This is a genomic window from Streptomyces sp. NPDC006551 (assembly GCF_040611675.1).
Lineage (GTDB): Bacteria > Actinomycetota > Actinomycetes > Streptomycetales > Streptomycetaceae > Streptomyces.
Map to the genome: position 1 here is coordinate 1 of NZ_JBEXOT010000002.1, position 55520 is coordinate 55520.

At 71.0% G+C, this 55520-nt stretch carries 56 protein-coding genes, 2 rRNA genes and 1 riboswitch (1 of these 59 running past the window's edge); of the genes, 35 read left to right on the forward strand and 23 right to left on the reverse strand.

From position 1 onward, the window contains the following. The 12 genes from ABZY12_RS02555 to ABZY12_RS02610 form a co-directional block, all read left to right on the forward strand. Positions 1-94 (forward strand): 23S ribosomal RNA (locus ABZY12_RS02555); the annotation flags it as partial. A gap of 73 nt (positions 95-167) precedes the next feature. Next, positions 168-284, forward strand: a 5S ribosomal RNA gene (gene rrf, locus ABZY12_RS02560). Positions 285-429: 145 nt separating this feature from the next. Further along, positions 430-1038 carry a CDP-alcohol phosphatidyltransferase family protein gene (locus tag ABZY12_RS02565; protein ID WP_356886306.1) on the forward strand — a complete coding sequence of 203 codons (609 nt, stop codon included), beginning with the start codon at positions 430-432 and terminating at the stop codon, positions 1036-1038. A 116-nt stretch (positions 1039-1154) separates the two neighbouring features. Beyond that, on the forward strand, positions 1155-3650 hold the full coding sequence (locus tag ABZY12_RS02570) for a mannose-1-phosphate guanyltransferase (protein ID WP_356886308.1): 2496 nt from the start codon (positions 1155-1157) through the stop codon (positions 3648-3650). A 100-nt stretch (positions 3651-3750) separates the two neighbouring features. Further along, entirely contained in the window at positions 3751-4680 is a 930-nt protein-coding gene (locus tag ABZY12_RS02575) for a DUF881 domain-containing protein (protein ID WP_356886309.1), read from the forward strand. Next, positions 4677-5009, forward strand: a complete 333-nt coding sequence (locus ABZY12_RS02580; protein WP_015032176.1) for a small basic family protein — start codon at positions 4677-4679, stop codon at positions 5007-5009. Before ABZY12_RS02575 ends, ABZY12_RS02580 begins: the two co-directional genes overlap by 4 nt. Positions 5010-5014: 5 nt before the next feature. After that, entirely contained in the window at positions 5015-5908 is an 894-nt protein-coding gene (locus ABZY12_RS02585) for a DUF881 domain-containing protein (RefSeq protein ID WP_356886311.1), read from the forward strand. An 81-nt stretch (positions 5909-5989) separates the two neighbouring features. Further along, positions 5990-6931 carry an FHA domain-containing protein gene (locus ABZY12_RS02590; RefSeq protein WP_356886964.1) on the forward strand — a complete coding sequence of 314 codons (942 nt, stop codon included), beginning with the start codon at positions 5990-5992 and terminating at the stop codon, positions 6929-6931. A gap of 29 nt (positions 6932-6960) precedes the next feature. Then, positions 6961-7704, forward strand: a complete 744-nt coding sequence (locus ABZY12_RS02595; RefSeq protein ID WP_356886313.1) for a MerR family transcriptional regulator — start codon at positions 6961-6963, stop codon at positions 7702-7704. Between the two features lie 53 nt (positions 7705-7757). Further along, the gene (locus ABZY12_RS02600) at positions 7758-8231 is read left to right on the forward strand and encodes a bifunctional nuclease family protein (protein WP_158985224.1); all 474 of its coding nucleotides are present in this window, start codon (positions 7758-7760) and stop codon (positions 8229-8231) included. A gap of 231 nt (positions 8232-8462) precedes the next feature. Continuing rightward, positions 8463-9092 (forward strand): MerR family transcriptional regulator, encoded by a 630-nt coding sequence (locus tag ABZY12_RS02605; protein WP_356886315.1) that lies wholly within the window; start codon positions 8463-8465, stop codon positions 9090-9092. Between the two features lie 111 nt (positions 9093-9203). Further along, a complete protein-coding gene (locus ABZY12_RS02610) occupies positions 9204-10568 on the forward strand; it encodes a DNA polymerase IV (protein WP_356886317.1) in 1365 nt (454 codons plus the stop codon). A 125-nt stretch (positions 10569-10693) separates the two neighbouring features. On the opposite strand, the gene ABZY12_RS02615 is transcribed toward ABZY12_RS02610, so the two are convergent. Beyond that, a complete protein-coding gene (locus tag ABZY12_RS02615) occupies positions 10694-11056 on the reverse strand; it encodes a PRC-barrel domain-containing protein (protein ID WP_356886319.1) in 363 nt (120 codons plus the stop codon). 124 nt (positions 11057-11180) lie between these two features. Continuing rightward, a riboswitch (glycine riboswitch) is annotated at positions 11181-11279 on the forward strand. Positions 11280-11457: 178 nt separating this feature from the next. Here ABZY12_RS02615 and gcvP point away from each other — a divergent pair. Further along, positions 11458-14343 carry an aminomethyl-transferring glycine dehydrogenase gene (gene gcvP / locus ABZY12_RS02620; protein ID WP_356886321.1) on the forward strand — a complete coding sequence of 962 codons (2886 nt, stop codon included), beginning with the start codon at positions 11458-11460 and terminating at the stop codon, positions 14341-14343. Between the two features lie 96 nt (positions 14344-14439). On the opposite strand, the gene ABZY12_RS02625 is transcribed toward gcvP, so the two are convergent. Together ABZY12_RS02625 and ABZY12_RS02630 are read right to left on the reverse strand one after the other, a co-directional pair. After that, on the reverse strand, positions 14440-14646 hold the full coding sequence (locus ABZY12_RS02625) for a DUF5999 family protein (RefSeq protein ID WP_356886323.1): 207 nt from the start codon (positions 14644-14646) through the stop codon (positions 14440-14442). Positions 14647-14979: 333 nt separating this feature from the next. Beyond that, a complete protein-coding gene (locus ABZY12_RS02630; RefSeq protein WP_356886325.1) occupies positions 14980-15579 on the reverse strand; it encodes a hypothetical protein in 600 nt (199 codons plus the stop codon). A 482-nt stretch (positions 15580-16061) separates the two neighbouring features. Here ABZY12_RS02630 and ABZY12_RS02635 point away from each other — a divergent pair, with 482 nt between their 5' ends. Together ABZY12_RS02635 and ABZY12_RS02640 are read left to right on the forward strand one after the other, a co-directional pair. Beyond that, entirely contained in the window at positions 16062-17561 is a 1500-nt protein-coding gene (locus ABZY12_RS02635; RefSeq protein WP_356886327.1) for a glutamate-cysteine ligase family protein, read from the forward strand. Positions 17562-17691: 130 nt separating this feature from the next. Continuing rightward, positions 17692-18471, forward strand: coding sequence for a CPBP family intramembrane glutamic endopeptidase (locus ABZY12_RS02640; RefSeq protein WP_356886966.1), 780 nt, complete (start codon positions 17692-17694; stop codon positions 18469-18471). A gap of 85 nt (positions 18472-18556) precedes the next feature. Here ABZY12_RS02640 and ABZY12_RS02645 read toward each other — a convergent pair whose 3' ends face one another. Beyond that, on the reverse strand, positions 18557-19384 hold the full coding sequence (locus ABZY12_RS02645) for a PhzF family phenazine biosynthesis protein (RefSeq protein WP_356886329.1): 828 nt from the start codon (positions 19382-19384) through the stop codon (positions 18557-18559). Positions 19385-19542: 158 nt separating this feature from the next. Here ABZY12_RS02645 and ABZY12_RS02650 point away from each other — a divergent pair, with 158 nt between their 5' ends. Then, a complete protein-coding gene (locus tag ABZY12_RS02650) occupies positions 19543-20220 on the forward strand; it encodes a PadR family transcriptional regulator (RefSeq protein ID WP_356886331.1) in 678 nt (225 codons plus the stop codon). 83 nt (positions 20221-20303) lie between these two features. Here the strand turns inward: ABZY12_RS02650 and ABZY12_RS02655 are convergent, their stop codons facing one another. Together ABZY12_RS02655 and ABZY12_RS02660 are read right to left on the reverse strand one after the other, a co-directional pair. Then, positions 20304-20732: an SRPBCC family protein gene (locus tag ABZY12_RS02655; protein WP_356886333.1), complete on the reverse strand. Its 429-nt coding sequence runs from the start codon at positions 20730-20732 to the stop codon at positions 20304-20306. Between the two features lie 94 nt (positions 20733-20826). Continuing rightward, on the reverse strand, positions 20827-21030 hold the full coding sequence (locus ABZY12_RS02660) for a hypothetical protein (protein ID WP_356886335.1): 204 nt from the start codon (positions 21028-21030) through the stop codon (positions 20827-20829). Positions 21031-21247: 217 nt separating this feature from the next. On the opposite strand from ABZY12_RS02660, the gene ABZY12_RS02665 reads away from it, so the two are divergent. The 3 genes from ABZY12_RS02665 to ABZY12_RS02675 all read left to right on the forward strand — a co-directional run bounded on the left by ABZY12_RS02665 (position 21248) and on the right by ABZY12_RS02675 (position 24125). Continuing rightward, the gene (locus ABZY12_RS02665; RefSeq protein WP_356886968.1) at positions 21248-21898 is read left to right on the forward strand and encodes a Clp protease N-terminal domain-containing protein; all 651 of its coding nucleotides are present in this window, start codon (positions 21248-21250) and stop codon (positions 21896-21898) included. A gap of 41 nt (positions 21899-21939) precedes the next feature. After that, positions 21940-22932 (forward strand): EamA family transporter, encoded by a 993-nt coding sequence (locus tag ABZY12_RS02670; RefSeq protein ID WP_356886337.1) that lies wholly within the window; start codon positions 21940-21942, stop codon positions 22930-22932. A gap of 155 nt (positions 22933-23087) precedes the next feature. Beyond that, positions 23088-24125: a DMT family transporter gene (locus ABZY12_RS02675; RefSeq protein WP_356886339.1), complete on the forward strand. Its 1038-nt coding sequence runs from the start codon at positions 23088-23090 to the stop codon at positions 24123-24125. A 75-nt stretch (positions 24126-24200) separates the two neighbouring features. Here ABZY12_RS02675 and ABZY12_RS02680 read toward each other — a convergent pair whose 3' ends face one another. Both ABZY12_RS02680 and ABZY12_RS02685 read right to left on the reverse strand, forming a co-directional pair. After that, the gene (locus ABZY12_RS02680; protein ID WP_356886341.1) at positions 24201-24857 is read right to left on the reverse strand and encodes an FMN-binding negative transcriptional regulator; all 657 of its coding nucleotides are present in this window, start codon (positions 24855-24857) and stop codon (positions 24201-24203) included. Between the two features lie 9 nt (positions 24858-24866). Next, positions 24867-25529, reverse strand: a complete 663-nt coding sequence (locus tag ABZY12_RS02685; protein WP_356886343.1) for a pyridoxamine 5'-phosphate oxidase family protein — start codon at positions 25527-25529, stop codon at positions 24867-24869. A gap of 35 nt (positions 25530-25564) precedes the next feature. Between ABZY12_RS02685 and ABZY12_RS02690 the strand changes: the two genes are divergently transcribed. Beyond that, positions 25565-26896: an aminotransferase class I/II-fold pyridoxal phosphate-dependent enzyme gene (locus ABZY12_RS02690; RefSeq protein WP_356886345.1), complete on the forward strand. Its 1332-nt coding sequence runs from the start codon at positions 25565-25567 to the stop codon at positions 26894-26896. Between the two features lie 134 nt (positions 26897-27030). Here ABZY12_RS02690 and ABZY12_RS02695 read toward each other — a convergent pair whose 3' ends face one another. Continuing rightward, positions 27031-28179 carry a DMT family transporter gene (locus tag ABZY12_RS02695; RefSeq protein WP_356886347.1) on the reverse strand — a complete coding sequence of 383 codons (1149 nt, stop codon included), beginning with the start codon at positions 28177-28179 and terminating at the stop codon, positions 27031-27033. Positions 28180-28253: 74 nt separating this feature from the next. On the opposite strand from ABZY12_RS02695, the gene ABZY12_RS02700 reads away from it, so the two are divergent. Continuing rightward, positions 28254-29159, forward strand: coding sequence for a LysR family transcriptional regulator (locus ABZY12_RS02700; RefSeq protein ID WP_356886349.1), 906 nt, complete (start codon positions 28254-28256; stop codon positions 29157-29159). A 61-nt stretch (positions 29160-29220) separates the two neighbouring features. On the opposite strand, the gene ABZY12_RS02705 is transcribed toward ABZY12_RS02700, so the two are convergent. After that, positions 29221-29688, reverse strand: coding sequence for a pyridoxamine 5'-phosphate oxidase family protein (locus tag ABZY12_RS02705; RefSeq protein WP_356886351.1), 468 nt, complete (start codon positions 29686-29688; stop codon positions 29221-29223). A gap of 127 nt (positions 29689-29815) precedes the next feature. Between ABZY12_RS02705 and ABZY12_RS02710 the strand changes: the two genes are divergently transcribed. Further along, the gene (locus ABZY12_RS02710) at positions 29816-30475 is read left to right on the forward strand and encodes a cysteine hydrolase (RefSeq protein ID WP_356886353.1); all 660 of its coding nucleotides are present in this window, start codon (positions 29816-29818) and stop codon (positions 30473-30475) included. On the opposite strand, the gene ABZY12_RS02715 is transcribed toward ABZY12_RS02710, so the two are convergent. Continuing rightward, the gene (locus ABZY12_RS02715) at positions 30462-30905 is read right to left on the reverse strand and encodes a Rieske (2Fe-2S) protein (RefSeq protein ID WP_356886355.1); all 444 of its coding nucleotides are present in this window, start codon (positions 30903-30905) and stop codon (positions 30462-30464) included. The two genes, ABZY12_RS02710 and ABZY12_RS02715, sit on opposite strands and share 14 nt — an antisense overlap. A 203-nt stretch (positions 30906-31108) precedes the next feature. On the opposite strand from ABZY12_RS02715, the gene argG reads away from it, so the two are divergent. Then, positions 31109-32557, forward strand: a complete 1449-nt coding sequence (argG, locus tag ABZY12_RS02720) for an argininosuccinate synthase (RefSeq protein WP_356886357.1) — start codon at positions 31109-31111, stop codon at positions 32555-32557. Positions 32558-32801: 244 nt separating this feature from the next. Beyond that, positions 32802-32996, forward strand: coding sequence for a hypothetical protein (locus tag ABZY12_RS02725; RefSeq protein ID WP_356886359.1), 195 nt, complete (start codon positions 32802-32804; stop codon positions 32994-32996). A gap of 87 nt (positions 32997-33083) precedes the next feature. Here the strand turns inward: ABZY12_RS02725 and ABZY12_RS02730 are convergent, their stop codons facing one another. The 5 genes from ABZY12_RS02730 to ABZY12_RS02750 all read right to left on the reverse strand — a co-directional run bounded on the left by ABZY12_RS02730 (position 33084) and on the right by ABZY12_RS02750 (position 38671). Continuing rightward, complete coding sequence (locus tag ABZY12_RS02730; protein ID WP_356886361.1) at positions 33084-34367, reverse strand: helix-turn-helix domain-containing protein; 1284 nt, start codon at positions 34365-34367, stop codon at positions 33084-33086. Positions 34368-34579: 212 nt separating this feature from the next. Continuing rightward, positions 34580-36223 carry a bifunctional 3-(3-hydroxy-phenyl)propionate/3-hydroxycinnamic acid hydroxylase gene (locus ABZY12_RS02735; protein WP_356886363.1) on the reverse strand — a complete coding sequence of 548 codons (1644 nt, stop codon included), beginning with the start codon at positions 36221-36223 and terminating at the stop codon, positions 34580-34582. Positions 36224-36241: 18 nt separating this feature from the next. Further along, a complete protein-coding gene (locus ABZY12_RS02740) occupies positions 36242-37162 on the reverse strand; it encodes a VOC family protein (RefSeq protein ID WP_356886365.1) in 921 nt (306 codons plus the stop codon). A 92-nt stretch (positions 37163-37254) separates the two neighbouring features. After that, complete coding sequence (locus tag ABZY12_RS02745) at positions 37255-38160, reverse strand: fumarylacetoacetate hydrolase family protein (RefSeq protein ID WP_356886367.1); 906 nt, start codon at positions 38158-38160, stop codon at positions 37255-37257. Positions 38161-38203: 43 nt separating this feature from the next. Further along, on the reverse strand, positions 38204-38671 hold the full coding sequence (locus ABZY12_RS02750; protein ID WP_356886369.1) for a lipocalin-like domain-containing protein: 468 nt from the start codon (positions 38669-38671) through the stop codon (positions 38204-38206). Between the two features lie 364 nt (positions 38672-39035). On the opposite strand from ABZY12_RS02750, the gene ABZY12_RS02755 reads away from it, so the two are divergent. Both ABZY12_RS02755 and ABZY12_RS02760 read left to right on the forward strand, forming a co-directional pair. After that, positions 39036-39521, forward strand: a complete 486-nt coding sequence (locus ABZY12_RS02755; RefSeq protein ID WP_356886371.1) for an LPXTG cell wall anchor domain-containing protein — start codon at positions 39036-39038, stop codon at positions 39519-39521. A 22-nt stretch (positions 39522-39543) separates the two neighbouring features. Further along, positions 39544-40221 carry a SigE family RNA polymerase sigma factor gene (locus ABZY12_RS02760; RefSeq protein ID WP_356886373.1) on the forward strand — a complete coding sequence of 226 codons (678 nt, stop codon included), beginning with the start codon at positions 39544-39546 and terminating at the stop codon, positions 40219-40221. A gap of 501 nt (positions 40222-40722) precedes the next feature. Here the strand turns inward: ABZY12_RS02760 and ABZY12_RS02765 are convergent. The 4 genes from ABZY12_RS02765 to ABZY12_RS02780 form a co-directional block, all read right to left on the reverse strand. Beyond that, positions 40723-41289: a hypothetical protein gene (locus tag ABZY12_RS02765; RefSeq protein WP_356886375.1), complete on the reverse strand. Its 567-nt coding sequence runs from the start codon at positions 41287-41289 to the stop codon at positions 40723-40725. A gap of 238 nt (positions 41290-41527) precedes the next feature. Next, positions 41528-41845 (reverse strand): MerR family DNA-binding transcriptional regulator, encoded by a 318-nt coding sequence (locus ABZY12_RS02770; RefSeq protein WP_356886377.1) that lies wholly within the window; start codon positions 41843-41845, stop codon positions 41528-41530. 72 nt (positions 41846-41917) lie between these two features. Beyond that, entirely contained in the window at positions 41918-44335 is a 2418-nt protein-coding gene (locus ABZY12_RS02775) for an FtsX-like permease family protein (protein WP_356886379.1), read from the reverse strand. Next, positions 44332-45024: an ABC transporter ATP-binding protein gene (locus ABZY12_RS02780; RefSeq protein ID WP_356886381.1), complete on the reverse strand. Its 693-nt coding sequence runs from the start codon at positions 45022-45024 to the stop codon at positions 44332-44334. Before ABZY12_RS02780 ends, ABZY12_RS02775 begins: the two co-directional genes overlap by 4 nt. Before the next feature lie 221 nt (positions 45025-45245). Between ABZY12_RS02780 and ABZY12_RS02785 the strand changes: the two genes are divergently transcribed. Continuing rightward, on the forward strand, positions 45246-46541 hold the full coding sequence (locus ABZY12_RS02785) for a histidine kinase (protein WP_356886383.1): 1296 nt from the start codon (positions 45246-45248) through the stop codon (positions 46539-46541). Next, positions 46538-47239: a response regulator transcription factor gene (locus ABZY12_RS02790; protein WP_356886385.1), complete on the forward strand. Its 702-nt coding sequence runs from the start codon at positions 46538-46540 to the stop codon at positions 47237-47239. Before ABZY12_RS02785 ends, ABZY12_RS02790 begins: the two co-directional genes overlap by 4 nt. 89 nt (positions 47240-47328) lie before the next feature. On the opposite strand, the gene ABZY12_RS02795 is transcribed toward ABZY12_RS02790, so the two are convergent. After that, complete coding sequence (locus tag ABZY12_RS02795) at positions 47329-48189, reverse strand: ABC transporter permease (protein ID WP_356886387.1); 861 nt, start codon at positions 48187-48189, stop codon at positions 47329-47331. Then, on the reverse strand, positions 48186-49112 hold the full coding sequence (locus tag ABZY12_RS02800; RefSeq protein ID WP_356886389.1) for an ATP-binding cassette domain-containing protein: 927 nt from the start codon (positions 49110-49112) through the stop codon (positions 48186-48188). Before ABZY12_RS02800 ends, ABZY12_RS02795 begins: the two co-directional genes overlap by 4 nt. A gap of 133 nt (positions 49113-49245) precedes the next feature. On the opposite strand from ABZY12_RS02800, the gene ABZY12_RS02805 reads away from it, so the two are divergent. Together ABZY12_RS02805 and ABZY12_RS02810 are read left to right on the forward strand one after the other, a co-directional pair. Then, positions 49246-50412, forward strand: a complete 1167-nt coding sequence (locus ABZY12_RS02805; protein WP_356886391.1) for a sensor histidine kinase — start codon at positions 49246-49248, stop codon at positions 50410-50412. Next, entirely contained in the window at positions 50412-51068 is a 657-nt protein-coding gene (locus ABZY12_RS02810; protein WP_356886393.1) for a response regulator transcription factor, read from the forward strand. The genes ABZY12_RS02805 and ABZY12_RS02810 overlap by 1 nt, the downstream gene beginning before the upstream one ends. A gap of 12 nt (positions 51069-51080) precedes the next feature. Here ABZY12_RS02810 and ABZY12_RS02815 read toward each other — a convergent pair whose 3' ends face one another. Beyond that, positions 51081-51821: a sporulation protein gene (locus ABZY12_RS02815; RefSeq protein ID WP_356886395.1), complete on the reverse strand. Its 741-nt coding sequence runs from the start codon at positions 51819-51821 to the stop codon at positions 51081-51083. A 48-nt stretch (positions 51822-51869) separates the two neighbouring features. Here ABZY12_RS02815 and ABZY12_RS02820 point away from each other — a divergent pair, with 48 nt between their 5' ends. The 5 genes from ABZY12_RS02820 to ABZY12_RS02840 all read left to right on the forward strand — a co-directional run. Continuing rightward, positions 51870-52997, forward strand: coding sequence for an alpha/beta hydrolase (locus ABZY12_RS02820; protein WP_356886397.1), 1128 nt, complete (start codon positions 51870-51872; stop codon positions 52995-52997). A 278-nt stretch (positions 52998-53275) separates the two neighbouring features. Then, complete coding sequence (locus ABZY12_RS02825) at positions 53276-54121, forward strand: HipA family kinase (protein WP_356886399.1); 846 nt, start codon at positions 53276-53278, stop codon at positions 54119-54121. Beyond that, positions 54118-54501, forward strand: coding sequence for a DUF3037 domain-containing protein (locus ABZY12_RS02830; protein WP_356886401.1), 384 nt, complete (start codon positions 54118-54120; stop codon positions 54499-54501). Before ABZY12_RS02825 ends, ABZY12_RS02830 begins: the two co-directional genes overlap by 4 nt. Before the next feature lie 166 nt (positions 54502-54667). Further along, the gene (fabG, locus tag ABZY12_RS02835; protein ID WP_356886403.1) at positions 54668-55429 is read left to right on the forward strand and encodes a 3-oxoacyl-ACP reductase FabG; all 762 of its coding nucleotides are present in this window, start codon (positions 54668-54670) and stop codon (positions 55427-55429) included. 33 nt (positions 55430-55462) lie between these two features. After that, positions 55463-55520, forward strand: the 5' portion of a protein-coding gene (locus tag ABZY12_RS02840; RefSeq protein WP_356886405.1) for an SDR family oxidoreductase. It continues 710 nt past the right edge of the window; only the first 58 of its 768 coding nucleotides appear in the window; its start codon is at positions 55463-55465; the stop codon falls past the right edge of the window.

Genomic DNA, 55520 nt, shown 5'->3' on the forward strand with positions numbered 1-55520 from the left:
AGGCTCCCAGTAGACGACTGGGTTGATAGGCCGGATGTGGAAGCCCAGTAATGGGTGGAGCTGACCGGTACTAATAGGCCGAGGGCTTGTCCTCAGTTGCTCGCGTCCACTGTGTTAGTTCTGAAGTAACGAACTGTGCCGTCTCCGGTTCGATATCTTCATAGTGTTTCGGTGGTCATAGCGTTAGGGAAACGCCCGGTTACATTCCGAACCCGGAAGCTAAGCCTTTCAGCGCCGATGGTACTGCAGGGGGGACCCTGTGGGAGAGTAGGACGCCGCCGAACAATCATTAGCCTCAACCCCTGGATACTCTCCGGGGGTTGAGGCATTTTTGCGTTCCGGGGGCGAGCGACCCCTGTGCATCCGTCCGTCGTGGCTGAGGGTAAGGTCAGGGGGCAACATCGGCACGTTCCCACAGGAGGCCCCCGGGTGGAGGTCCAGGAGACTCGCGTTCAGACGGACCGGGTGCTCACCATCCCCAACATCCTCAGCATGGCTCGCCTCCTGGGCGTGCCGCTCTTCCTGTGGTTGATTCTCCGTCCCGAGTTCGGTGGCCCGAAGAGTGACGGCTGGGCGCTTCTCGTCCTGATGCTGAGTGGCGTCAGCGACTATCTCGACGGGAAGCTCGCCCGCCGCTGGAACCAGATCAGCAGCCTCGGCCGGCTTCTGGACCCGGCCGCCGACCGGCTCTACATCCTTTCCACCCTCCTCGGTCTGACCTGGCGCGAGATCCTTCCGCTCTGGCTGACTCTGGCCCTTTTGGCACGTGAGCTGATGTTGCTGCTGATGGTGGGAATCCTCCGTCGGCACGGCTATCCGCCGCCCCAGGTGAACTTCCTCGGTAAAGCTGCCACTTTCAACCTCATGTACGCGTTCCCGCTGCTGCTGCTCAGTGACGGAACCGGATGGCTTGCGTCACTCGCTGAAGTTTTCGGGTGGGCCTTCGCCGGATGGGGTACAACTCTGTATTGGTGGGCAGGAATCCTCTACGTGGTCCAGGTCCGCCGACTCGTGAAGGCGGATACCGCGGCCGATTGAGCCCGTCTGTCCTGTGCCGTGCAACGTCGCCGGCAGCAGCGAGGACGCTGGAGGGCCACTGAGTGGCAGGGCGAAGTCGGCTGGACCGTCGTCTCTTCAAGGAGGACGCTTCCGACATGAAGGCCGTCGTGATGGCCGGTGGCGAAGGAACCCGGCTTCGCCCCATGACCTCGAGCATGCCCAAGCCTCTTCTGCCGGTGGCCAACCGGCCGATCATGGAGCATGTCCTGCGACTGCTCAAAAGGCACGGTCTCAACGAGACCGTCGTCACCGTGCAGTTTCTCGCTTCCCTCGTCAAGAACTACTTCGGTGACGGCGAAGAGCTCGGTATGGAGCTCACGTACGCCAACGAAGAGAAACCGCTGGGTACGGCGGGGAGCGTGAAGAACGCCGAGGAGGCGTTGAAGGACGACGCTTTCCTCGTCATCTCCGGCGACGCGCTCACCGACTTCGACCTCACCGACCTGATCGCCTTCCACAAGGAGAAGGGCGCCCTGGTCACCGTCTGCCTGACGCGTGTGCCGAATCCGCTGGAATTCGGCATCACCATCGTCGACGAGGAGGGCAAGGTCGAGCGGTTCCTGGAGAAACCGACCTGGGGCCAGGTCTTCTCGGACACGGTGAATACGGGCATCTACGTCATGGAGCCCGAGGTCTTCAACTATGTCGAGGCAGACGTTCCGGTCGACTGGTCGGGTGATGTCTTCCCCCAGCTCATGAAGGAAGGCAAGCCCATTTACGGCTATGTGGCCGAGGGCTACTGGGAGGACGTCGGCACCCACGAGAGCTACGTCAAGGCGCAGGCCGACGTGCTCGAAGGAAAGGTTCAGGTCGAGCTCGACGGATTTGAGATCTCGCCGGGCGTCTGGGTGGCGGAAGGGGCCGAGGTCCATCCCGACGCCGTTCTCCGCGGGCCGCTGTACATCGGTGACTACGCCAAGGTCGAGGCCGGCGCCGAGATCCGCGAGCACTCCGTCATCGGCTCGAACGTCGTCGTCAAGAGCGGCGCCTTTCTTCACAAGGCCGTCATTCACGACAACGTCTACATCGGCCAGCAGAGCAATCTGCGCGGATGCGTGATCGGCAAGAACACCGACATCATGCGGGCCGCCCGGATCGAGGACGGGGCGGTCATCGGGGACGAGTGCCTGGTCGGTGAAGAATCGATCGTGCAGGGCAACGTCCGGGTGTACCCCTTCAAGACGATCGAGGCCGGTGCGTTCGTCAACACCTCGGTCATCTGGGAGTCCCGCGGACAGGCCCATCTCTTCGGGGCACGCGGGGTGTCCGGAATCCTCAATGTGGAGATCACGCCCGAGCTGGCCGTCCGGCTGGCCGGAGCGTACGCCACGACCCTGAAGAAGGGCTCGACGGTCACCACCGCGCGCGACCACTCCAGAGGTGCCCGTGCGCTGAAGCGCGCGGTGATCTCCGCGCTGCAGGCCAGCGCCATCGACGTGCGCGACCTGGAGAACGTGCCGCTGCCGGTGGCCCGCCAGCAGACCGCACGGGGCAGCGCGGGCGGCATCATGCTGCGGACCTCGCCCGGCGTGCCGGACTCCGTGGACATCATGTTCTTCGACGAACGCGGAGCGGATCTGTCGCAGGCCGGCCAGCGCAAGCTGGACCGGGTGTTCGCGCGACAGGAGTACCGGCGGGCGTTCCCGGGCGAGATCGGTGACCTCTCCTTCCCGGCGAGCGTCTTCGACTCGTACACCGGCTCGCTGCTGAGGAACGTGGACACCTCCGGGATCGCGGAGGCCGGGCTCAAGGTGGTGGTGGACGCCTCCAACGGCAGCGCGGGCCTGGTTCTGCCGAGCCTGCTCGGGCGGCTCCAGGTGGACTCGCTCACCATCAACCCCGGTCTCGACGAGTCGCGCCCCACCGAATCGGTCGAGACCCGGCGGGCCGGCCTCGTCCGGCTCGGGGAGATCGTCGCCTCGGCGCGGGCCGCGTTCGGCGTGCGGTTCGACCCGGTCGGTGAGCGGCTCTCGCTCGTCGACGAGCGCGGGCGGATCATCGAGGACGACCGATCACTTCTGGTCATGCTCGACCTGGTGGCCGCCGAGCGGCGTTCGGGCCGCGTGGCCCTGCCGGTGACGACCACGAGAATCGCCGAACAGGTCGCCGCGTACCACGGCACTCAGGTGGAGTGGACGACGACCTCGCCCGACGACCTGACCCGGGTCGGCCGCGAGGAGTCCACGATCTTCGGCGGTGACGGCCGCGGTGGCTTCATCATTCCCGAGTTCAGCAGTGTCTTCGACGGTGCGGCCGCCTTCGTACGGCTGATCGGTCTGGTGGCGCGGACGCAGCTCACGCTGAGCCAGATCGACGCCCGTATCCCGCGGGCGCATGTGCTGAAGCGGGACGTCGCGACCCCGTGGGCCGTGAAGGGCCTGGTCATGCGGCGCGTGGTCGAGGCGGCCGGTGACCGGTCCGTGGACACCACCGACGGTGTACGCGTCGTGGAGGCGGACGGGCGCTGGGTGATGGTCCTGCCCGACCCGGCCGAGGCCGTCACCCATCTGTGGGCGGAGGGACCCGACGACACCTCGGCGCAGGCCCTGCTCGACGAATGGGCCGGCGTGGTCGAGAGCGCTGGTCACTGACGGACGGGACAGGTGAGCCGGGAGGTGTCGTCAGGACGCCTCCCGGCTCATCGGTGGGGCCATTCGGCGGTAGGCCGTGCGACGTGCGACGATGTGCGGCATGTCGCAGCAGCACCCCGTTCGGAGCACCGGATCACCCGCCCCGCGTCCGGATGCGTCCATGTCGCTGCTGAACAACGTGATGGACCACGCGCTCGACGACGGCTACGCCGAGGCGTCGGCCCGCCGCGAGGCGGAGGGCGGCGGTCTGCCCCGTACCCTGCGCGCCAAGCTCGGCCTGGCGGCCGGTCTGGTCCTGGCAGCGGCCGTGGTGACCGTCGGCGCCGCCGAGGCGCGGATCTCGGCGCCCGTCGTCGCCAAGGAGCGGCAGGAGCTGATCGGCAGGATCGACGCGGAGACCGCGGCGGCCGACAAGCTGGAGCAGGACGTCGAGAAGATCCGTGCCGAGGTGGGGGAGCGGCAGCGCAAGGCGCTCGAGCAGCACGGCGGAGACCAGGCCGAACTCGTGGCGCTGCTGTCCGGTGCGACGCCGGTGCGGGGCCCGGGCGTGAGGCTCGTGGTCGACGACGCGAAGGGGACCGAGCAGGGCGGCGGAGGCCCCCGGGAGAGCAGCGGGTTCGCCGACACCGGGCGCGTACGTGACCGGGACATGCAGCGGATCGTCAACGGTCTGTGGGAGTCCGGCGCGGAGGCCGTCGCGATCAACGGGCAGAGGCTGACGTCCCTGTCCGCGATCCGGGCGGCCGGCGACGCCATACTGGTCGACAACAAGCCGCTGGTGCCGCCGTACACCGTGCTGGCGGTGGGGGACGGGCAGCGGCTGAGCACCGCGTTCCAGGACAGCGCGGACGGGCAGTACCTGCACGCGTTGCGGGAGAACTTCGGGATCCGGACCAGTATCTCGGCCCAGGCCGAGGTACGTCTGCCGGCCGCGCCGAGCCTGATCGTACGTACAGCAGTGCCGAGGGGAGCCGGGGCGGCCGACGCCACCGGGCGGGCCACGGCCGACACAGGGAAGGGCACATCTTGATCGCCGTACTGGGCCTGATCGTGGGAGTCGTGGTCGGACTGTTGGTCCGGCCCGAGGTTCCGGCGGTGGTCGAGCCCTATCTTCCGATCGCCGTGGTCGCCGCCCTCGACGCGGTCTTCGGCGGCCTGCGGGCCATGCTCGACGGGATCTTCGTCGACAAGGTCTTCGTGGTCTCCTTCCTGTCGAACGTGGTCGTGGCCGCGCTGATCGTCTTCCTGGGCGACAAGCTGGGCGTCGGCGCGCAGCTGTCGACCGGTGTGGTCGTCGTCCTCGGCATCCGGATCTTCTCCAACGCGGCCGCCATCCGGCGCCATGTGTTCCGGGCGTGAGGCCGATGAGCAACGACGAGACTCCTCGGAACGGGACTCCCTCGAATCAGAACGAGACTCCCTCGACAAACGGCGGGGCTCCCTCGAACGAGACTCCTCCTGAGAATCCTCAGAACGCCGCTCCCGAGAACGGGGCTCCCCAGGACGAAGCTCCGCGGGAGGCGGCTGCGCCGAACGGCATGACGGGGCGGCAGCGGCTGAAGGCCGGTCTGTGGCCGCCGCGCGTGAGCCGGGCTCAGCTCATCGTCGCGGTCCTGCTGTTCGTCCTGGGCCTCGGGCTCGCCATCCAGGTGCGCTCGACCAGTGACAACAGCGCGCTGCGCGGCGCCCGCCAGGAGGACCTGGTGCGCATCCTGGACGAGCTCGACGACCGTACGCAGCGGCTCGAGGACGAGAAGGCGCGGCTGGAGAGTCAGCGCTCGGAGCTGGAGTCCAGTTCGGACCAGGCCGAGGAGGCGCGGAAGCAGACCCAGGAGAAGGAGCGGCAGCTCGGCATCCTGGCCGGCACGGTCGCGGCCGAGGGGCCGGGGATCACGCTGACCATCGCGGACGGTTCGGGCGCGGTCGAGTCGGACATGCTGCTCGACGCCATCCAGGAGCTGCGTGCCGCGGGGGCCGAGGCGATCCAGGTCAACGACGTACGGGTGGTGGCGGACAGCTATTTCTCGGGCGGCGACGGTTCGATAGAGATCGATGGAACGAAGGTGGCCGCTCCGTACGTCTTCAAGGTCATCGGCAAGCCCGAGGATCTCGAGCCCGCGCTCAACATCCCCGGTGGAGTCGTCCAGACCCTGGAGAAGGAGCAGGCCACAGCCACTGTGGCCCGGTCCGAGAAGATCGTCGTGGACGCCTTGCGACCTGTGAAGCGGCCTGACTACGCTCAGTCGTCCTCGCAGTGAGGCGGGGTGCATGACGGTCACGCGACAAGGGCAAGAGGTTGCGGGGGGTCGCCGCACCACAAGCGTGGTGCGTGGTGGAAACTGTCCGGAGGATACGGACGTTGTGATTATGTCCGGGTCGGCAGGTGTGTTCATTCAGGGTTCGTCCTGCCCCACGGGCGGGTCTGTTTCGGTCAAGGGGAATCGCCCGTGAAGTTGTTTGCGAAGTTGTTCGGCAAGAGCGCACGCGAGGACGGCGGCAACGCCAAGCACCGCGCGCCGCGCCATGCCCAGAGTGAGGAACAGGGTGGCGAGCGCCCCCTCTTCCGTGATGAGGTCGATGGCCAGGGCGGTGACATTCCGGGCGGACAGGGCGCGTCGTCTGTTGACCCTGCCGGTGCGGGCCGCATAGGTTTCGGAGAACCATCGACCTCGAGTACGGGTGGAGGGTTCACCCCCGACCCGTATGCGACCCAGACCTCCGCGGGTCAGCCGCGGCAGGAGGATGCGTCCATGCCGGTGTGTACGAGGTGCGGTCACCGCAACACCGCGGACAGCCGTTTCTGCTCTCACTGCGGCGCGCCCCTGCGTGCCGGGGTGCCCGCGGAGCGCGCGTCCGAGACGACGTCGACGATCTCGATCTCGGGTCTGGAGGCGTACGACTCCGAGGTCACCGGCCAGACCGCCGTTCCGTCCCTCTCGCCCGAGGCGCTGGCGGCCGTCGAGGCGCTGCCGACCGGTTCGGCGCTCCTGGTCGTGCGTCGCGGCCCGAACTCCGGCAGCCGCTTCCTGCTGGACGGCGAGCTGACCACGGCCGGCCGTCACCCGCAGAGCGACATCTTCCTGGACGACGTGACGGTGTCGCGGCGGCATGTGGAGTTCCGGCGGGCGCAGGACGGCAGCTTCACGGTCGCCGACGTCGGCAGCCTGAACGGTACGTACGTCAACCGTGAGCCGATCGACTCGGCCGTTCTGTCCAACGGCGACGAGGTGCAGATCGGCAAGTACCGGCTGGTCTTCTACTCGAGCCAGCGGGGCGCGTAACGCCTCGGAGAAGCCTTCAGGGAAGGTCCATGCTGCGAACACCGACGGGCGGTGCCGGACACGGTGCCGCCGCCGCGGGCGACCGGCTGGTCAGCATCGGTGCGGTGCTGAATCAGCTGCGCGACGAGTTTCCCGAAGTGACCATCTCCAAGATCCGGTTCCTGGAGGCCGAGGGGCTCGTCGAGCCCCGGCGGACGGCCTCCGGGTACCGGAAGTTCAGCCCGCAGGACGTGGAGCGGCTCGCTCAGATCCTGCGGATGCAGCGTGACCACTATCTTCCGCTGAAGGTCATCCGCGAGCATCTCGACGCCCTCGCCCGGGGTGAACAGGTCACGCTGCCGGCCCCGAGCCCCCAGCGGGACCTGCTGGAGGGTGCCTGGGACGCGGAGGGCGACCGGCCGACCGCCACGCGGGTGGGCCGGGCCGAGCTGCTCGCCGCCGCGGAGGTGAGCGAGGAGGAGCTCGCGGAGTGGGAGTCGTACGGGCTGATCGCTCCGGGAGCCGAGGGCGGGTACGACGCCGAGGCGGTCACCGTCGCCAGACTTGTCGCGGACTTGGGGAGATTCGGTCTGGAACCGCGCCATCTTCGGGCGGTGAAAGCGGCTGCCGACCGGGAGGCCGGGCTGGTCGAACAGATGGTCGCGCCGCTGCGCCGGCACCGTAATCCGCAGACCAGAGCGCATGCGGAGGCCACCGCCAAGGAGCTCGCGGGGCTCTCCGTGAGGCTGCACGCGGCACTGGTGCAGACCGCGCTGGGAATCCGGTTGCAGTGATCTTGGGGGGTCCCGACTACCCAAACCGGTCGAGCACGTCCTAGGGTTGCTGTGTGAACGAGCTCGACGTTGTGGGTGTCCGGGTGGAAATGCCCTCCAACCAACCGATCGTGCTCCTGCGTGAAGTGGGAGGCGATCGGTACCTTCCCATCTGGATCGGACCGGGTGAGGCGACCGCGATCGCCTTCGCCCAGCAGGGCATGGCCCCCGCCAGGCCGCTGACGCACGACCTCTTCAAGGACGTCCTTGAGGCGGTGGGCCAGGAGCTCACCGAGGTCCGCATCACCGACCTCCGCGAAGGGGTCTTCTATGCGGAGCTGGTCTTCGCCAGCGGCGTCGAGGTGAGCGCCAGGCCGTCCGACGCGATAGCGCTGGCCTTGCGCACCGGGACGCCGATCTTCGGCAGTGACGGTGTCCTGGACGACGCCGGTATCGCGATTCCGGACGAGCAGGAGGACGAGGTGGAGAAGTTCCGCGAATTCCTCGACCAGATCTCTCCGGAGGACTTCGGTTCCAGCAGCCAGTGAGGTGTTCCGGCGAGGTCCTGTCCCCGGCGGATGAAGCGGCGAAGTGCCGTCCCGCCCGGGCGCTGATCCGAGGGCGCGTCAGCGCATTCGAGTAGCCTTTCCCCGAAGAGAGATACGGGAAACCACTCTCAGGGTGATTATCACTCGGCGTGCCGAGTGTGGCGATCGTTGACGCACCCCGAGTGACTGCCTACCTTCGTGTGGGCAGGTCAAGGACGGAGGGTCGGCGTGATGAGCAGCGGCGACGGTACGGCAGGGGGCTCCCTCGGGCGTGCGCCCGGTGAGAACGGTCCGTATCCGCTTCACGGCGGTGTGAGCGACTTCGGAACGGACGCGAGTGCGGGCGCGGCCACGGGTGCGGATACGGAGACCGTCGGATACCGGGGGCCCACCGCGTGCGCGGCGGCGGGGATCACGTACCGCCAATTGGACTACTGGGCGCGTACCGGCCTCGTCGAGCCGAGCGTACGGCCGGCCTACGGCTCGGGGACGCAGCGGCTGTACAGCTTTCGTGACGTGGTCGTCCTCAAGATCGTCAAGCGTTTCCTGGACACCGGGGTCGCGCTCCAGAACATCCGGGCGGCCGTGCAGCATCTGCGCGCCCACGGTTTCCGCGATCTGGAGCGGATGACGCTGATGAGCGACGGCGCGACCGTGTACGAGTGCTCCTCGCCCGACGAGGTGGTGGACCTGCTCCAAGGGGGACAGGGCGTCTTCGGGATCGCGGTGGGAGTGGTCTGGCGAGACGTGGAGGCCGCGCTCTCGCAACTGCACGGGGAACGTGTGGACACGGGCGAGACGCTGATCGGGCACAACCCGGGCGACGAGCTGGCGCGACGGCGGCGGGACCGGGCCGTCTGAGCCCGGTGGGCGGCGCTCGCGCGGGCGAGCAGCCGGTAGGGGGCGGCCTGGTCGGCGCGGCCGCACGGGAGTGCGAGCCGATTGTCAGTGGTGTAGGGCAGCATCGGAGATGTGAGAGCCGCGCCGACGATTCTGCATCTGGACATGGATGCCTTCTTCGCCGCCGCCGAGCAGGCGGCGAAACCGAGCCTGCGCGGAAAACCGGTGGTCGTCGGCGGTCTCGGGCCGCGCGGAGTCGTCGCCACCGCCTCGTACGAGGCACGGCGCTTCGGGGTCCATTCGGCGATGCCCATGGCGCAGGCGCGCAGACGGGCGCCGAACGCGGCCTATCTCGTGCCCCGCTTCGCGTTCTACCGTTCCATCAGCGAGCAGGTCATGGAGCTGCTCGGACGACTGTCGCCCCTCGTGGAGCCGCTCAGCCTCGACGAGGCGTTCGTGGACCTGGAGGCCGGGGGCGTCGCCGAGGACAGCGCAAGCGCGCGCAGGGCGGGGGAGCTGCTGCGCCGGGACATCCTCGCGACGACCGGACTGACGGGGTCGGTAGGGCTCGCGGGATCCAAGATGCTGGCGAAGATCGCCTCGGAGGAGGCGAAGCCGGACGGGCTGGTGCTCATCGAGCCGGGCACGGAGCGGGAACTGCTGGGACCGAAGTCGGTGCGGATCCTGCCGGGCGTCGGGCCGGCCACGGGCGAGCATCTGCGCAGGGCGGGGATGACGACGGTGTCGGACCTCGCGGAAGCGGGTGAGGACGAGCTTGTACGGCTTCTGGGGCGGGCGCACGGGGCCTCTCTGTACAGGATGGCCCAGGGGTACGACGACCGGCCCGTGGTGGCCGAGAGGGACGCGAAGTCCGTGTCGGTGGAGGACACCTTCGACGTGGACCTGCACGACCGGGTGCGGATCCGGACGGAGGTGGAGCGGCTCGCGGAGCGGTGCGTGGGCCGGCTGCGGGGTTCCGGGCACTCGGGACGGACGATCGTGCTCAAGGTGCGGCGGTACGACTTCTCGACGTTGACGCGGTCGGAGACGCTGCGCGGGCCCACGGACGATCCGGTGGTGGTGCGGGAGGCGGCGGGGCGGCTGCTGGAGGGTGTGGACACGACGGGCGGGGTGCGGCTGCTGGGCGTGGGGGTGAGCGGCCTGGCGGACTACACGCAGGAGGACCTGTTCGCGCAGGCGGAGGCGGCGGAGCCGCCGTCGGAGGAGGAGTCGGGGGAGGCGCCCGCGCCGCCGGAGGCGGTCGAGCCCGAGGTGCCGGCCGAGCGGCGCTGGGCGCCCGGGCACGACGTGCGGCACGCGGTGTACGGCGCCGGGTGGGTGCAGGGCAGCGGGGTCGGGCGGGTCACCGTGCGCTTCGAGGAGCCGGGGTCGGGGCCGGGGCGGGTGCGGACGTTTCCCGTCGACGACCCGGATCTGGAGCCGGCGGACCCGCTGCCGCTGGTGGGGGGCGGGGCGGGTACGGCGGCGGTCGCCTAGGAGTAACCGGGGCCGCGGCACGCGTGCGCCGACGCGACGGTGAGCTGCGCGCGCTCCCGTGGGCGGCGGTCGCCCCGGAGACCGCGACGCGCGGCCTCCGGGGCGAGCGGGGCTGGAGGGGCCGGTCAGGTGTCCTCTTGACCCGCGAGGTGGCCGAAGTCGTGGTCCGGCACCGGCGGAAGGGGGATGTTGTAGTGGCGGTAGAGCTGGAGCTCCTGTTCCGGGGAGAGATGGCGGCCCACGCCGAAGTCCGGGGCGTCCTTGATCAGGGCGCGCTCGTACGGGACGTGGAGGCCGTCCTCGACCAGTTCGCTGGGCTCCAGGGGGACGAAGGCGTCCCGGCTGAACAGGCCCGTGCGGACCGCGGCCCACTCCGGCACCCCCGTCGCGTCGTCGAGGTACACCTCGTCCACGGTGCCGATCTTGTTGCCGTCGCGGTCGAACGCCTTGCGGCCGATCAGGCTGCGCGGATCGATGTCGGTCTGCACGGTCCCTCCAACGGGTCGCGACTGGTCTTCGAGGACCTTCAAAGACTACGAAAGTGCACATCTGGGATGTCGGCCACTTGAGCGATGGGAGTGGGAACCGCGCTGGTAGGCTGGCTGTGGCTGTCGACCCCGTGCGGGAGAGTCCTCCGGAGAAGGTTTTCGGAGGCGCCGAAGGAGCAAATCCTCCCCGGAATCTCTCAGGCCCCTGTACCGCACGGACGAGGTCACTCTGGAAAGCAGGGCGGGCGTCCGACGGCATCCGCTCTCACCGACGGTGAAAGCCGGCGTGCCCTTCGGCGTGCCGGTGAAGCTCTCAGGTCGAGATGACAGAGGGGGAGGCCGTCCGGGTACCCGCGCCGTGGTGCCCCTCGAAGGTCGTGACGACCAGGAGGCCTCCGTACATGACCGCCCACCGCATTCCGCTCTCCGAGCTCGAGCAGGGCATCCCGTTCGAACAGCGGCACATCGGACCCGACGCCGAAGCCCGGGCCAAGATGCTCGCGCAGGTCGGCTACGGCTCCCTCGACGAGCTCACGGCCGCCGCCGTGCCGGACGTGATCAAGAGCGCCGAGGCGCTCGCCCTTCCCGCCGCCCGCACCGAGGCCGAGGTCCTCGCCGAGCTGCGCCGGCTCGCCGACCGCAACCAGGTCCTCGCCCCGATGATCGGCCTCGGCTACTACGGCACCTTCACCCCGCCGGTGATTCTCCGGAACGTCATGGAGAACCCCGCCTGGTACACCGCGTACACGCCCTACCAGCCGGAGATCTCGCAGGGCCGCCTCGAGGCGCTTCTCAACTTCCAGACCATGGTCGCCGACCTCACCGGTCTGCCCACCTCCGGCGCCTCGCTGCTCGACGAGGGCACCGCGGCCGCCGAGGCCATGGCCCTGTCCCGGCGCGTGGGCAAGGTCAAGAACGGTGTCTTCCTCGTCGACGCCGACGCCCTGCCCCAGACCATCGCCGTGATCGAGACCCGCGCCGAGCCGACCGGCGTCGAGGTCGTCGTCGCCGATCTGAGCGACGGTATCCCCGCCGAGATCGCCGAGCGCGGTGTGTTCGGTGTCCTGATCCAGTACCCGGGGGCCTCCGGCGCCGTCCGGGACATCAAGCCGGTCATCGACGCCGCCCACGAGATCGGCGCGATCGTCACCGTCGCCGCCGACCTGCTGGCGCTCACCCTGCTCACCTCGCCCGGCGAGCTGGGGGCGGACATCGCCGTCGGCACGACCCAGCGCTTCGGCGTCCCGATGGGCTTCGGCGGGCCCCACGCCGGCTACATGGCCGTCCAGGACAAGCACGCCCGCTCCCTGCCCGGCCGCCTCGTCGGCGTCTCCGTCGACGCCGACGGCAACCGCGCCTACCGCCTGGCCCTGCAGACCCGCGAACAGCACATCCGCCGCGAGAAGGCCACGAGCAACATCTGCACCGCGCAGGTGCTGCTCGCCGTCATGGCCGGGATGTACGCCGTCTACCACGGCCCCGACGGCCTGAAGCAGATCGCCCAGCGCGTCCACCGGTACGCCACCGTCCTCGCCGAGGGCCTCAAGGCCGGTGGCGTCGAGGTCGTGCACGGCTCGTACTTCGACACCCTCACCGTCCGGGTGCCCGGCAAGGCCGCCGAGGCCGTCGCCGCCGCCCGTGAGGCCGGCGTCAACCTGTACCTCGTCGACGCCGACCACGTGTCCATCTCCTGTGACGAGACCACCGGCCGCGCCCAGCTCGCCGCCGTGTGGGGCGCCTTCGGTGTCGACGCCGACATCGAGGCCCTGGACGCCGTCGCCGAGGACACGCTGCCCGACGGGCTCCTGCGCACCGACGCGTACCTGACCCACCCGGTCTTCCACGCGCACCGCTCCGAGACGTCGATGCTGCGTTACCTGCGCAAGCTCGCCGACCGCGACTACGCGCTCGACCGCGGCATGATCCCGCTCGGCTCCTGCACCATGAAGCTGAACGCGACCACCGAGATGGAGCCGGTGACCTGGCCCGAGTTCGGTCAGATCCACCCCTTCGCCCCCGTCGAGCAGGCGCAGGGCTACCTCACGCTCATCACCGAGCTGGAGGAGCGTCTCGCCGAGGTCACCGGCTACGACAAGGTGTCGATCCAGCCCAACGCCGGTTCTCAGGGCGAGCTGGCCGGTCTGCTGGCCGTCCGCGCCTACCACCGCGCCAACGGCGACCTGCAGCGCACGGTCTGCCTCATCCCGTCCTCCGCGCACGGCACCAACGCCGCCAGCGCCGTGATGGCCGGTATGAAGGTCGTCGTCGTCAAGACCGCCGACGACGGCGAGGTGGACGTCGAGGACCTGCGCGCCAAGATCGAGCAGTACCGCGACGAGCTGTCCGTGCTGATGATCACCTACCCCTCCACGCACGGTGTCTTCGAGGAGCACGTCGCCGACATCTGCGGAGCCGTGCACGACGCCGGCGGCCAGGTGTACGTCGACGGTGCCAACCTCAACGCGCTGGTGGGACTCGCCAAGCCGGGCAAGTTCGGCGGCGACGTCTCGCACCTGAACCTGCACAAGACCTTCTGCATCCCGCACGGCGGCGGCGGGCCCGGCGTCGGGCCGGTCGGTGTGCGCGCGCACCTCGCTCCGTACCTGCCGAACCACCCGCTGCAGCCCACCGCGGGCCCCGAGACGGGCGTCGGCCCGATCTCGGCCGCCCCGTGGGGCTCGGCCGGCATCCTGCCGATCTCGTGGTCGTACGTGCGACTCATGGGTGGCGAGGGCCTCAAGCGGGCCACGCAGGTCGCCGTCCTCGCCGCGAACTACATCGCCAAGCGTCTGGAGCCGCACTACCCGGTGCTCTACACGGGTCCGGCCGGTCTGGTCGCCCACGAGTGCATCGTCGATCTGCGCCCGCTGTCCAAGTCGACCGGTGTCAGCGTCGACGACATCGCCAAGCGCCTGATCGACTACGGCTTCCACGCGCCGACGATGTCCTTCCCGGTGGCCGGCACGCTGATGATCGAGCCGACCGAGTCCGAGGACCTGACCGAGCTCGACCGCTTCTGCGACACGATGATCGCGATCCGCGGCGAGATCGAGAAGGTCGCGTCGGGCGAGTGGCCCGCCGACGACAACCCGCTCCACAACGCGCCGCACACCGCGGCCGCGCTGGGCGGCGAGTGGAACCACCCGTACACCCGTGACGAGGCGGTCTTCCCGGCCGGTGTCTCGGCCGCGGACAAGTACTGGCCGCCGGTCCGCCGGATCGACGGGGCGTTCGGCGACCGCAACCTGGTCTGCTCCTGCCCGCCGCTGGACGCGTACGACAACTGAGCATGAGTCAGGGCCGGTTCGGAGGTCTCCTCCGGGCCGGCCCTTGTCGTGTTCGTGGTCCCTCGTACGGGTCCTGGTGCCTGAACCGCCTCGGCGTCAGGCGGCGGTGGTCACCTGCCCCACCCTCAGCGGGCGGTGCGGGGCGATGATCTGCCCGTCCGGCAGCAGTTCACCGGTGTCCTCGAAGAGCAGGACCCCGTTGCACAGCAGGCTCCAGCCCTGCTCCGGGTGGTGTGCCATGAGGCGGGCCGCCTCCCGGTCGGCGGAGTCGGCGGTGGGACAGGCTGGCTGGTGCTGGCACATGGGTGGGTTCTTTCGCTGCGTCGTGATGAGTGTCGTCCTGCGGCTCGATGCGGTGCTCATGGCCGCCCCCCGTTGTCGGTTCGGTTGGTCCAGTGTTCCCCTACGGACGTCGATCCGCAGGTATTTCGCGGCAGCTCTTCCTACTGCATGAAGACGTATCACTCTCGCGGGCGGTTCAGCTCAACTGGGAGGTCACTTCGGATGGTTCGGAGTAGCACCAAAGGGCTAGTCCGTACGGGGGGAGTCGTTCGACGGTGGTGTTCGACGCGGTCCGGACGGAGCTCCGCCCCGCGGGCCGGGCCGGCCGCGGGGCGGGGACGGGCGTGATCCGGATCAGGCCGGCGCCGGCGTGCCGAACAACGGCGGCGGCGCCAGGCGCAGGGTGAGGACGGGCAGCAGGTCGGCGACCCGGTGCGGGCGGTGGGCGGCGATTCCCGGCGGCGCGGGGGCGAGCGGGACCAGCAGGTCGGTGGGTGCGGGCGAGGCCGAGGCGCCGTCGGCCTCGGTGTCGCCGTGCAGCCAGAGCGTCAGCATGTACAGCTCCGGTATGGACAGCAGGTGGGGCTGGTACGGCGTGGGCAGCGCCTCGGCCTGGAGCAGCGCGCGTTCCGTGGCGGTGACGTACGGCCCTTCGAAGAAGTGCGAGAACGACCAGCCGTCGGGGGTGAGCATGGTGTCCGCGGCGGCGACGGCCCTGTCGGTGCCCCGGATGAGGAAGCGCCAGCCGACGAGCCGGGTGCGCGGAGCCTGTCCCGGCGGGACGACCTGGTCCCGTACGTCGAGGACGTGTACGGGCAGCGGAAGTTCGGGGCTCAGCGGGCCCTGGGCGGTTCGGAGGGCGGGCGTTCGCGCCTCGCGGACGGCGGTGGGGGAACCGAGGGCCGCGAGGACACTGCGCAGAGCCGGCGCAGGGGCCGGTGAGGGTCGGAGCATGGTGGGTCGCCTCTCGCTCAGGAGACACGGTGACGCGTGGGCAGGTACGACGGCGCTGTCAGCTGCCGGGCCGGAAGGGGGCCATGAGGCCATGGCCGGGCGCCAACACTCTGCCTCGTTCGCGGAGTTTATACGAGAGGTGTTCACACAGTGTTTCCGCTAGCGCTCGCCGATATTACAAGCAAGGTCCCATCCGGTCCTATTTCAACGGCGATTCGGCGGCTTCCCGGTGGGCTCAGGGCGTCTGCCTGCGACGTTGTCCCCGCTGCGGACGGCTGAATATCGATCCCATGGTTCCGGCAATTATGTCGATGGAATATGTCTCTGCCGAGTGCCTTGGGGATGTGCCGGACGGGAACTCCCTTCAGCCTATCGTTCAACGGGGTTGTCGCGCAGGCGTTATGGATCAGCAGGCCGGGGCATCATCGTCCGTGACACGCGCGGCCGTCGCCGCGGCCGCCCATGCGGGGAGGGACGCTTCGATGGGGGAGAAGGTCGTGACAGACGGGTTCGACCTGTCTGATCGGCAGCGATACCGCAGGAAGCTCCAGCAGTGTCTGGCGGGGCTCGCGAGGCTTCTGGCGGAGAAGAGGTTCGACCGGCCGCGGAATCTCATGGGTCTGGAGATCGAACTCAATCTCGCGGGCCTCGACGGTATGCCCAGGATGGTCAATCAGCCGGTGCTCGAGCGGATCGCGAGCCCGGATTTCCAGACGGAACTGGGAATGTTCAATCTCGAAGTGAACATCGCCCCGCGCCGTCTCGACGGGCGGGTATTCGACCGTCTCGCGGAGGAGCTCACCACCGGTCTGGGATATGCCGACCGCAAAGCCCGTGAAGTCGACGCGGGGGTGGTCATGATCGGAATTCTGCCCACGCTCGCCCAGCGGGACCTCGTCTCCGAGAACCTCTCGGCGGTCGACCGCTACACCCTCCTCAACGACCAGATCGTCGCCGCCAGGGGGGAGGACTTCACCCTCGACATTCACGGCGTGGAACGGCTGAACTGCACCGCGACGTCGATCGTGCCCGAGGCGGCCTGCACCTCCGTGCAGCTGCACCTCCAGGTCACCCCGCAGCGTTTCGCCGCCGTGTGGAACGCTGCGCAGGCCGTGACCGCGGTCCAGATCGCGGTCGGTGCCAACTCGCCGTTCCTCTTCGGGCGCGAGCTGTGGCGCGAGTCCCGGCCGCCGCTGTTCCAGCAGGCCACGGACACGAGGCCGCCGGAGCTCCAGGCGCAGGGGGTGCGACCGAGGACCTGGTTCGGGGAGCGGTGGGTGGATTCCGCGTACGACCTCTTCGAGGAGAACCTGCGGTACTTCCCCCCGCTGCTGCCGATCTGCGACGAGGAGGATCCGCTGCTCGTCCTCGACCGGGGCGGGGTGCCGCGGCTGCGGGAGCTCGTGCTGCACAACGGCACGGTCTACCGCTGGAACCGCCCGGTGTACGGCTGGGTGGACGGGGTCCCGCATCTGCGGGTGGAGAACCGGGTCCTGCCGGCCGGGCCGACCGTCACCGACGTCGTCGCCAACGCGGCCTTCTACTACGGCCTGGTGCGGGCGCTGGCCGAGGACACCCGGCCGCTGTGGAAGCGGCTGCCGTTCGAGGACGCGGCCGTGAACTTCGACACCGCCTGCCGCCACGGGATCGACGCGGAGCTGCGCTGGCCGCGGCCCGGCCGGTCGGGCGGGGTGGCGGCGGTCCCCGCGGTACGGCTGGTCCTGGACGAGCTGCTGCCGCTGGCCGCGGCCGGGCTCGACGCCTGGCGCGTCGAGCCGGCGGACCGCGACTTCTATCTCGGCGTGATCGAGGAACGCTGCCGCGGGCGGGTCAACGGCGCGTCCTGGCAGGCCGACACCTTCCACCGGGCGCTCGACTCCGGTCTCGACCGGGAGGCGGCGCTCGCGGCCACGACCCTGCGCTACGCCGAGCTGATGCGGGCGGGGAAGCCGGTCCACACCTGGCCGGTGGGGATCTCGTAGGGTCGACCACCTACGCGGGGCGGGCGCCAGGAGCGGGGGAATGGCGTCCGGCCCGGAGCGTCACGCATGATCTCCGTACCCGGGAAGCGATGGGGAAGTGGAGACAGGTGTGGTGTCGGAGCAACGAGTGGTGGCCGGTTCTCTTCCCCCTGAGGAGCCGTCGCGCGGGATCCTGCGGTCCGAGACGGTGGTCGTGCTCGCGCTCTCGCTCGGAGCGAGCGGTGTCTCGGCCCTCATCAGCTTCGTCGGATCGTTGACCAAGCCGGGCGGGCTGAAGGACCAGGCGGCGACGCTCAACGGCTCGTACGCTCCGGGACGCCCCTGGCTCGACCTCGCCTGGCAGCTCTTCGGCATCGCCTCGGCGCTCGTCCCGGTCGTCCTCGTCGCGCATCTGCTGCTGCGCGAGGGCTCCGGGCTGCGGGCGATCGGCTTCGACCGGTCGAAGCCGTGGCCGGATCTGGGGCGAGGCGCGCTGGTGGCGGCCGGGATCGGGAGCGCCGGGCTCGCCTTCTACCTGATCGCGAGGGCTTCGGGGTTCAATCTGACGGTGGTGCCCGAGTCGCTGCCCGAGGTGTGGTGGAAGTACCCGGTGCTAATCCTCTCGGCGGTGCAGAACTCCGTCCTGGAGGAGGTCATCGTCGTCGGCTATCTGCTGCGCCGGCTCGATCAGTTGGGATGGTCGCCGACGGCCGCCCTGGTGGCGAGCTCGGTGCTGCGCGGCTCGTACCACCTCTACCAGGGGGTCGGCGGCTTCATCGGGAACATGGTGATGGGCGTCGTCTTCGTCTGGCTGTACCGGCGCTGGGGGAGGGTGGGACCGCTCGTGGTGGCCCACGCGCTGCTCGACATCGTGGCCTTCGTCGGATACGGCCTGCTGGCAGGGAAGGTGGACTGGCTGCCCACGGCCTAGCGGGCAACGGAGCGTAGGGGTGGAGGGGCGTACGGCGGTGGCCGTACGCCCCTCCGTCGTGTACGGGGTCCTGCGGCTTACGGGGTCAGGCGCGCAGCTCCCCTTCGATGACCGTCACGGCGTGGCCGGTCAGGAGGGTGCGGTCGCCGCGCAGCCGGGTGCGCACGAGGCCGGTACGGGCGCCGCCCTGGAATCCGGTCAGCTCGTCGCGTCCGAAGCGGGCGGACCAGAACGGCGCGAGCGCGGTGTGGGCGCTGCCGGTGACCGGATCCTCGTCGATACCGACGCCCGGGAAGAAGCCGCGGGAGACGAAGTCGTAGCCGCGCTCGGGCTGTCGGGCGGCCGCGGTGACGATGACACCCCGGTCGGAGAGGTCGACGAGGGCCGCGAAGTCCGGCGTGACGTAGCGCACGGTCTCCTCGTCGCGCAGCTCGACGACCAGGTCGCCGATGTGGGCGGCGGTGTCGTGGACGGAGACCACCTCCACACCGAGCGCCTTCTCCAGCCCGTCCGGGACCGGTACGGGGGTCAGCGGCGAGGTCGGGAAGTCCATCGTGATGGTGCCGTCCTCTTCGGCCGTGGCGCTGAGGATGCCGCAGCGGGCCGCGAACCGGACGGTGCCGTTCGCCGCGCCGGTCGTGGGGAGCGCACCGGTCGTGTGCAAGACGTGCGCGGTGGCGAGCGTGGCGTGGCCGCACATGTCGACCTCGGTGGTCGGGGTGAACCAGCGCAGCGCCCAGTCGGCCTCGCCGCCGGCGGGCAGGGGGTGGGCGAAGGCGGTCTCGGAGAGGTTGACCTCGGCGGCCACCTTCTGGAGCCAGTGGTCGTCTGGGAAGGAGTCGAGCAGCAGGACCCCCGCCGGATTGCCGGAGAAGGGTCGGTCGGTGAAGGCGTCGACGATTCGAATCCGCATGCCCGGGACCGTACCGGCGGCGCGATGCCGCAGGCCAAGGCCAATCCCGGGTGACTGGACCGGTCGTCGGCGACGGACGCTTGGCAAACGAAGTGTTCCGATATATCGTTGAAGCATCGCGACAGTTCGACGATGTACCCGATGGAAGGAGCGTTGCGATGCGTACTCATGGACACGATCACGAGCACGGGCATGGACATGGAGACTGCGGACCCGGCCCTCGCGGTCGGGGCGACGCCGGACGCGGCCAGTTCGGTCGGGGCGAATTCGGACGCGGTGACTTCGAGCGCCGTCGCGCCGCCTTCGGTCCCTTCGGGCCCGGCTTCGGTGGCGGACCGTTCGGTGGTGGCCCCTTCGGGGGTGGCGGGCGCGGTCGCGGAGGTGGCGGACGGGGAAGGGCGCGGCGCGGAGACGTGCGTGCCTCGATCCTCGCGCTGCTCAAGGACCGCCCGATGCACGGCTACGAAATGATCCGCGAGATCGGTGAGCGCAGCGGCGGGGCGTGGAAGCCCAGCCCCGGCTCCGTCTACCCGACCCTGCAGCTGCTCGAGGACGAGGGGCTGATCGCCAGCGCGAGCGACGGTGGCAAGAAGCTGTTCACGCTCACGGACGCCGGTCGGGCCGAGGCCGAGTCGGGGCCGGAGGCCCCGTGGGAAGAGGCCGGGCGCGGTGTCGACTGGGACGCCCTGAACGAGATCCGGCAGGCCGGCTTCGGTCTGATGGAGGCGTTCGGGCAGGTCTGGAAGACCGGCAGCCCCGAGCAGCGGCACAAGGCCGTCGAGGTCATCAACGACGCCCGCAAGAAGCTGTATCTGATCCTGGCCGACGAACACTGAGCGGCCCCGGCGAAGGAGGGCCCCACGGCGATCCGCCGCGGGGCCCCTTTCATGTCCGCCGCGCGTGTGCCGGGGCGTCCGCGTCAGACCACCAGGCCGGCCAGCTTGCGCAGCGACTCGTTCAGCGCCGCCGTCGCCGAGTCCCTGAGCTTGCCCGCCATCAGCGAGACCGCCGCGCCCGTGAACTCCCCGTCGATGCGCACGGTCGTCGCGTCACCGTCAGCCGCCAGCGAGTAGCGCGTTCCGACGTCGACCCCCATCGGCCCCTTGCCCCGGATGGCCAGCACCCGAGCGGTCTCCAGCTCCTCGACCGTCCATGTCACCTCGGCCGGGAAGCCCATCAGCTTCATGTTCTCCGCGAAGGTGGCACCCGTTTCGAGCGTGGCCGGGCCGCCGTTCGGGAAGTCGGTGTGGGTGGCGTTCCACTCGCCGTACGAGGAGAAGTCCGTCAGCCGTGCCCAGACCTTCTCGGCCGGCGCCTCGAGCCGTGCCTCCGCGCTGACTTCGGCCATGCGACCACCCCTTCACGCGTTCACGTGTGCTGGTTGGGATCCGGTGTCGCGGAACGTAGCCGTACGGCCGTGAACATTCAATACTGATGAACCGTCAGTTCCTTGCCGGTTCCTCGACGTCGCCCATCCACCAGATCTGCGCCGAGTCGAACCAGTCGGAGGCCCGGGGTCCGCCGCTTTCGTCGTGGCAGTGGAACGCGGCCCAGAAGAGATCGGCCGGCAGCGCCTCCCGCGGTGCGTACACGCGGTAGACGTACTGCCGCCCGTCGAGCGCGAGAAGGGCGACCATCCAGAACATGTACGGGAGACGTTGCGCGAGGGGGCCGTGGTTGCGTCCGGGGCGCAAGGCAAGGCGGCGCGCGCCCCGTGCACCGAACTCGCGCAATCTCATCCCGAAGAAGGAGGAGCCGCTCGCGTGCGCCCAACTCCGGTGGGATGCGCACATGCTTCTCACCGGGGATGCTCCGGCCGCCGGAGGCTGATGAGGTGGGAGGGTGCAAAGACCCGTCCACCGCGTGCCCCCGCAGTCGCCGATCCGGCGACGCGCGGACATCGCCTCCGGCCTGACCGCCGAACTCGCGGCGGTCGTGGCGGGCGCGCGACGTCGAGCCCTCCGGGACGGCGACCGGCAGATCGACACCGCCCATCTGCTGCACTCGCTCATCGAGTCCGATCCCGAGGTGGGCGCCGCCTTCGAGGACGCTTCGCAGCGCGCCCGCCTCCTGGGGTATCTCGTGCAGCGCTCCATCGGTTACGGGCTGCGCTGGCAGGGCTCGGTCGAGGAGACCGGCGGCGGACACGTCGTGCGGCGGGTGGAGCCGGCGAACGCCACGGATCACGTGACGGGCAGGGAAGGCGTGGTGGACGCGGCGAGGTGGCCGGAGGTGGGAGCGGCGGGGTGGTCGGCCCCTGCCCCGGCCGGTGTGGCGGGATGGTCTGCCCCGGCCGCGGCGGGGGTGGCGGCGTGGTCGCCCTCGGCCGCCGCGGCCATGGCGAGCGCCTTCGAACGGGCCGCGTCGCGCGGCGAGCCGTGCGCCCGCGGCCTGGATCTGCTCGCCGCCGTCGCGGCGGATCCGGGCAGCCGGGCCGTCGAGGTGCTCCGCAGGGCACGGGTGGATCCGCTCGCGCTGGCCGACCGGATCGGGGAGCTGTCTCAACAGGTGTAACGGGGGTTACGCACCTGACGCCGCCCTGTCATGATGGCCCGATGCACGCGTCTCAGGGGAGAAGCGCCGGCCTGGGACTCGCCCTGGCCTCGGCCTTCGCATTCGGTGGTTCAGGAGTGGCGGCCAAGCCGCTCATCGAGGCGGGACTCGACCCGCTGCACGTCGTGTGGCTCCGGGTGACCGGTGCCGCGCTCGTCATGCTGCCCGTGGCCTGGCGCCACCGCGACCTCCTGCGACGCAAGCCCGCGCTGCTCGCCGGCTTCGGGCTGCTCGCCGTCGCCGGCGTCCAGGCCTTCTACTTCGCCTCCCTGTCCCGGATTCCCGTCGGTGTCGCGCTGCTCATCGAGTACCTCGCACCCGCTCTCGTCCTCGGCTGGGTCCGTTTCGTCCAGCGTCGCCCGGTGACCCGCGCCGCCGCACTCGGCGTCGTCCTCGCCGTCGGCGGACTCGCCTGCGTGGTGCAGGTCTGGTCCGGGCTGAGCTTCGACCTGCTCGGGCTGCTTCTCGCCCTGGGCGCCGCCTGCTGCCAGGTCGGCTACTTCGTCCTCTCCGACCAGAGCGGCGACGAGTCCGACCCGGCCGATCCGCTCGGCGTCATCGCGTACGGACTGCTCTTCGGTGCCCTCGTCCTGACCGTCGTCGCCCGCCCGTGGGGCATGGAGTGGTCGGTCCTCGGCGGCACCGCCGACATGAACGGCACCGACGCGCCGGCCTGGCTGCTCCTCGGCTGGATCGTGCTGATCGCCACCGTGCTCGCCTATGTCACCGGAGTCATCTCGGTGCGCAGGCTCTCCCCCCAGGTGGCCGGCGTCGTCGCCTGCCTGGAGGCCGTGATCGCGACCGTCCTGGCGTGGGTGCTGCTCGGCGAACACCTCGCGGGCCCGCAGATCTTCGGCGGCGCGGTGGTCCTGATCGGCGCGTTCATCGCCCAGTCGTCGACACCGAAGGCCGCCTCGCCGGTCCCGGTGGCCGGGACCGGTCCGGCCGACCGGGAAACGGAGTGGTCGGCCGGACCGGGCCTCCCTCTAGGGTGACGATCATGCATAAGACCGTACTTCCGCCGCCCGCCGCCTAGCGCGGGCGGCACTCTCCCTGACGAAGACCGGGCTCGGGCAGTCCCCGAGCGGGTCCTCGCTGCCCCCGTGCGCAGTCGAGCGACCCCATCACCCGTCTTCACACGGAGAAGTACGTGTCGAAAACCTCTCCCTCCTCCTCCGATCTCTCTTTCGCGTCCGCGGCCTCGAATGCGGCCCCCGCTGCGGCCACGCCCGCCGTCGGGCGGAGCCTCCTCTGTCTCGTCGTCGCGGGAATCGCCTGGGGCACGGCCGGTGCCGCTGCCTCGCTGATCTTCCGAGGCAGCGACCTGGGCCCGCTCGCCCTGTCCTTCTGGCGCTCGGCCGGCGGCCTGGTGCTGCTGCTCGGGGCGCTGGCCCTGCGCCCCCGGCGCACCGGGGCCGGGCCGGCTGAGCCCCGTCGCCGACGGCTGATCCGCATTCTCGGTACGGGGATCTCCATGGCCGTCTTCCAGGGCGCCTACTTCGCCGCCGTCGAGGCGACCGGCCTCGCGGTCGGCACCATGGTCACGCTGGGCGCGGGGCCGGTCCTGATCGCCGTCGGCGCCCGGCTCACCCTCGGCGAACGGCTCGGGCGCGGCGGCATCGCCGCCGTCGCCGGGGCGCTCGCCGGCCTCGCCGTCCTCGTCCTGGGGGGCGAGAGTGGTGGCGTCCGGCCGCTGGGCGCGGCTCTCGCGGTCCTTTCGGCGGCCGGGTACTCGGCGGTCACCCTGCTCACCCGGTGGCTGGGACGGGACGGCGGGGCCTCGGACGCCCTGTCGACGACCGCGTGGGCCTTCGCCATCGGAGCGGTCGGGCTGCTGCCGGCCGCGATCGTCGAGGGGCTCGTTCCGCACACGGCCGAGCCGCTGCGGGTGCTGGGCCTGCTGGTGTACGTGGCGGCGGTCCCCACGGCGCTGGCGTACGCGCTCTACTTCACCGGAGCGGCCGCGGTCCGCGCCGCGACCGTCTCCGTGATCATGCTCCTGGAGCCGGTGAGCGCGTCGCTGATCGCGGTCACGGCCCTCGGCGAGCGGCTCACCGCCGCCACCGTGGCAGGCACCCTGCTGCTCCTCGCGGCCGTCGTGGGCCTGGCGACCGCGGAGACGCGCACGGTGGCCACGTCCCGTGATCGTGAGGCGGAGGCGGAGGCGGAGTCGGAGGTACGGGTGTAGGCGTGGCGGACCGCTACGGGGGGATGCCGGGCGTCCGCCGGGTGCGCGGCGGACGCCCGGGCGCGGCCCCGCCGGTCACGTTGTGGCGTCTGGCCGGGCGCGGCGGCGGAGTTGGTGGGTGCGGGCGGCCGCGTCCCCCGGGGCGGCGCGGCGGGCGAGGCCGTCGGCGATCCGGTTCTGGACCGCCTCCGGTTTGTGGTTCGCGTACTTGAACTTGGCGCGGACGTCCGTCACGTCGAGGCGCAGCACCCGCAGGCCCGACAAGAGCCGTCCGAAGGGCGCCTCGCCGACTGCGACGGGGGCGGTGCCGCCCTCCGGCTGGAAGTGGGCGACCTGGCGGTTCAGCAGCTCCGCCTTCTCGGCCGGGTCGTCGACCACCCACGCGGTGCAGCGCAGTTGGACGGCGGCGTAGAAGGAGGTGGGGGTGCCGTGCTCGGCCGGGGCTCCCTCGGGGGCCGCCCACGGGCCGGGAACGAACACATAGTCGTCCACCACGCTCAACAGGACCGTCGGGTTCCCCTCCAGCGCCGCCCACATCGGGTTCGGGCGGGCGAGATGGGCGATCACCTGCCCGTACCGGCCGGGCTGGGAGTCGTACCGGAAGTGCATCGGCTGCACCCACGGCGGCTCGCCGGGCAGGCCGTTGACCGCCAGCTGGCCGAAGTCGTGGCCGGTCAGCCAGCCGCGCCACTCGTCATCGTCGTGCACGGAGTCCCAGGGATGGATCAGCATGGCGCGGCCTCAGACGAGGGTGAGGTAGTCGGGCAGGGCGATCGCCGGATCGAGGTCCTCGGCCGGGATCGGGGTGCCGTAGGTCGTGCGTACGGGGATCACACCGGTCCAGTGGGGGAGCGTGAGGTCCTCGGGGTCGTCGTTGGGGCCGCCGGTGCGGACCTTGGCGGAGACCTGGTCGAGGTCGAGACGGAGGACGGCCGTGGCGGCGAGCTCCTTGGCGTCGGCCGGGCGCGCGTCCCGGGAGCGGCCGGGGACGACGTGGTCGACCAGGGCGTCGAGGGCGGTGCGCCGTTCCTCGGGGTCGGTCACCTGGTGGGCGGTGCCGTGGACCACGACGGAGCGGTAGTTGATCGAGTGGTGGAAGGCGGACCGGGCCAGCACCAGGCCGTCGACATGGGTGACGGTCAGACAGACGGGCAGCCCGGGAGCCTCGGCACCCCTGCCCGCCATGTGCAACGGGCGGGAGCCGGTCGAGCCGTGGACATAGAGGCGTTCGCCGATCCGGCCGTACAGGGTCGGCAGCACGACCGGGGCGCCGTCGCGGACGAAGCCGAGGTGGCAGACGTACGCCTCGTCGAGTATCGAGTGCACCAAGGCGCGGTCGTACGAGGCACGGTCGCGACCACGCGTGGGGAAGGTCCGCTCGGTCCGCTCGTAGGTGTCCGTCATTGCGCTCTCCATTGCACTAGTGCATAATGTCGTTTGTGCTAGGAGAGTATCGGATCGAAGGCCGTCGCGCATCGGAGATCGCCGCGAGCGTGGAGCGGGGCGTGGCCGCGGGTGAGCTGCAGCCGGGGCAACTGCTGCCACCGATGCGAGAGTTGGCCGTCGGGCTCGGGGTGAACCCCAATACGGTCGCGGCCGCGTACCGCACCCTGCGCGAGCGCGGCGTCATCGAGACGGACGGCCGGCGCGGCAGCCGCGTGCGGCCGAGGCCCGCGACCACGGCCCGCGGGTCGATCCGCGTGGAGGCGCCGGCCGGTGTACGGGACGCCGGCCAGGGCAACCCGGACCCCGCGCTGTTGCCGGCGCTGGGTCCGGCGCTCGCGGAGGCGGCCCGGCGGGACGCCGAGCGGCCCGGAATGTACGGGGAGGCGCCCGTCGACGAGGAGTTCGCCCGGCTCGCGCGGGCCGCGCTGGACGCTGACGGGGTGCCCGACGGACCGATCGCCGTCACCTCGGGGTCGCTCGATGCCATCGAGCGGGTCCTCGCCGTTCACCTCAGGCCGGGGGACGGCGTCGCCGTCGAGGACCCCGGGTGGGGGAGTCTGCTCGACCTGGTCCCGGCGCTCGGGCTCCGGCCGGTGCCCGTCGCGGTCGACGACGAGGGGCCGCTGCCGGACGACGTGACGCGGGCGCTGCGGGAGGGGGCGCGGGCGGTGATCGTCACCGACCGGGCGCAGAACCCGACCGGCGCCGCGGTGACCGCTCGCCGCGCCGCGGAACTGCGGCGCGTCCTCGCCGCCCACCCGGACGTGCTGCTCATCGAGGACGACCACGGCCACGGCATCGTCGACCTGCCGCTGCACCCGTTGGCCGGCGTGACCGACCGCTGGGCGATGGTCCGCTCGGTCGCCAAGGCGTACGGACCGGATCTGCGGATCGCCACGCTGACCGGGGACGCGGAGACCTTCGACCGGGTGCTGGGGCGCCAACAGCTCGGGCCCGGCTGGGTCAGCAGACTGCTCCAGCGTGCCGTCGCACACCTGTGGGCCACGGGCGCGGTGGACGCGGCGGCCGTCGCGGGCTCCTACGCGCGGCGGCGCGACGGGCTCGTGCGCGCCCTTGAGCGACGCGGGGTGGAGGCGCACGGGCGCAGCGGAATGAACGTATGGGTGCCTGTCGCCGACGAGACGGGGGCCGTGGCGCGACTCCTCGGCGCGGGCTGGGCGGTGGCTCCGGGAGCCCGCTTCCGGATGAGCACCGGGCCGGCCGTCCGGCTGACCGTCTCCGGCCTGACCATGGACGACATCGAGCCCCTGGCCGACGCGGTCGCGGGCGCGGCGGGGCCGGCGCCGGCGCGGAGTTACGGCTGAGGCGGGAGGTGCGGGCGGGAGGGGGCGGGCCCGTCGGGGACGGCGCGTGGGCCTCTGCCCGGCAGGGAGTGCTGCCGGGCAGAGGATCGAAGGGAGGGCCTCGTCGTCCTCATGGGCGGCGGGCCCGGCTGTTCTTACGGGCGGCCCGTCCTGGCGCCCGAGGTGCACGCCACGGGCGTGACGGGCGCGGCCGGTGAGGTCGATGAGGCCAAGGGGTGGTCGGCGGGGGTCGGCACGGGCGGCTCCGTACCGGCGGGATCTGCGGGAGCCGGGCCTGCCGGGGCGGGGCGGCGAGGGCCGGAGGGCCCGGCCGGGGCTCCCGTACCCGTGGCGGCCGGGCTTGCCCCCGACCGGCGGCGAGGGCCGCGGGTCTGGGTGAGGGCGGCGCCCGCGAGGACGACGACGGCGCCGATCGGGGTGTTCCACGTCAGCTGTTCGTCCAGGAGCGCGACGCCCGCCGTCGTGGCGATGACGGGAATGAAGTACGTGACCATCGAGGCCGTCGTCGGGCCCACCTCGGCCACGACCCCGTACTGCAGCAGCATCGCGTACCCCGTGCCCAACGCCCCCAGCGCGATCACGGCGAGCAGCGGAACGATCTCGACGGAGGTCGGGAGCGAGGTGAACAGAGGGGTCACCACGGCCAGTTGCAGCGTCGCAAGGCCCACCTGGGAGCCGGCGAGGGAGAGGTGGGAGGCGCCGGTCCCCGACAGCGTGCGTCGGACGTAGATCCAGCCCACCGCGTAACTGAACGAGGCGAGCAGCGCCATCGCCGTGCCCGTGACGTCGAGACCCGAGAAACCCTGCCAGGCGCCGAGCACCGTCAGGACCCCGATGAAACCGATGCCCAGACCCGCCGCGCGCACCCGCGTCGGGCGGTCCTCGGAGAGCGCGACCAGGGACAGTGCCATGCCCCACAGGGGCGTCGTCGCGTTGCAGATACCCGCGAGGGTCGAGGGGATCGTCAGTTCGGAGTAGGCGAAGAGCGAGAACGGGAGCGCGTTGAGGAGGAACGCGGCGACCGTGAGATGGAGCCACGTCCGGGCGCCGCGCGGCAGCCGCTCACGCTTGATCGCCATGACGGCGGCGAGCACCGCCGTACCGAAGAGCAGGCGGCCGAACGTCACTTGGAACGGGGCGAACCCTTCCGTGCCGACCTTGATGAGCAGAAAGCTGAAGCCCCAGATCAGGGCGAGGACGCCGAAGCGGACGCGCCAGTCCAGCGTGCGGCGAGGGCGGCGGGCGGCGCGAGGGAGGGCCCGGAACGGGGCGATGGAGCTCATGACGTACAGAGTGGCGGCTCCGATCTCGTAGAACAAGCGAGATTATTTGGAGGCGTTCCCTTAGTATTGCTTACATGTTGAATCTGGAGCGCCTGCGGACGCTGGACGCCGTCGCGCGGCACGGCTCGGTCAGCGGTGCGGCCGACGGGCTGCATGTCACCACCTCGGCCGTCTCGCAGCAGCTGTCCAAGCTGGAGCGGGAGATCGGCCAGCAACTGCTCGCGAAGAACGGACGAGGCGTGCGGCTCACCGACGCCGGACTGCTCCTCGCCGAGCACGCCGCGCGCATCCTCTCCCAGGTGGAGCTCGCCCAGTCCGACATCGAGGCCCAGCGGGGCCAGGTCGTGGGCGAAGTGCGGATCGCCGCGTTTCCCACGGCCGCCCGCGGGCTGTTCCCCGGTGCGCTCCGCGCGCTGCGCACCGCCCACCCCGAACTACGGGTCCGCACCAGCGAGATGGAACCGGAACAGGGCATCCGAGAGGTGCTTCGGGGCGATGCCGACCTCGCGATCGTGCTGGACTGGAGCAACAAGCGCGCCCCGGTCCCCGGCGGTCTGCAGCGGGTCCATCTCCTCGACGACGCCGCCGACGTCGCCCTGCCCGTCGATCACCCGCTGGCCGGGCGCGCCGAGGTGGACCTCGAGGACTTCGGCGACGAGGACTGGGTGTCCTGGCCGGAGGGCGAGTTCTGCCACGACTGGCTGATCTTCACGCTGCGCTCGCAGGGCATCGAGCCACGTATCGCCCACTGCGCCGGAGAGCACCACACCCAGCTCGTGCTGATCGCCGCCGGACTCGGGATCTGTCTGACCCCTCGCCTCGGGCGCGGCCGCGCACCGGACGGCGTCGCCTTCGTGCCCGTACGGCAGAAGGTGCGGCGGCACATCTACGCGACCTGGCGCACGGACGCCGCTCGTCGGCCGTCCATCCGGGCGGCGGTGGAGGCGCTGCGGGAGGCGGGCGCCTCGCTGAGCAGCTGAGCGGCAGCGGCGGATCGGGTGAGCGACCCCGGTCCGGCGCGACCCCCTCCGCCCGGCGTTCTCAGAGGCGCGCCAGTTTGCGGAAGTCCCAGGAGGCGATCGCGGTCGGAGTCAGCTTCAGCCACGCGTGCCGGCCGTCGTGGGGCATGGCCTCCAGGCCGAAGTTCTTGGCAGCGAAAAGCCTTTCCGGGACGTCGAGTTCGGGGCAGGGCTCGCCCGTGCGCGGAGCTTCGCCGACGAAGGCCGCGGTACCCGACAGTTCCGCGCCGCGCAGCTCCCCGTACTCCTCGCCGTCGTCCACCACCACCGCGATCCGGGGGTCGGCGCGCAGCTGGGCCCAGCGGCGGCTGCGGGTGATCGAGTACAGCCAGAGCGAGGTGCCGTCCCAGACGAACCAGAGCGCGCCGACATGGGGCCGACCGTCGGCGGAGACGGTCGCGACGCGGCAGGTGCGCTGCTCGGTGAGGAAGGCGTCCAGCTCGGCCGGGGTCATCATGATCCGGCGTCCACGGCGTTGTGTGACGGTCATCGGCCGCCTCCTTCAAGGATTCTGATGATGTGTCAGAAATCATGGAGGCTCTTCCCTCCGGGGGCAAGAGTGGCTAACCTCGCCCGCCCGGGCCGGCACGTGATCGCGCCGGGAACAAGGGGGAGACATGGCCGGCGCCGCTCAGCGGGAACAGCTCCGGGGGCAGCTCGCGCCGGCCGGTACGGTGCTGCTCACCGTCGAGTGCCAGCAGGGTGTCGTCGGGCAGGACAGCGCACTGCCCGAACTCGCCGCCGTGGCCCGCTCCTCCGGAGCCCTGCGGAACGTGGCGCGGCTGGTCGCGGCCGCGCACGAGGCCGAGGTGCAGGTGCTGCACGCGGTCGCCGAGCGCCGGCCCGACGGGCGGGGCGCCAACCGCAACGCCCGGCTCTTCCGGGCCGCCGCCCGGCTTCCCGTGCAGCAACACAGCGGCAGCACGGCGGTACGGATCGCCGAACCGATCGAGGTCGCGGACGAGGACCTCGTCGTACGACGGCTGCACGGGCTGTCGCCCCTCGCCGGGACAGATGTCGACCCGCTGCTGCGCAACCTCGGCTGCCGCACCCTGGTCGTGACCGGAGTCTCGGCCAACGTCGCCATCCCCAACGCGGTCTTCGACGCCGTCAACCTCGGCTACACCGTGGTCGTGCCCGCTGACGCCATCGCGGGAGTGCCGGCCGACTACACCCCCGCGATGATCCGCCACACGCTCGCGCTCGTCTCCACCATCACCACCACCGAGGAGGTGCTGAGCTGCTGGAAGGGCTTGCCGCGCGTCACGCGAGGGTGATCGCGTCCCCCTCCACCTTGATCGGCGTGGGTGGCAGGGGAGCGGTCGCGGGTCCGCCCTTGACGCTGCCGTCCGACACGTCGAAGAGGCTCTGGTGGCAGGGGCAGGTGATGACCCCGTCGCCGACGCCGCTGACGGCGCAGCCCTGGTGGGTGCACTTCGACGAGAAGGCCTTGAACTCGCCGGCGGTCGGCTGGGTGATGACCACCCCCTGATCGGCGAGCACCTTGCCGCCGCCCACCGGGATGTCCGCGGTCCGCGCGAGCGGCGCGCCGGCGTCCTGGGGAGCGCCGGACGTGCCCCCGTCCGCCTTGCCGTCCGTTTCCGCGCCCGCCTTGCCGTCCGCGCCGGCGCCGCACGCGGCGAGCGCCACCGCCAGCCCCGCACCGCCCGCCGCCGAGACCACCGTTCGCCGTGCCACTGTGCTCATGCGCTCCCCTTGGGTTCCCGTCCGATCGACGCGTCGACCTGTCAGGGGGGAGTACGGGCGAGCGGCCCGGAGTGTTCAACGACCAGCTCGAAACGAGTGCCGGACCTGGTTGGGCCCCCGTCGGCGGGCCGGGATCGGGCCCCGGCGGTACTCGTCTCACCGTCGACGTTGCATGGTCATACGGATTGATGCATAATTTTGCCATGTCCAAGGTCCTCACCTCCCTTCCCGCCGGCGAGCGCGTCGGCATCGCCTTCTCCGGCGGGCTCGACACCTCCGTCGCCGTCGCCTGGATGCGTGACAAGGGCGCCGTCCCCTGCACGTACACCGCCGACATCGGTCAGTACGACGAGCCCGACATCGCGTCCGTGCCCGGCCGTGCCTCCGCGTACGGCGCCGAGATCACCCGGCTGGTCGACTGCCGTGCCGCGCTGGTCGAGGAAGGCCTTGCGGCACTCGCGTGCGGCGCGTTCCACATCAAGTCCGGCGGGCGCCCCTACTTCAACACCACGCCGCTGGGGCGCGCCGTCACCGGCACGCTGCTGGTGCGGGCCATGCTCGAGGACGGGGTGCAGATCTGGGGCGACGGCTCCACGTTCAAGGGCAACGACATCGAGCGGTTCTACCGGTACGGACTGCTCGCCAACCCGCACCTGCGGATCTACAAGCCCTGGCTGGACGCGGACTTCGTGAGCGAGCTCGGCGGCCGCAAGGAGATGTCGGAGTGGCTGCTCGCGCACGGGCTGCCGTACCGGGACTCGACGGAGAAGGCGTACTCCACCGACGCCAACATCTGGGGCGCCACGCACGAGGCCAAGACCCTGGAGCACCTCGACACCGGCATCGAGACGGTCGAGCCGATCATGGGCGTGCGGTTCTGGGACCCGTCGGTGGAGATCGCCACGGAGGACGTGACGGTCGGCTTCGACCAGGGCCGCCCGGTCACCATCAACGGCAAGGAGTTCGCCTCCCCGGTCGACCTCGTGATGGAGGCCAACGCCATCGGTGGCCGGCACGGCCTGGGCATGTCCGACCAGATCGAGAACCGGGTGATCGAGGCCAAGAGCCGCGGCATCTACGAGGCGCCCGGCATGGCGCTGCTGCACATCGTCTACGAACGCCTGGTCAACGCGATCCACAACGAGGACACCGTGGCCGCGTACCACAACGAGGGCCGGCGGCTCGGCCGGCTGCTCTACGAGGGCCGCTGGCTGGACCCGCAGGCGCTGATGGTGCGTGAGTCGCTGCAGCGCTGGGTCGGCGCGGCGATCACCGGCGAGGTGACCCTGCGGCTCCGGCGCGGCGAGGACTACTCGATCCTCGACACGCAGGGCCCCGCGCTCAGCTACCACCCGGACAAGCTCTCGATGGAGCGGACCGAGGACTCGGCGTTCGGCCCGGTGGACCGGATCGGCCAGCTCACCATGCGGAACCTGGACATCGCGGACTCGCGGGCCCGGCTCGAGCAGTACGTGGGACTCGGCCTGGTCGGCACCGCCCACCCGACGCCGATCGGCGCCGCTCAGGCGGCCGCGACGGGCTTGATCGGTGCCATGGACCAGGGCGGCGCCGAGGCGATCGCCTCGCGTGGCGAGGCCACGGACGAGGAGACGATGCTGGACCGCGCCGCGATGGAGTCCGGCACGGACTGACGGCCGGCGTCGGTCGTACGTACCTGGGCGGTGGGCCCCGGCGGATTCCGTTCCGCCGGGGCCCACGGCTGTTTGTGCGGGCAGATGGACGGAGTGCGTCCGGTCCCAGTTTCCGGTCGCAGTTAATGACAATCAACATGTCGTATATGCGACAATCGTGGCCGTTTGTGATCGTCCTGTCACTGGTCCACGGCAGCTCGGTCAGGAACGTGCACGAATCGTCGTGGACCGCGTTGGGCTGGCCATGAACCAGCAACGCCGCGAACACGATGAGTACGTCTCCGGTATGCGGGCCGAGTCCACCGGAACCCGGGGACTGACCGGAGATTTCACTGACGGACATCTGCTCGACGAGTGTCCCTGGTGCCGGGAACTCGCGAAGTCGGAGGCCGCGAACTCGCGGCGCCGCAAGGCCAAGAAGCGGAAACGCACCGAGTAGGCGGACCATCCGGCCGGGTCGCGGGTAGCGCCGGCGGCTCCCCGCACGGGGAATCGAGCGCCCGCTGCGCCCGTCGCCCCCCCCACGTCACAGGGGGAGGTGCTGGGCGATCTCCAGTGCCAGGCGCAGTTCGAGCGAGTTGCCCGCCGTGGTGGCGGCGGGCAGCAGTTCCTCGGCGCGTTTGACGCGGTAGGTGATGGTGTTGCGGGCCACGTGCAGACGGTCGGCGGCCGTGCGCAGGCTGCGTTCCTCGGCGAGGTAGACGCGCAAGGTCTCCCGCAGTTCCCGCACCCTGTCCCCGCCGGAGGCCAGGGTGCCGAGGACGTCCTGGACGAACCACTGGGCGTGTTCGGGATCAGCCGTCGCCAGGGCCACCAGGCGGACCTCTTGGTAGTCACACAGCCATTGCCCTGAGTGGCGTGCGACGCGCTCCGCCCGGAGGGCTCCCAGGTGGCTTCGGCGCATGCCCTGCGGGCCGGTTCCGGGCGGGCCGAGAGCCGCCCGCACGTCGTGCGACCGGTCCAGCCGGTCCCGCGGGTGCCCTGCCCGGCCGGGGGAGTCTTCGTCGGTGACGGCGAACCAGACCCAGGCGCTCATGCTGTCGGCGGGGATCAGCAGCATGCCGGCCGCTGCCAGGGAGCGTGTCATCGCCATGGCCGTTCGGTGCAGTCGCTCCGCGACGGGCGTGCGGCTGTCGGTGTCGTCGCACCACAGGACGGCGGCGAGGTGGGTGCGGGAGATGTCGTAGTGCAGACTCCGGAGCGCGGTCACCGCGTCCACCGGACGTCCGGCGAGCACGTCGTCGACGATCGCGCGGCGGGCGGCTTCGTCGCTGCCGCGCCAGCGGTCGCGTTCGGCGATGTACTCCTCGGCCATCATGCTCGCGTGGCTGTCCGCGTAGGTGAACAGCAGATCGTTGACCCGACGCACCTCCGCCAGGCGCCGGTCGGCCGGGACGTGTTCCTCGATCGCCGCGGCGAGGTCGTGCGCCAGCCGCGCGTGCCCGAGCCGTACGCCCCGCAGCACCTGGTCGAGGGGGATCCCGCGGCGCGCGAACTCACGGCACCCCTCCAGTGTTTCGCCGGTCAGCGCGGCGATACCGCGCGGGGACTCCGACACGAGCAGCCGCAGAGCGGCCAGGACGGCCGACTCGGTGGACCGCCGCAGGGTGGTCACCGGGCCCTGGCCGCCGCCGTGCTCCGGGACCTGCTCCAGGATCTCCCCCGCGATGGCCTCGGCGGTCTGCACCGCCCACCGGGCCGGGCCCGAGCCCAGGAGTTCCACCGCACTCGCGATGGCCGTCGACGGCATCGCCGGGTCGACCGTCCGATGCTGGTCCGGCTGAAGCCGCATGAGCCACTGTCGAGTCATGAACCGTGCCCTCGGGGTGGGGAGTGGTCGGGGTGCGCGTCCGCGGGTGGCGCGCGCGTGCCCTGTCATTACAAGCCGCTCAACGGCCCGGCTGCCAGGCCGGACGCCCGTACGCGGATGCGGGCGCGTACGAGGAAGGTGTCTTGCATGGCGATCGGCGGTGACGTCCGGTTCTCCTTCGGCGGCGCCGACGGCCGGCGGCTCCGGCCGGCTCACCGCACGGGCGAGGCGAGGGTGAGTCCGTCACGGAGGGCGGTCACCAGGGCGGGCACGTCGTGCATGTGCGCCGCCGCGCCGAAGACGTAGTGATCAGGGCGCAGCAGCAGGGCGTGCCGTCCGGCCCGGTCCAGGTGGGGAAGGTAGGCGCCGTCGAGGTCCACCACATCGGACCGGCCGTCGGCCGCGGGGTCGTCGGTGATCCTCAGGAGACGTATTCCGACCAGCTCGCACCATGCGACCGTTTCCGCGTCCAGCACACGGCCCGGGTCCTCGACCGCCAGGAGGGTGAGGCCCGTACCCACCACCTGGTCGAACAGCCCTGTACGGCCGCGGAAACGTACCCGGCCCTGGCGGCCGAGTTCACCGGCCGGTTCCGCCGGGCTGCCGTCGGCCTGGCACGAGAGGAGTCCGCCGGTGAGGGTCTGCGGCGGCATGCCCGCCAGAGGATCGCGACGGGCCCGCTGGTCGGCGAGCATCTGAGCGTCGCGCTCGGCGGCGGCGCCCGGGTCCGGCTCACAGATGATCCGGCCCAGGTGCACCGAGAGCTCGATGGCGTGCCGTAGGTGCTGGGAGCGTTCGGTGGTGTAGGTGTCCAGCAGTGCCTCGTCCGCGTGGCCGGACAGGACGAGATCGAGCTTCCAGCTGAGGTTGGCGGCGTCCCGGATGCCCGAGCACATGCCCTGGCCGGCGAAGGGGGGCATCTGGTGGGCGGCGTCTCCGGCGAGCAGGAGCCGGCCTTCGCGCCAGGTGTCCGCCCAGCGGGCCTGAAAGGTGTAGACGGTGTGCCGTTCCAGGGTGGCGTTGCCGGGGTGCACGTCCCACGGTTCGAGCAGCCTCCAGGCCGATTCGGCCCGGTTGAGCTCGGCGACCGTCTCACCGGGCAGCCGCATGAACTCCCACCGCCGCCGACCGGGGCCTCCGGAGACGACGGTGCTGGGCCGTGCCGGATCACAGACCTGGAGGTTACGGGGGGACCACGCCCGGTCCCGGTCGTGCGGGACGACGTCGAGGACGAGCCAGTCGTACTGGAAACCGAGGTCCGTCATCGCCGTCCGCATACGGGAGCGTACGAAGCTGTTCGCGCCGTCACAGCCGACGACGTACGCGGCACGCAACGTGCGGTGCTCCCGTACGCCGTCGCGCAGCAGCGGCCGGTCACCGGCGCTCGCGGCCACGGTCGATTCGACGCCTGTCGGCTCTTCGGTCAGCTCCATGGCCTCCCAGCCGCGCAGGATGTCGATGCCGGGCAGGGCGCGGGCCCGCTCCTCCAGGGCGGCTTCGAGACGGGGCTGGGTGAAGATGCTCATGAACGGCCAGCCGGAGTGGCTGGTGTCGTCGAAGGCGAGGCGCAGCAGGGTCTGGCCCTCGCCGTTGCGCCACTCGTAGTCCTCGGCGGGCTCGCTGAGCGTCGGCAGGACGTCGTCGAGTCCGAGTGAGGCGAGGATGCGGGCGATCTCGTGGTCGAAGACCACCGCGCGCGGCAGCGGGTAGGGCTGCGGCCAGCGCTCGACCACACCGACCCGCCGGCCCCGCATGGCCAGCTGGATGGCGGTGGTGAGCCCCACGGGCCCCGCGCCGACGACCAGGACGTCGTACTCGAAGGTCATGGCTGCGCCCATGTCGTTGTCGGGGTGCATGGTTGTCTCGTACTCCCGTCAGCTCGCGTCGTGGGCGCCGGTCATGAGAGCGGCGAGGTCTTCGGGGTGGAGGAAGGACGGCGGCACGGGCGGGCCCCAGCTGTAGAGCGCGCGGACGTCCTCCCACACGCGCGGCGTCCACAGCTGGTCGTCGACGATGCAGTCCATGTCGGCGAAGTACTCCGAGAAGTTGCCGGCCGGGTCCTTGAGGTACCAGAAGAAGTTGGATCCCAGGTGGTGGCGGCCCAGTCCCCACACGTGCCGCTCGGGGTGGCCCTCCAGCATGCGGGTGGCGCCGCGGCCGACCTCGTCCACGTCGTCGACCTGCCAGGAGGAGTGGTGCAGGAAGGCGATGGGGGCTTGCTGGACGAGGACGTTGTGATGGTCGGTCGAGCAGCGCAGGAACGCGGCACCGGGCACCAGGTCGCTTGCCTTGAAGCCGAGTCCCTCCGTGAAGAACCGCTGGGACGCCTCCTGGTTCGTCGACCCGAGGACGACGTGGCCCAGCCGGCGCGGACGGACGGCGCCCTCACGGAGCACGCCGGGGGCGCGCACGTCGGGGCGTTCGGGTCGGCCGGGCGCGTTGTACGGGACGGGGGCGGGGGCGGTCTGGACGACGCGGGGCTGGACCTCGACGGTGACGGTGACCTCGGTACCGGGGTCCACCGCGCGCAGGGAGTGCGTGTCGCGGATGAACGGCACCTCCAGCCGGTCCAGGGCCGCGCCGATCCGGCCCAGGTCGTCGGCGTCGTCCGTGCCGACGACCAGTTCCTCCAGGCGGCGACGGCCGGCGTGGACGATCTTCAGCTGCTCGCCGCCGTCGGCGGAGGCGAAGCGTCCGTCGCCCAGGGCGGTCAGGCCGAAGTCGGCGTAGTAGGCCGCGGTCGCGTCGACGTCGGGGACGCCCATGGTGATGCGGGCGAGACGGTGCAGGGCCATGGTGGGCTCCTCGGAACGGGGGCGGGGAAGGTGGGCGCGCGTTGGGGCGGTGCGCGGTGTGGATGAGGCGTGGCTGTGTGGCCCGTCGGCGACTACCGGTGCGGGTGTCGGTCGTGGCGGCTGTCGGGGCCGTGCGGGCCGTCCGGGTAGGCCGAGCCGGCGACCAGGGGGTTGCGGAGCTCCCCGACACCTTCGATCCAGCTGCGCAGTTCCTCGCCGGGGGAGAGGAACCGGCGCGGGTCGCGTGCACCGCCCACACCGGCAGGGGTACCGGTGAAGAGCAGGTCACCGGGGAGCAGCGGGCAGATCCTCGAGATCCAGGCGATCTGCTCGGACACCGAGAAGATCATCCGGCTGGTGCGGGACTCCTGCATCGTCTCCCCGCCCAGCGCGCAGCCGAGCGCCAGGTCGTCGGGATCCGCGAACTCGTCGGGGGTGACCATGACAGGTCCGGTCGGGCTGAACCCGGGGAACGACTTCCCGAGCGAGAACTGCGGTGCCGGTCCTTCCAGTTGGATGCGCCGCTCGGACAGGTCCTGGCCGGCGGTGAGCCCGGCGACGTACCGCCACGCGTCCTCGGCCGCCACGTGGTGGGCCTTGACCCCGATCACCGCCACCAGCTCCACTTCCCAGTCCACGAGCGTGCTGGGCAGCTCGATCGTGTCGTGGGGGCCGGCCAGTGAGGTGGGGAACTTGGTGAAGACAGTCGGCTGGGCGGGCGTCGTGGCCGCCGACTCCTCGACATGGTCGGAGTAGTTCAGGGCGACGGCGAAGACCTGCCGCGGACGCGGTACGGGCGCGCCCAGGTCCCGCGCGTCGAACGGGGCACGCTCGTGACCGGCCACAGCCGTGGAATCCGCCCAGGCACGGAACTCCGGCCAGCGGTCGAAGACGGCCTGCGGGTCGGAGGAGAACAGGCCGTCGCTGGCCTTCTCCACGTCCACCACGCCGTCGTCGAACACGAGCGTCAGACGGTCATTGACATTGGCTGTGCGCATGGCGCACACCTCCGCATCGAAGTGAGATCAAGGGATCTGGTGATCAGCCCCGGCGGAACTCGTCGTCCATGGCGGGGCGTTCGGCCACGGGCGTCAGGGCCGGGGGCGCAGTGCCGGATCGGCTCGGCGCCATCGCAGGAGCCAGTGGGAACCTCGGCTGGTGACGGCCCGTCAGCTCCAGCCCCCCGGCCCGGAAGCGGACGGCCCGCTCCAAGGTCGCTCCCGCCCACGGCCCGAAGTGGCTGAACCGGACGTGATGGAGCACCGCCCCTCCCTCCGTGGACTCCCAGCGGCCGGCGTACGCGACGGTTCCTCCAGGTGCACGGTGGGCGTCGGGGACGCCGGCGTGGCCCTCGGGGTCGGGCGTCAGCAGGGCGCTCATCCAGCCGTCGGCGGTGTACAGCAGCATCCCGCCGGGCCGCTCGCCGAGCGGGTGGGTGGTGAGCCCTGCGCGTGTGGCCGAGAAGCCCTCCAGGGCCCAGACGCCCACCAGGCCGTCCAAGTCGTCCACGAGCACCTCTCAGGTTCCTCAGGCAGGGCCGGTCCGGCCGGGGAGGACGCGGTCGCAGCACGGGTCAGCGCCCGGCCGGCCGGACCGTATGACCGACATCCGCCGACCACGCACCCAAGCCAACCCGCACACCCGCGTGTGGCTCTCGGTCCCGGGGGCCAAAGATCGGCCTGCCCTTTGGGGCGACGGCCCATAGGGGGAGGTCATGGCCGGGGCCACGCCCGCCGCGTACGCACGGGTGCGAGCCGAGGGCCCGCTGTTCGAAAATTTCTTACGGAAGGCGGCAACCTCCCGGGCACTCGCACGTCGTGCGGGATGAAGGGGCGTGATCCCGCGCCCCCGTACCCACGTCGGGAGAACCACCGTGCCCCACCTGAAGCGCGCAGTCGTCATCGCCGCCGCCACCGGCGCGATCGTCGCCGCCGCCGTACCCGCCTGGGCGGCGGCCGGGCCGAGCGCCACGCCGTCCGCCGCGCCGGCCCCGGTCACCAGCGGCGCGCCGAGCGCCACGCCGGTACCTTCGTCACCGGTCACCCGGGACCCGTCGAACGCCGGACCGTCCGCCGCACCGGCTCCGCTCACCAGCGGCGCCCCGTCCGCCGCACCGGCTCCGCTCACCAGCGGCGCCCCGTCCGCCACGCCGGAGCCTTCCACCAGCGGCGCCCCGTCCGCGACGCCGGAGCCTGCCACCAGCGGTGCCCCCGGAGCCCCGCAGCCCTCCGCCACCCCCGAGCTCGCGCATACTGGTGGCGACAACGCCACCAACGCCGCTCTCGGGGCCGGCGCCCTCGGGCTCGTCGGGCTCGGGGCCGGGACCCTGTTCGTCGTACGGCGGCGCGCTCTTCGCTGACGTGCTCGATCCGAGAAGCCCTGTGCTGCACCACGCCCTGCCGTTCCGCCCCGCCGCGCCCGGATTCCCCCGGATGCGGCCGGGCGGTGGGCGGGGCGTGCGCGCGGCACTGCGCGCTCTGTTGCTGCGCCGCGACCGGTCCGCCCCACCCGTCGACCGTCCCCCAGCGAGCCATCGGCCGCCCGCGCCCTCGTACGGCACCGCGGCCCACCGGCCTCCCACCGTCACCGACCTCTACCACGCGCACCGCCTCGGCATGGTCCGCCTCGCGGTGCTCCTCGTCGATGACCTCGCCACCGCCGAGGACGTCGTCCAGGACGCCTTCACCGCCCTCTACCGGCGCCATGGCGAGCACATCACCGAGGTCGACAACGCGCTGGGCTACCTGCGCACGGCGGTCGTCAACACCTCCCGTTCGGTGCTGCGACGCCGCCGGACCGTCCGCGCGTGGACGCCGCCGGCCCCCGCCGACATCCCGTCCGCCGAGGAACACGTCGTGCTGGACGAGGCGCACCGCGAGGTGCTCACCGCGCTGGGCATGCTCACCCCACGCCGCCGCCAGGTCCTGGTCCTGCGGTACTGGGCCGACCTCAGCGAGGCGGAGATCGCCGAGACCCTGGGGATCAGCCGGGGAGCCGTCAAATCGAATGCCAGCCGCGCCCTGGACGCACTGGAAAAGATCCTGGAGGGACGCGTATGACGGCCGAAGGGGAACGCGAACGTCTCGTGGAACACCGGCTCCGGCAGGCCCTCGCAGCCCGAGCGGAGTCGGTGACCGTACGGGATCTGCGTCCTGCCGCGCCGCCCCGCCCGGCCCGCCCGCGGCCGTGGTGGAGGCGAGGCCCGGTGTCGCAGGCCGGCCGCGCCGGTCTGGCCGGCCTCGCGACCGCGGCCGTGGCCGGCATCGCCTATCTGACGCTGGCCCCGGCACCGGCCGACCCGCGCCCCGTCCCCCCGGCCGTCCCGCCCGCGATCACCTCCCCGACCCCGGGCACGCCTCCGAGCGCGACCCCCACCACGAGCCCGAGCCCCGCCCCGAGCACAACGCCGCACCGGCAAAGTCCGGGAGTCCGACCCTGACTCCGGCCCGAACCGCGACGAAAGACCCTCCGCACCGACCCCGTCCCGCGCGCGAGCGGCGGCGTTCGACGTCGTCGAGGGGGAGGAGGGTTTCGGTCGCCTGAGTCCCGGCCTCCGGCGGTCACCGTTCATAGTCACCGCGCGGTGTATCGGCTCCAGGTCCGTTGGCCTCGTGGGGCGCGGTCGGCTTCTGCGAGGCCACGTCGAACGCGGTGCCGCCGGCGAGGACCCGATAGGTGGGGCAGCCGGTCATGGCGTCGAAGATCCGGCCGATGCCGTCCGACAGCTTTTCGGCGGTGTCGCTGTACAGCTCCTCGGTGACCTCCGAGTTGCTGCCTCCGGTGTAGGTGAAGATGGCCTTCGCCTTGCGCGGGAATGCGAGCGAGCCCCCGGTGGCCGCATCGCCGCCCAGCTCGCTCAGGGCCGTACAGCCGACAACGGTTACGTCGTCGTGTCGGGACGGACGCTCCGGCCGGCGCAGGTAGCCGCTGCCGAGGTCGCTCTCGTCGAGCAGGCGCGTCTGCAGCGCGGCCGAGGACAGCGGGGCGGCGTTCTGGTCGGCGCCGGCTGACTTTCCGGCCTGGGACGGGGAGGCGGTGCTGGGCTTGGCCCCGGCCGTGCCGGTGGAGCAGGCGGGTAGGGCGAGCGCCCGGGACGCTGCGCCCGCATGACCGAAGACGGTTTCCACCGCGGTGACGTCGCGGCCCGGGGGCTCGTAGGAGCCGGTGCCGGCCCCGACGTTCAGTGCCGTCCGTGCATCCCCGAGCGCATCCCGGACCCTTGCGGCGATCCGCGGCTCGGTGCGCCGCGTCGCCGGGTAAGCGGACCCGATGGCGTCCTACAACTGCGCTCAAGCACTTTCAGTTGTTCCTCCGGTGTCGTCCTGACCCCCATCGCCCGCGCCTCCAGTTCCCTGTCGATGGCCGTCACCATGGCAGCAGCGCGGTCGCGCTGTTCCAGCAGCAGGCCGCGCAGTCGGGGCAGGTGCGCGACCGCGTCGGTGGGCCGGGTCGTCGACCAGATCCGCTATCTCGCGCAATCCGAAGCCCAGCCGCCGGTAGGCAAGCACCTCCCGCAGCCGCTCCACGTCGCCCGCCGAATACCCGGTGCCCGGCCGAGGTTCGCGCTGACGGCCGCACGAGGCCGATCTCGTCATAGTGATGCAGCGGGCGGACGCTCACACCGGCCGGCTCGGCCACGCGCCCCACGGTCAGGTGTTCCTCCACGCCACGACCATGGGGCATGACGTTGCGTGAGGGTCACGTGCTTCGCCTTGACCTGGCGGACTGTCCCGGCGACATGCGCTCCGCCTGACGCTACTCGGTGCGCAGCGCTGTTGCCGCACCGGCCTTGGCCGCCCAGCCGGCCGGGACCAGCGCGCCCAGCAGGGCGAGCACGACGCCGCCCAGCCCCAGCAGGAGCAGCTGAACCGGCGAGTACACATCGAGGACCGACGACGGCATGCTCGTACCTACGGCGCGCCCCATCACCGGCATGACGAGGCCGTGCAGCACGTATCCGATCGGCACGCCCATCAGGGCGCCGATCACACCGATCGCCGCCACCGAGGCGAGGACGAGGCTGACTGTCTGCCGCGGCGTCATGCCGATCGCTTTGCAGACTCCCAGGTCATGGATGCGTTCCCGGGTGTCGAGGACGACGGAGTTGAGGATGCCGAGGCCGGCCACGCAGACCAGCATGAGGGTGAACAGCAGTGCCATCGCGTCCATGATGAGGATGACGCCCTCGTGCTCCGCCGGGGGGATGGTCGTGGCGTCGCCGCCCAGCGGCTGCACCACCGCCGCGAGCTTCTGGGCGTACTCGTCGGCGGAGACGCCGGGCTTCACCTCGACGAGGAACGTACTGGGCTCGGCCGATGGGAAGTCGGCCATCTCCGCGTGGATCTCCAGCTCATTGCCCGAGGTGTCGAAGGACTCGCCCACGATCCGCAGGTCGACGCTCTCCTTCTCGTAGGTCAACCGCACCGTGTCGCCGACCTTGGTGCTGGTCCGCTCCAGGAAGCGCGTGGGCACCACGACCTGCCCCTTACCGGTGATCCAGTGCCCGGAGAGCATCTCGTAGCCGCCGTCGCGCGAATCGCCTTCGTAGAGGCTGACCTGAACCGAGCCGGAGACCCCGGCCACGGCGGCCTCGGTCTGGAGCTTGCCGTAGTACGACTCCAAGCCGGCCTGGGACTTGATGGCGGACCGCACTTTCACCGGGTCGGCGACCCTGGGCTTGGGCGTGCCGGCCACGCCGCTGCTCACGGGAGACGGGCTTGCCTCGGTGCCCCCGACAGGAGGCGGCGGCGGGGGAGCGATGTTGTTCAGCCTGACCGTCGTGACCGTGACCGCGGCACGGCTCTCGGGATCCTGCGAGGAGCCGACCGCGCTCAGGGACGAGGTCAGCCCCACCGCGAAGGTCGCCGCGATCGTGCCGAACGCCACGGCGAGCAGCATCGCGAGGGCACGGACCGGATGCGTGAAGGGGGTGGCGAGGCCGTAGGTCGCCGGCCGAGACAGCGGCAGCAGCCCCAACGCCCGGTGCGCCCACTGCCCTCGCCCCGTACGCGGCGCTCTGCCGACCGCGATGGCCTCGACCGTGTGCAGCTTTCCGGCCCGCCGTGCGGGAATCAGCGCCGCGAGCCCTACGACGAGCAATGCGGCGGCCGGCACCGCGATGTCCACCCACCAGGCCACCGAGAGCGAGACGGCACCGTACAGCGACTCCGTGTCCGCCAGCATCGGCACTGCCAGGAGGTTGCCCAGCAGGACTCCCACGGCAATGCCGGCGCAGGCCGGAATGAGAGCCTGGGCCACGTAGGCACGGACGACCTCGCGCGGAGTGAAGCCGATGGCCTTGAGGATGCCGATCCTGCGCATACTGGTGCCGACCGCACCGCTGATCACGCTGCTGACGATGATCACCGACATCACGATGCCGAGCACGCCGAAAGCCATCACGAATGGGACGGTCGCCGCCGCACCCTGATCCGCGGCGCGCTTGGTGTCCAGCCAGGACTGCGTACCGAGCAGCGCCCCGGACTCCACGGAGGCGGCGAGCCTCGCCCGGTGGGTGAGGATCCGCTCCTTCGTGCCCGCCGAGTCGAAGCGGTAGAGCATCTGACGTGTGACGGGATTGCCCTGCGACGCCAGCGCGTCGACCTGCGCTGGGGTGGCCCAGGCGTCGGCGCTCCTGCTGCTCGACACGGCGAAGCCGACGACCGAAAGGGCCGGGGCGTTCGCGGTGTCCGCGGTCTTGAGGGCGGAGCCGATCTCGAGGCCCGGCCCCTCGAACGCCGAGCTGAGCACGATCTCGCCCGGCTTCTGCGCCCACCGGCCGGACTTCAGTTCCACGCGGTCGACGTCACCGTCCGGGCCGGGCCGCCCGACCAGGGTCAGCGTCGGCAGTGGTGAGCCCGCCCGATCCACTGGGCGGAACACCGTGGACGGGTACGGGCCCGCGCTCGCGGTGACGCCCTCCAGCCTTCCGGTCTCCGCCAGCCGCGCCGCACTCGCCTTGGCCGGATCGAACTCTGCCGTGATGTGCGCGCCCTGCTGCTTGGTGAAGGCGTGGTCGAAGGGCGCGGCCGCGGCGACCATCAGCGCCCCGGCGACCACGGCCGAGGCCACGGCCATCATCGTGGCCACGGCGATCACTACGGTCTGCACGCGCCGCCGGCCGACCCCGGAGCGCACGACCCGGCCCAGCGCGCCGTTACCGAACAGGCTCACCGGACGACCTGCGCATACGTGTCGAGGGCCAGGTGACCGTCGACCAGACGAATCGTGCGGCTCGCGCACGCCTCCGCCAGCGCCAGGTCATGTGTCACCAGCACGATGGTCTGGCCACCTCGGTGCAGATCCATCAGCAGATCGCGGACGTCGTGGCCCGAGGCGGTGTCCAGCGCACCGGTGGGCTCGTCGGCGAGCAACAGCTCGGGCCGGTTGATCAACGCGCGGGCGACACCGACCCGCTGGCGTTCACCTCCCGACAACCGGCCCGGGTAGGCGCGGGCGTGCTTGTGGATGCCCAGCATCTCCATCAGCTCACCCGCGCGGGCCGCGGCCTCGCGCCGACCGGTCCCGGTCAGCTGGGCAGGGAGCTGGATGTTGTCGATGACGGTGAGGTCGTCGAGGAGGTTGAAGAACTGGAAGGCCATGCCGATGTGCTTGCGACGGAACGTGGCGAGGGCGTGCTCGCCCAGCCGGTCGATCCGTCGCCCGGCCACGATCACGGAGCCCTCGGTCGGCTTGTCCAGGCCGGCGACGAGGTTCAGCAGCGTGGACTTGCCGCTGCCGGAAGGTCCCGTCACGGCAATGGCCTCACCCTTGGCGACGCTGAGCGTGAGCGGTCCGAGCGCCGGCGCGCCGGCGCTGTCGTAGCGCTTCGCCACACCCTCCAGTTCGATCACTTGATTCATGCGGGCTGTCCGTCCTCACTGTCGCGGGAAGCAACATGCCGTTGCCGGTCCTGTGAACCTAGGAGCGCCACCGGTGGGGCGCGTCGGCCGCGGAACCGACATCAAGTCCTTCCTGCGGACAATCCAGCCGCGGACCCCTACCTGAGGAGGAGGACCGGGGGACAATGCCCTGGTCAGGCAGGCGGACGCGGGCCGGGCGCAGACCGCAGCACAATGTGCGGATGGAGACGGAAGACCGGCGCAGCAGGCAGCGACAGTTCATCGAGGCGCTGCGCCCTGAGGCCGGGACCACTCCGCTGTCCAAGCGAGCGGTGCGCGCCGATGTGGTGCTGGCGGTCGTACTGACCGTCATCGCTCTGTTCGTCGCGGTGCGCTTTCCCGGTGACGCGCCGGTGAACATCGACCCGCCCAAGGTCGACATCGGGAACGGGGTCCCGGCCCCGCCGCCGCCCGGACCCGATCAGGCACCCGCGGAGGACGACCTTCCTCCCGTGCCCTGGGCCCCGGTCGTCCTGTCGACGCTGCCGCTGGCGCTCCGGCGCCGTTACCCGCTGGCCGTATTCGCGACGGTGCTGGGCGCGAGCCTGGCCATCGGCAGCTCCGCCTCCTGGATCACCGTCCTGGCCTGTGTCGTCGCTGCCTACAGCGCTGTCGTCCACAGCCGTTACCGGATCATGGCGATCGCTGTCCTGGTGATCGCCGCCGTGCTGTCCGGTTTCGCCTTCCGCGACGCGGACCCCGTGGTCCCAGGGTGGTCCAGCCCGGGATTCGTGCTGCTGGTGGCCGGGATGCTGGCCAGCCTGGTCCGCTTCCTGCAACTGCGGCTGGCGTCCAGTCGGCGCCGGGTCGTCGAACTGCAGGAGGCTCAGGAGCAGGCCATGCGCCGGGCTGTCGAGGAGGAGCGTGCCCGTATCGCCGCCGAACTGCACGACGTCGTGACCCACAATGTGAGCGTGATGGTGATCCAGGCGGGCGCGGCCCGCACAGTGATGGACGTGGCGCCCGAGCAGTCCAAGGAGGCTTTGTTGGCCGTCGAGGCGGGCGGCCGGGCCGCCATGGCCGAACTGCGCCATGTGATGGGCCTGTTGGCAGCCGCAGACCACGCGAAGCCCGACGGCCTGGAGCCCCAGCCTGGGCTCGCGCAGCTCGACGCGCTGGTCGCCCGCGTGCGTGCGGCCGGGACACCCGTGAGCGTCGAGCTGTCGCTGCCGCCGGAACCGCTGCCACCGGGGGTGGACCTCGCGGCGTACCGCGTCGTGCAGGAGGCGCTGACCAACACGATCAAACACGCACGCGGAGCGGAGGCGTCCGTCTCGATCGGCTACACCGACAACAGTCTGCAGATCGAGGTCACGGACACCGGTGGCGCGAAGGAATTCCCACCGGTGGAGAGCAGCGGCCGTGGCCACCTGGGGCTGCGCGAGCGGCTGGCCGTCTATGAGGGCGAGTTGACCGCCGGGCCGACGCACACCGGCGGCTACCGGGTCACGGCCCGCATCCCGCGGAGGGCTCAATGACAGCGAACAGGCCGGCGCTGCGGGCCGTCATCGCAGACGACCAGGCTCTCGTGCGCACCGGCTTCAAGATGATCCTGGCCGCGGACGGCATCGACGTGACAGCCGAGGCGGCTGACGGTGCAGAGGCCGTCGCAGCGGTCCGCCGCACGCGGCCCGACATCGTCCTCATGGACATCCGGATGCCGGAGATGGACGGCATCGAGGCCACCAGGCGCATCCTCGCCGGTGACGGCCCGCAGGAAACCCGCGTCGTCATCCTCACCACATACGACCTCGACCACTACGTCTACACGGCGCTCACGGCCGGCGCCAGCGGCTTCCTGCTCAAGGACGTCAGCCCCGAACACCTGGTCGCCTCCCTACGCCTGGTGCAGTCCGGCGACGCTCTTCTCGCGCCCACGATCACCCGCCGACTGATCGAGCGCTTCGCCCGGCGCGACGAACCGCAGACCATCGCCCCGCACCGTGATCTATCCGGCCTGACCCCGCGTGAACTGGAGGTACTGCGCCTGCTCGCGACGGGCCTCAGCAACGCCGAACTCGCCTCCCGGCTCTACCTGAGCCCGACCACGGTCAAGAGCCACATCGGCCGCATCCTGTCGAAGCTGGACCTGCGCGACCGCGTCCAGGCCGTCGTCTATGCCTACGAGACGGGCCTGATCGCCCCGGGCGGGGGCGCGCAGGACTGGCCCGGCTGATCATGTGCGGAGCCAGATGGCCAGCGCCGCTGCTGTGGCTGCGCCGAGGAAGAACGTAACCGCGCTTGTCGTATCGCGTGGTCATGGGCTCATAGGTCGCGGCGGCGGACGGCGGCCATGGCGATGACTGCTGCGGCGAGGGGCCAGGCCGCGTACGCGATCCACGACCCGCTGATGGTCGCCGGGTAGGGGGCCGATCCGAAGGGGTCGCCCATCTGCACCAGTCGTTCCCACGCACTGCGGGGCAGCGCGTGAAGGATGCCGGACGACCAGCGGTGGCGGTCGTTGAGGAGGAACGGCAGCAGCAGAAGGATGCCGGTGAACGTCACGATGGTGGCAGCGGTGTGCCGGATGAGGGCGCCGAGGCCCATGCCGACGAGCGCGCACACCGGAGCGAGCAGGGCGGACGCCGCGACGGCGCGCAGCGCGCCGGGGTAGTCGAGGGACAGGCCGATGTCCCGACCGGACAGGATGGCCTGTGTCACGCCGAACGAGGTTCCCGCGACGACCGTGCCGTAGACGAGCATGACTGCCGTCACGACGCCCATCTTGGCCGCTACGACCGAGCGGCGGGCAGGGACGGCCGCGAAGGTCGTACGGATCTGCCCGGTGCTGTACTCGCCGACGATCGTGAGGGCGCCGATGCTGCCGGTGACGAGTATCAGGACCATGCAGGCGCCGATGGTGAAGGCGTCCCGCATGGCCCAGATCGGAACGAAGAGGGCTCGGATCCCTTCGTTGTAGGTCGGCCAGTTGTTGTAGTCCGCGACGGCCGCGCTGATGTTGATGGCGATGATGACCAGCGCGCTGACCCCGAAAGCCCATGAGGAGGAGCGCAGCGACCACAGCTTGATCCATTCGGCGGCGAGGAGGTCCCGGAAGCGGGCGCCGGGCTCGGCGGCACGTACGGCGGTGGAGGCGGCCGTCGGCTGTGTGGTGGTCGGGGTCATCGGGGTTCTCCTGCGAGGTATTCGACGCTGTCGGCGGTGAGTTCCATGAATGCCTCCTCCAGTGAGGAGGTGCGGGTGGTCAGCTCAAGGAGCACGATGCGGTGGTGGGAGGCGAGTTCCCCGATGCGGGCCGCGCTCAGGCCGGTCACGGTGAGCAACTCCTCTGCGCCGGCGCCCGTGTCGTCCGGCTGCACCGAAGCGCCCTCGGCTTCGAGCACAGCTGCCAGCGCGGTGGTGTCGGGCGTCCGCACGGTCACGCTCTGGCGGGTGCCGCGGGCCGCGAACTCCGCCACGCTCTCGTCTGCGATCAGCTTGCCCCGGCCGATGACGATCAGGCGCTCGGCGGTGTTCTGCATCTCGCTCATCAGGTGGCTGGAGACGAACACGGTGCGCCCTTCGGCGGCCAGCCGCCTGAACAGTCCACGTACCCACCGCACGCCCTCCGGGTCCAAGCCGTTGACCGGCTCGTCGAACAGCAGCACCGGAGGGTCGCCGAGCAGAGCCGTGGCGATGCCGAGCCGCTGCTTCATGCCCAGGGAGAACCCGCCGATGCGGCGCCGGGCCGCAGGAGCCAGTCCTACCTCCTCAAGGACCTCGTCCACCCGGCGCCGCGGGATACCGTTGCTGCGGGCCAGGGCGGACAGATAGGCCGCTGCGCTGCGACCGCCATGGACGTCATGGGCGTCGAGCAGGGCACCGGCGTGGCGCAGGCCACGCGGGTGGTCCCGGAACAGGTGACCGTCGATGGTGGCGGTGCCGCTGGTGGGTTCGGTCAGGCCGAGGAGCATCCGCAGCGTGGTGCTCTTGCCGGCACCATTGGGACCGAGGAACCCGGTGACGTGCCCGGGGCGCACGGTGAAAGTCAGGCCGTTGACGGCAGTGGCCTTGCCGTATCGCTTGGTCAGTTCGTTGACTTCGATCACCCGGCCAACGGTGCCGGGGAGAGTGTCCGCTCGGCATCGGCCCGTCGGCTGCACTCGTGGGAGGGCTGGTATCCCGTGGGCGTACGCCCACAGGCCAATGTTCCGCCGCTGGTCAGGCGATTACGATCGCTTCATGTCCGCCAAGCCGCGTCCCCTGCTGTCCTGGCACCTGCGGCCGGCCGTGCGGGCGGCCCTGGCCTGGTGCGGGGCCATCGCCTACCCGTTCGCACTGTTCTTCGCGGCACGCGGCACACCTTTCGACTCCCCCGGCTTGCCGTTCGTCTCGGCGGCCGCGGTCACGGTCCTGCCTCTCGGACTGCTGCGCCGCCACCCACTGTCGGCCCTGGCGCCGATGCTCCTCGGTACGTACGTCACGGCGACGACAAGTCCGTTCTGGCAGGTCGTGTATCTGCTGGTTCTGGCGAACGATCTCGCCGTCGGATACATCGTGGCCACGCGGCCTCGCCGCATCGCGGTCACCGCTGCCGCTGCGACGCTCGGCGTACAGGTCGCTTTCGCCGCACGCCTCGGGACCGGGACGGACGGCTTCGCCCGTACGGTCGTGGTCCTCGTTCTCGCGCTCGCCGCCGCCTGGATGACCGGCCATTCGGTTCGCGAACGCCGCGAGCACGCTGCGGCACTGCACTCACAGACCGCCGCCCAGGCCGTCGCCGCCGAACGGCTCCGGATCGCCCGCGAACTGCACGACATGATCGCGCACAGTATCGGCGTCATCGCCATCCAGGCAGGCGTGGGCCGCCGGGTCATCGACACACAGCCGGACGAAGCCCGCAACGCGCTGGCCACCATCGAAGACACCAGCAGGGAAACCCTCGCCGGGCTGCGGCGCACCCTGGGGGCACTACGTCGCGCCGAAGCGGGCCCCGGGCCGGAGGCCGCGCCACGCGAGCCCCCGGGGCTGGGCGATCTCGACCGGCTGGCCGCCTCGACGAGGGACGCGGGCGTCCATGTCGAGGTGCGATGGCTCGGACTACGACACCCCCTGCCCTCCGACATCGACCTCGCCGCCTTCCGGATCGTCCAGGAGGCCCTCACCAACGTCGTACGCCACGCGGACACCCCCGACTGCCGCGTCACCATCGGCTACCAAGACGGCGAACTGACCATCGAGGTAACTGACGACGGCCGCGGCGGCCTCACCTCCGGCACCGGATATGGCATCACCGGAATGAGGGAACGCGTCACCCTGCTACGCGGCCAGTTCACCGCCGGGCCGCGACCCGAGGGTGGCTTTCGCGTGGCGGCCCGGCTCCCCCTCTCCGAAGGAGTACACATCTGATGACGGTCCGCGTCGTGCTCGCCGACGACCAGCCACTGGTCCGCAACGGCCTGCGTGTCCTGATGGCCGACGCCCCCGACATCGACGTCGTGGGAGAGGCCGGAACCGGCGCCGAAGCGGTCCAGTTGGTCCGCGACACCGAGCCCGACGTGGCAGTGATGGACATCCGCATGCCAGGCATGGATGGCATAGAGGCCACCGGGATGATCACGGCATCCGCTGGAGCGACGCGCGTCCTCGTCCTCACCACGTTCGACGACGACGAGTACATCTATGGCGCGCTCCGCGCGGGTGCGAGCGGGTTCCTCGTCAAGGACATGGCACTGGACGACATCCTCGCGGCGATCCGCGTGGTCGCCGCCGGAGACGCCCTGATCGCACCGAGCGTCACGCGCCGCCTGATCGCAGAGTTCGCCGCCCGCCCCGAACCTGCCCCGCATCCACGGCCGGTCGGGAACATCACCGAGCGGGAACGCGAGGTACTGACCCTCGTCGGACGCGGCATGTCCAACAGCGAGATCGCCGCCCATCTCTACATCAGCGTGGCCACAGCGAAGGCACACATAGCGCGGCTACTCACCAAACTCGAAGCCCGCGACCGAGTCCAACTCGTCATCACGGCCTACGAAACAGGCCTCGTAACGCCACATCCGTGAACACCAAGCACCTCATCGTGTTGAAAATCCGGGCCCATGACGGGCCCTCAGCGCCCTTCCCGACCGACCAGTCGGACGCGGACGACGGCGAGCAGCCGTCCGAAATATGACCCACAGCCCGGCTCGCCCTGCCTCTCGCGCGGCGCCGCAGTCGCCTCCGCCTACCACACCCGCCGCTTCACCCTGGTGCCCCGGCTGAAGAAGGCACTGCGGGTGCCCCTTGTCCCTGGCACCCGCGACCGCGACTTCCGTTCGTACACCGAGCTCGATGCCCAGCGGCTGGCCGTGCAGCTCCGTGACCGGCGTCTCCCGCGGCAGACCGATGCCGAACGGCACACTGGACCGCTCGCCCGTCGAGAGGCGGAAGTTGCCGCCGAGGGTGAACCGGCCGAAGGTGACCATGCCCTCGGACTCGTCGTCGCCAATCCTCGCCCTGGGTCCGCGCGACCAGTTCCAGGGCGATCTGGTTGATGACGACGTCGCTGGTGCGCCGCCCCCCTGAAGACGAACCTGTCCGCCGAGACTCCCGCCGGGCTGTACCGCACCAGGGTCGAGGACCGTGTCCACCGTTGGCCCGCCAGCGCCGAGCGAGCGGGATTGTTCGCCTCGGGCGGCGGCAGAGGTGCTGCGGCCGACACCTGAGGGCCAGCGGGGGTCGCCCGTAGACGTAGCCCCACGGTTGTATGCCCGGGCCACTGGGACGGAGCCACGGGCGGATGGCAAAGCCCATACCCATCCGTAGCGTTCAGGCATCCGGTCGTGACGCGCGTGTCGCGATCAGCCGTCGACAGAAGGAAGTCAATGAAACGCGCATTTCTCGTAGGCGCGACGATCGCCGTGGCACTGGCCGGCAGCGTGTGCGGTGGAACCGCCCATGCGGACATACCCGTCGCGAAAGCGTCCGTGCCCGCCCTCGCGCTCCCCGAACCCACGGGGAACCATCCGGTCGGGATGACCACCATGCACCTGGAGGACGAGGGCAGGGCCGATCCGTGGGTGCCGACGGAAGACCGGGAGCTGATGGTCTCCCTCTGGTACCCGGCCACGAAGCCCTCGCGCACGCCCGCGTCGTACATGACCACCGCGGAGTCCAGGAAGTACGGCGAGTCCACCGGACTGGGTCTGCCGCCGGACCTGTTCGCCACCGTCGCCACCCATGCGACCGTGGAAGCCGAGCCCGTGAGGGTACGCGGCGGGCTGCCCCTGGTCGTCCTGTCGCCGGGCTTCGGGATGCCGCGCGCCACCCTGAGCGGGCTCGCCGAGGAACTGGCCGGCCGGGGCTATGCCGTCGCCGGGATCGGTCACAACTTCGAGGCCCATGGCACCACTTTCCCCGACGGTCACACGACCGCTTGCGTGGCGTGCGAGAACACGGACTTCCCCAGGGTCGGGGCCGTCCGCGCCCAGGACGTCTCCTTCGTGCTCGACGAGCTCACGGGAGAGCACTCGGCCTGGAAGGGAGGTGCGCTCATCGACAAGGGGCGCATAGCCATGGTCGGACACTCGGCCGGCGGCTTCAGCACGATCCCGGCCATGCTGCGGGATCCGCGCGTCAAAGCGGGGGCCAACATGGACGGCAACTTCCGATTCCCCAACGACGCACCCCTGAACCGGCCCGTCCTGATGCTGGGCAAGCCCAGTCACGTACCCGGCGGTCAGGACCCGACCTGGGACCAGACCTGGCACGAACTCACCGGATGGAAACGCTGGGTGAGCGTCGACGACACCGAGCACCTCTCCTTCACCGACCTGGCGCCGCTCGCCAAGCAGCTCGGCAGTCCGCTCCAACAGCTCGACGGTGACCGCGTCGACACCATCACCCGCAGCTATGTCGCCGCGTTCCTCGACACGCACCTGCGCGGTCGGAACGCGCCGCTGCTGGACGGACCGTCCGTGCAGCACCCGGAGGTCCGGTTCCACGCACCGTAGTCGGGTCGGTACGGACGGCGCCCCTCGCGATGGGGACCCTCCCCGTACCAGCCGTGCCATCCCCTGCCCACAGCATCTCAGTGAGCGGGCGGGGTGGCGCGGTGACCGAAGTGCTCCTGCTGCTTCCGGCCCTGGTCCTCACGCTGGCGTGCGTGGTGTTCGTCGCGGCCGAGTTCTCCCCAGATTCTCCCCAGGGCTCATCGGCGCGATAGCTCAGGTGGCGCGGCGTCACCTATTTCCGTGGATTTCGAGGGGGGCAGGCCGTATAGCCTGGCGAAATGCTTACAGAAGTGACAGCGACCCGCTATGTCACGCCCCTGCGTGAGGGCGGTTCGCTCCCGGGCATCGTCGAGGCCGACGATCTCGGTACGTACGTCATGAAGTTCACCGGCGCCGGGCAGGGTCGCAAGACCCTCGTGGCCGAGGTCATCTGCGGACAGCTCGCCCGTCGGCTCGGGCTGCGCGTGCCCGAGCTCGTCACGATTCAGCTCGATCCCGTCATCGGCCTGTCCGAGCCCGATCAGGAGGTGCAGGAGCTGCTCAAGGCGAGTGGTGGCCTCAACCTCGGGATGGACTATCTGCCCGGCTCCCTCGGGTTCGACCCGCTGGCGTACGAGGTGGACCCGAAGGAGGCCGGGAAGGTCGTCTGGTTCGACGCCGTGATCAACAACGTCGACCGGTCCTGGCGGAACCCGAACTTGCTCGTCTGGCACGGCGACGTATGGCTGATCGACCACGGCGCCACCATGATCTGGCACCACAACTGGCCCGGCGCCGAGGCGTCCGCCGCCAAGCCGTACGACGCGTCCGACCACGCGCTCGCGCCGTACGGCCCCGATGTCGCATCCGCCGCCGCCGAACTCGCGCCGCTGGTCACCCGGGAGCTCCTCGACGAGGTCGCCGCCGACGTCCCCGACGAGTGGCTGGTCGACGAGCCCGGCTTCGACACGACCGACGCGCTGCGCCGCGCCTACGTGGAGGCGCTGCTTCCGCGCGCCGCGACGATCCACGAGCGGATCACCCTCGGGCCGCCCACCCGGCGCAAGCCCTCGCAGGTGCCCGGCTGGCTGGCCGACCGCCTTCCCCCTCGGCCGCACCCCACGCAGAAGGACCGCACCACGTGACCGACCGCGATGTCTTCGAGTACGCCGTGCTGCGCGTGGTGCCCCGTGTCGAGCGGGGCGAGTTCTTCAACGCGGGCGTGGTGGTCTACTGCCGTGCCAAGTCCTTTGTCGCCGCGCGTACGCATCTCGACGAGAACAAGCTGACCGCGCTCGACCCGGATGCCGACGTCGTCGGTGTGCGGGCGGCGCTGCACGGTGTCGAGGGGGTGTGCCTGGGCGGCGACGACGCGGGTCAGGCGGCGCGCGACGACGCCGGGCGCCGCTTCCGCTGGCTCATCGCGCCGCGCTCCACGGTGGTCCAGCCCGGCCCCGTGCACACCGGCCTGACCGCCGACCCGGAAGCCGAGGTCGAAAGGCTGCTCGATCTCCTCGTGCGCTGAGCGGCGGCGTGGAACCGTGGAGTGAGCGGGTGCACCCGGTGGGCCGTTGACACCGGGTGCCAGTGCTTCTAGCGTCTCGTCTGCGGAAGGTACTAAGCGGTCGCTCATGTGCGGACCGCGGCGTGGGCCGCAGACCAGGGATGATCCAAGGGCGAGGAGAATCAGCATGTCCACCACCGAGCAGCGCGTAGCCGTCGTCACCGGCGCGGCGCGGGGCATTGGCGCCGCGACCGCGGTACGGCTGGCCGCGGAAGGCCGCGCCGTCGCCGTACTCGACCTCGACGAGGCTGCCTGCAAGGACACCGTAGAGAAGATCACCGCCGCGGGCGGCACCGCCATCGCCGTCGGCTGCGACGTCTCCGACAGCGCCCAGGTGGAGGCGGCCGTCGCGCGGGTCGCCGGCGAGCTCGGCGCGCCGACGATCCTCGTCAACAACGCCGGCGTGCTCCGCGACAACCTGCTCTTCAAGATGTCGGAGTCCGACTGGGACACCGTCATGAACGTGCACCTCAAGGGCGCGTTCCTGATGGCCAAGGCCTGCCAGAAGCACATGGTGGACGCGGGCTTCGGCCGAATCGTCTCGCTGTCCTCCTCCTCGGCGCTCGGCAACCGCGGTCAGGCCAACTACTCCGCCGTGAAGGCCGGTCTGCAGGGCTTCACCAAGACCCTCGCCAAGGAGCTCGGCAAGTTCGGCATCACCGCCAACGCCGTCGCTCCCGGCTTCATCGTCACCGAGATGACCGCGCAGACCGCCGAGCGCGTCGGCATGGGCTTCGAGGAGTTCCAGGCCGCCGCGGCCTCGATGATCCCGGTCCAGCGCGTCGGCAAGCCGGACGACATCGCCAACGCCATCGCCTTCTTCACGGGTGACGACGCCGGATTCGTCTCCGGCCAGGTCCTGTACGTGGCCGGCGGCCCGCTCAACTGACGCACCGACGCGCGAGCGGAAAAGGAGACGTACATGAGCACCAAGGAACTTCCCGAGCTCTCCGGCAAGGTCGCCCTGGTGACCGGAGCCA

What these genes read in the sequence shown, in the direction of transcription:
- ABZY12_RS02570 (WP_356886308.1), top strand. Translation starts at nt 1,155, where the DNA reads ATGAAGGCCGTCGTGATGGCCGGTGGCGAAGGAACCCGGCTTCGCCCC.
- ABZY12_RS02575 (WP_356886309.1), top strand. Translation starts at nt 3,751, where the DNA reads ATGTCGCAGCAGCACCCCGTTCGGAGCACCGGATCACCCGCCCCGCGT.
- ABZY12_RS02585 (WP_356886311.1), top strand. Translation starts at nt 5,015, where the DNA reads ATGAGCAACGACGAGACTCCTCGGAACGGGACTCCCTCGAATCAGAAC.
- ABZY12_RS02595 (WP_356886313.1), top strand. Translation starts at nt 6,961, where the DNA reads ATGCTGCGAACACCGACGGGCGGTGCCGGACACGGTGCCGCCGCCGCG.
- ABZY12_RS02605 (WP_356886315.1), top strand. Translation starts at nt 8,463, where the DNA reads ATGAGCAGCGGCGACGGTACGGCAGGGGGCTCCCTCGGGCGTGCGCCC.
- gcvP (WP_356886321.1), top strand. Translation starts at nt 11,458, where the DNA reads ATGACCGCCCACCGCATTCCGCTCTCCGAGCTCGAGCAGGGCATCCCG.
- ABZY12_RS02625 (WP_356886323.1), bottom strand. Translation starts at nt 14,646, where the DNA reads ATGTGCCAGCACCAGCCAGCCTGTCCCACCGCCGACTCCGCCGACCGG.
- ABZY12_RS02630 (WP_356886325.1), bottom strand. Translation starts at nt 15,579, where the DNA reads ATGCTCCGACCCTCACCGGCCCCTGCGCCGGCTCTGCGCAGTGTCCTC.
- ABZY12_RS02635 (WP_356886327.1), top strand. Translation starts at nt 16,062, where the DNA reads ATGGGGGAGAAGGTCGTGACAGACGGGTTCGACCTGTCTGATCGGCAG.
- ABZY12_RS02645 (WP_356886329.1), bottom strand. Translation starts at nt 19,384, where the DNA reads ATGCGGATTCGAATCGTCGACGCCTTCACCGACCGACCCTTCTCCGGC.
- ABZY12_RS02650 (WP_356886331.1), top strand. Translation starts at nt 19,543, where the DNA reads ATGCGTACTCATGGACACGATCACGAGCACGGGCATGGACATGGAGAC.
- ABZY12_RS02655 (WP_356886333.1), bottom strand. Translation starts at nt 20,732, where the DNA reads ATGGCCGAAGTCAGCGCGGAGGCACGGCTCGAGGCGCCGGCCGAGAAG.
- ABZY12_RS02660 (WP_356886335.1), bottom strand. Translation starts at nt 21,030, where the DNA reads ATGTTCTGGATGGTCGCCCTTCTCGCGCTCGACGGGCGGCAGTACGTC.
- ABZY12_RS02670 (WP_356886337.1), top strand. Translation starts at nt 21,940, where the DNA reads ATGCACGCGTCTCAGGGGAGAAGCGCCGGCCTGGGACTCGCCCTGGCC.
- ABZY12_RS02680 (WP_356886341.1), bottom strand. Translation starts at nt 24,857, where the DNA reads ATGCTGATCCATCCCTGGGACTCCGTGCACGACGATGACGAGTGGCGC.
- ABZY12_RS02685 (WP_356886343.1), bottom strand. Translation starts at nt 25,529, where the DNA reads ATGACGGACACCTACGAGCGGACCGAGCGGACCTTCCCCACGCGTGGT.
- ABZY12_RS02695 (WP_356886347.1), bottom strand. Translation starts at nt 28,179, where the DNA reads ATGAGCTCCATCGCCCCGTTCCGGGCCCTCCCTCGCGCCGCCCGCCGC.
- ABZY12_RS02700 (WP_356886349.1), top strand. Translation starts at nt 28,254, where the DNA reads ATGTTGAATCTGGAGCGCCTGCGGACGCTGGACGCCGTCGCGCGGCAC.
- ABZY12_RS02705 (WP_356886351.1), bottom strand. Translation starts at nt 29,688, where the DNA reads ATGACCGTCACACAACGCCGTGGACGCCGGATCATGATGACCCCGGCC.
- ABZY12_RS02710 (WP_356886353.1), top strand. Translation starts at nt 29,816, where the DNA reads ATGGCCGGCGCCGCTCAGCGGGAACAGCTCCGGGGGCAGCTCGCGCCG.
- ABZY12_RS02715 (WP_356886355.1), bottom strand. Translation starts at nt 30,905, where the DNA reads ATGAGCACAGTGGCACGGCGAACGGTGGTCTCGGCGGCGGGCGGTGCG.
- argG (WP_356886357.1), top strand. Translation starts at nt 31,109, where the DNA reads ATGTCCAAGGTCCTCACCTCCCTTCCCGCCGGCGAGCGCGTCGGCATC.
- ABZY12_RS02725 (WP_356886359.1), top strand. Translation starts at nt 32,802, where the DNA reads ATGAACCAGCAACGCCGCGAACACGATGAGTACGTCTCCGGTATGCGG.
- ABZY12_RS02730 (WP_356886361.1), bottom strand. Translation starts at nt 34,367, where the DNA reads ATGACTCGACAGTGGCTCATGCGGCTTCAGCCGGACCAGCATCGGACG.
- ABZY12_RS02735 (WP_356886363.1), bottom strand. Translation starts at nt 36,223, where the DNA reads ATGCACCCCGACAACGACATGGGCGCAGCCATGACCTTCGAGTACGAC.
- ABZY12_RS02740 (WP_356886365.1), bottom strand. Translation starts at nt 37,162, where the DNA reads ATGGCCCTGCACCGTCTCGCCCGCATCACCATGGGCGTCCCCGACGTC.
- ABZY12_RS02745 (WP_356886367.1), bottom strand. Translation starts at nt 38,160, where the DNA reads ATGCGCACAGCCAATGTCAATGACCGTCTGACGCTCGTGTTCGACGAC.
- ABZY12_RS02770 (WP_356886377.1), bottom strand. Translation starts at nt 41,845, where the DNA reads ATGCCCCATGGTCGTGGCGTGGAGGAACACCTGACCGTGGGGCGCGTG.
- ABZY12_RS02780 (WP_356886381.1), bottom strand. Translation starts at nt 45,024, where the DNA reads ATGAATCAAGTGATCGAACTGGAGGGTGTGGCGAAGCGCTACGACAGC.
- ABZY12_RS02785 (WP_356886383.1), top strand. Translation starts at nt 45,246, where the DNA reads ATGGAGACGGAAGACCGGCGCAGCAGGCAGCGACAGTTCATCGAGGCG.
- ABZY12_RS02790 (WP_356886385.1), top strand. Translation starts at nt 46,538, where the DNA reads ATGACAGCGAACAGGCCGGCGCTGCGGGCCGTCATCGCAGACGACCAG.
- ABZY12_RS02795 (WP_356886387.1), bottom strand. Translation starts at nt 48,189, where the DNA reads ATGACCCCGACCACCACACAGCCGACGGCCGCCTCCACCGCCGTACGT.
- ABZY12_RS02805 (WP_356886391.1), top strand. Translation starts at nt 49,246, where the DNA reads ATGTCCGCCAAGCCGCGTCCCCTGCTGTCCTGGCACCTGCGGCCGGCC.
- ABZY12_RS02810 (WP_356886393.1), top strand. Translation starts at nt 50,412, where the DNA reads ATGACGGTCCGCGTCGTGCTCGCCGACGACCAGCCACTGGTCCGCAAC.
- ABZY12_RS02815 (WP_356886395.1), bottom strand. Translation starts at nt 51,821, where the DNA reads ATGCCTGAACGCTACGGATGGGTATGGGCTTTGCCATCCGCCCGTGGC.
- ABZY12_RS02820 (WP_356886397.1), top strand. Translation starts at nt 51,870, where the DNA reads ATGAAACGCGCATTTCTCGTAGGCGCGACGATCGCCGTGGCACTGGCC.
- ABZY12_RS02825 (WP_356886399.1), top strand. Translation starts at nt 53,276, where the DNA reads ATGCTTACAGAAGTGACAGCGACCCGCTATGTCACGCCCCTGCGTGAG.
- fabG (WP_356886403.1), top strand. Translation starts at nt 54,668, where the DNA reads ATGTCCACCACCGAGCAGCGCGTAGCCGTCGTCACCGGCGCGGCGCGG.